The sequence below is a fragment of the Flavobacterium polysaccharolyticum genome, assembly GCF_038739875.1.
Taxonomy (GTDB): domain Bacteria; phylum Bacteroidota; class Bacteroidia; order Flavobacteriales; family Flavobacteriaceae; genus Flavobacterium; species Flavobacterium polysaccharolyticum.
The window spans coordinates 57672-101533 of the sequence record NZ_JBCGDP010000017.1 but is presented as its reverse complement, the minus strand read 5'-3'; the positions used below and the strand labels follow the sequence as shown (position 1 = coordinate 101533).

General features: G+C 35.1%; 36 protein-coding genes and 4 tRNA genes (1 of these 40 only partly in view). 8 read left to right on the top strand and 32 right to left on the bottom strand.

What is annotated here, in order from left to right:
- On the top strand, positions 1 to 865 hold an 865-nt coding region (locus tag WFZ86_RS15815), incomplete at its 5' end, for a T9SS type A sorting domain-containing protein (RefSeq protein WP_342692822.1).
- Between the two features lie 95 nt (positions 866 to 960).
- Here the strand turns inward: WFZ86_RS15815 and WFZ86_RS15810 are convergent.
- The 4 genes from WFZ86_RS15810 to WFZ86_RS15795 all read right to left on the bottom strand — a co-directional run bounded on the left by WFZ86_RS15810 (position 961) and on the right by WFZ86_RS15795 (position 5457).
- On the bottom strand, positions 961 to 2151 hold the full coding sequence (locus tag WFZ86_RS15810; RefSeq protein WP_342692821.1) for an alkaline phosphatase family protein: 1191 nt from the start codon (positions 2149 to 2151) through the stop codon (positions 961 to 963).
- A gap of 231 nt (positions 2152 to 2382) precedes the next feature.
- Positions 2383 to 3960 carry a hypothetical protein gene (locus WFZ86_RS15805; RefSeq protein WP_342692820.1) on the bottom strand — a complete coding sequence of 526 codons (1578 nt, stop codon included), beginning with the start codon at positions 3958 to 3960 and terminating at the stop codon, positions 2383 to 2385.
- Entirely contained in the window at positions 3957 to 4511 is a 555-nt protein-coding gene (locus tag WFZ86_RS15800; RefSeq protein ID WP_342692819.1) for an RNA polymerase sigma factor, read from the bottom strand. Before WFZ86_RS15800 ends, WFZ86_RS15805 begins: the two co-directional genes overlap by 4 nt.
- Positions 4512 to 4596: 85 nt before the next feature.
- Complete coding sequence (locus tag WFZ86_RS15795) at positions 4597 to 5457, bottom strand: protease complex subunit PrcB family protein (RefSeq protein ID WP_342692818.1); 861 nt, start codon at positions 5455 to 5457, stop codon at positions 4597 to 4599.
- 146 nt (positions 5458 to 5603) lie between these two features.
- Here WFZ86_RS15795 and WFZ86_RS15790 point away from each other — a divergent pair, with 146 nt between their 5' ends.
- The 5 genes from WFZ86_RS15790 (at position 5604) to WFZ86_RS15770 (ending at position 9855) form a co-directional block, all read left to right on the top strand.
- Complete coding sequence (locus WFZ86_RS15790; RefSeq protein WP_342692817.1) at positions 5604 to 6974, top strand: DNA recombination protein RmuC; 1371 nt, start codon at positions 5604 to 5606, stop codon at positions 6972 to 6974.
- A 5-nt stretch (positions 6975 to 6979) separates the two neighbouring features.
- Positions 6980 to 7345, top strand: coding sequence for a 6-phosphogluconate dehydrogenase (locus WFZ86_RS15785; RefSeq protein ID WP_342692816.1), 366 nt, complete (start codon positions 6980 to 6982; stop codon positions 7343 to 7345).
- A 3-nt stretch (positions 7346 to 7348) separates the two neighbouring features.
- Positions 7349 to 7909 (top strand): acyl-CoA thioesterase, encoded by a 561-nt coding sequence (locus tag WFZ86_RS15780; RefSeq protein WP_342692815.1) that lies wholly within the window; start codon positions 7349 to 7351, stop codon positions 7907 to 7909.
- 74 nt (positions 7910 to 7983) lie between these two features.
- Positions 7984 to 8526, top strand: coding sequence for a YceI family protein (locus WFZ86_RS15775; protein WP_342692814.1), 543 nt, complete (start codon positions 7984 to 7986; stop codon positions 8524 to 8526).
- A 27-nt stretch (positions 8527 to 8553) separates the two neighbouring features.
- Complete coding sequence (locus tag WFZ86_RS15770) at positions 8554 to 9855, top strand: TIGR00341 family protein (RefSeq protein WP_342692813.1); 1302 nt, start codon at positions 8554 to 8556, stop codon at positions 9853 to 9855.
- A 1-nt stretch (position 9856) separates the two neighbouring features.
- On the opposite strand, the gene WFZ86_RS15765 is transcribed toward WFZ86_RS15770, so the two are convergent.
- The 5 genes from WFZ86_RS15765 to WFZ86_RS15745 all read right to left on the bottom strand — a co-directional run bounded on the left by WFZ86_RS15765 (position 9857) and on the right by WFZ86_RS15745 (position 19468).
- Positions 9857 to 11302, bottom strand: a complete 1446-nt coding sequence (locus WFZ86_RS15765; protein ID WP_342692812.1) for a LysM peptidoglycan-binding domain-containing protein — start codon at positions 11300 to 11302, stop codon at positions 9857 to 9859.
- A 241-nt stretch (positions 11303 to 11543) separates the two neighbouring features.
- Positions 11544 to 13811 carry an aconitate hydratase gene (locus WFZ86_RS15760; RefSeq protein WP_342692811.1) on the bottom strand — a complete coding sequence of 756 codons (2268 nt, stop codon included), beginning with the start codon at positions 13809 to 13811 and terminating at the stop codon, positions 11544 to 11546.
- Positions 13812 to 13935: 124 nt separating this feature from the next.
- The gene (locus WFZ86_RS15755; protein WP_342692810.1) at positions 13936 to 16707 is read right to left on the bottom strand and encodes a bifunctional aconitate hydratase 2/2-methylisocitrate dehydratase; all 2772 of its coding nucleotides are present in this window, start codon (positions 16705 to 16707) and stop codon (positions 13936 to 13938) included.
- Positions 16708 to 17035: 328 nt separating this feature from the next.
- Entirely contained in the window at positions 17036 to 17989 is a 954-nt protein-coding gene (locus WFZ86_RS15750) for an AAA family ATPase (protein ID WP_342692809.1), read from the bottom strand.
- Between the two features lie 75 nt (positions 17990 to 18064).
- Entirely contained in the window at positions 18065 to 19468 is a 1404-nt protein-coding gene (locus WFZ86_RS15745; RefSeq protein WP_342692808.1) for a peptidylprolyl isomerase, read from the bottom strand.
- A 475-nt stretch (positions 19469 to 19943) separates the two neighbouring features.
- Between WFZ86_RS15745 and WFZ86_RS15740 the strand changes: the two genes are divergently transcribed.
- Entirely contained in the window at positions 19944 to 21533 is a 1590-nt protein-coding gene (locus WFZ86_RS15740; protein WP_342692807.1) for a peptide chain release factor 3, read from the top strand.
- Positions 21534 to 21620: 87 nt separating this feature from the next.
- Here the strand turns inward: WFZ86_RS15740 and WFZ86_RS15735 are convergent, their stop codons facing one another.
- The 19 genes from WFZ86_RS15735 to WFZ86_RS15645 form a co-directional block, all read right to left on the bottom strand.
- Positions 21621 to 21923, bottom strand: coding sequence for a DUF3467 domain-containing protein (locus WFZ86_RS15735; RefSeq protein WP_064716542.1), 303 nt, complete (start codon positions 21921 to 21923; stop codon positions 21621 to 21623).
- A gap of 95 nt (positions 21924 to 22018) precedes the next feature.
- Positions 22019 to 26329 (bottom strand): DNA-directed RNA polymerase subunit beta', encoded by a 4311-nt coding sequence (gene rpoC / locus WFZ86_RS15730; RefSeq protein ID WP_342692806.1) that lies wholly within the window; start codon positions 26327 to 26329, stop codon positions 22019 to 22021.
- A gap of 259 nt (positions 26330 to 26588) precedes the next feature.
- Positions 26589 to 30401, bottom strand: coding sequence for a DNA-directed RNA polymerase subunit beta (gene rpoB, locus WFZ86_RS15725; RefSeq protein ID WP_342692805.1), 3813 nt, complete (start codon positions 30399 to 30401; stop codon positions 26589 to 26591).
- Positions 30402 to 30679: 278 nt separating this feature from the next.
- Positions 30680 to 31051 (bottom strand): 50S ribosomal protein L7/L12, encoded by a 372-nt coding sequence (gene rplL / locus WFZ86_RS15720; RefSeq protein WP_300977835.1) that lies wholly within the window; start codon positions 31049 to 31051, stop codon positions 30680 to 30682.
- Positions 31052 to 31143: 92 nt separating this feature from the next.
- Positions 31144 to 31644, bottom strand: coding sequence for a 50S ribosomal protein L10 (gene rplJ / locus WFZ86_RS15715; protein WP_159682327.1), 501 nt, complete (start codon positions 31642 to 31644; stop codon positions 31144 to 31146).
- A 22-nt stretch (positions 31645 to 31666) separates the two neighbouring features.
- Positions 31667 to 32356 (bottom strand): 50S ribosomal protein L1, encoded by a 690-nt coding sequence (gene rplA / locus WFZ86_RS15710; protein ID WP_064716537.1) that lies wholly within the window; start codon positions 32354 to 32356, stop codon positions 31667 to 31669.
- Positions 32357 to 32368: 12 nt separating this feature from the next.
- Positions 32369 to 32806: a 50S ribosomal protein L11 gene (rplK, locus tag WFZ86_RS15705; protein WP_342692804.1), complete on the bottom strand. Its 438-nt coding sequence runs from the start codon at positions 32804 to 32806 to the stop codon at positions 32369 to 32371.
- Positions 32807 to 32871: 65 nt separating this feature from the next.
- Entirely contained in the window at positions 32872 to 33423 is a 552-nt protein-coding gene (nusG, locus tag WFZ86_RS15700) for a transcription termination/antitermination protein NusG (protein ID WP_159682325.1), read from the bottom strand.
- A gap of 10 nt (positions 33424 to 33433) precedes the next feature.
- On the bottom strand, positions 33434 to 33631 hold the full coding sequence (secE, locus tag WFZ86_RS15695; RefSeq protein ID WP_024982058.1) for a preprotein translocase subunit SecE: 198 nt from the start codon (positions 33629 to 33631) through the stop codon (positions 33434 to 33436).
- Between the two features lie 25 nt (positions 33632 to 33656).
- Positions 33657 to 33727: transfer RNA gene (locus WFZ86_RS15690), tRNA-Trp, on the bottom strand.
- 54 nt (positions 33728 to 33781) lie between these two features.
- A complete protein-coding gene (gene tuf / locus WFZ86_RS15685; RefSeq protein ID WP_342692803.1) occupies positions 33782 to 34966 on the bottom strand; it encodes an elongation factor Tu in 1185 nt (394 codons plus the stop codon).
- A gap of 54 nt (positions 34967 to 35020) precedes the next feature.
- A tRNA-Thr gene (locus tag WFZ86_RS15680) sits at positions 35021 to 35092 on the bottom strand.
- 66 nt (positions 35093 to 35158) lie between these two features.
- Positions 35159 to 35239 (bottom strand) — tRNA-Tyr (locus tag WFZ86_RS15675).
- A gap of 53 nt (positions 35240 to 35292) precedes the next feature.
- Positions 35293 to 35366: transfer RNA gene (locus WFZ86_RS15670), tRNA-Thr, on the bottom strand.
- Positions 35367 to 35457: 91 nt separating this feature from the next.
- The gene (hpf, locus tag WFZ86_RS15665) at positions 35458 to 35760 is read right to left on the bottom strand and encodes a ribosome hibernation-promoting factor, HPF/YfiA family (protein WP_342692802.1); all 303 of its coding nucleotides are present in this window, start codon (positions 35758 to 35760) and stop codon (positions 35458 to 35460) included.
- A 36-nt stretch (positions 35761 to 35796) separates the two neighbouring features.
- Positions 35797 to 36693: a tyrosine-type recombinase/integrase gene (locus WFZ86_RS15660; RefSeq protein ID WP_342692801.1), complete on the bottom strand. Its 897-nt coding sequence runs from the start codon at positions 36691 to 36693 to the stop codon at positions 35797 to 35799.
- A 70-nt stretch (positions 36694 to 36763) separates the two neighbouring features.
- Entirely contained in the window at positions 36764 to 36961 is a 198-nt protein-coding gene (gene rpsU, locus WFZ86_RS15655; RefSeq protein ID WP_064716531.1) for a 30S ribosomal protein S21, read from the bottom strand.
- A gap of 73 nt (positions 36962 to 37034) precedes the next feature.
- On the bottom strand, positions 37035 to 38204 hold the full coding sequence (locus WFZ86_RS15650; protein WP_342692800.1) for an acyl-CoA dehydrogenase family protein: 1170 nt from the start codon (positions 38202 to 38204) through the stop codon (positions 37035 to 37037).
- A 22-nt stretch (positions 38205 to 38226) separates the two neighbouring features.
- On the bottom strand, positions 38227 to 39102 hold the full coding sequence (locus WFZ86_RS15645) for a ComEA family DNA-binding protein (RefSeq protein WP_342692799.1): 876 nt from the start codon (positions 39100 to 39102) through the stop codon (positions 38227 to 38229).
- A 226-nt stretch (positions 39103 to 39328) separates the two neighbouring features.
- Here WFZ86_RS15645 and WFZ86_RS15640 point away from each other — a divergent pair, with 226 nt between their 5' ends.
- Positions 39329 to 40798 carry an APC family permease gene (locus WFZ86_RS15640; RefSeq protein WP_342692798.1) on the top strand — a complete coding sequence of 490 codons (1470 nt, stop codon included), beginning with the start codon at positions 39329 to 39331 and terminating at the stop codon, positions 40796 to 40798.
- Between the two features lie 53 nt (positions 40799 to 40851).
- On the opposite strand, the gene WFZ86_RS15635 is transcribed toward WFZ86_RS15640, so the two are convergent.
- From WFZ86_RS15635 to WFZ86_RS15620, 4 genes are all read right to left on the bottom strand, one after another.
- The gene (locus WFZ86_RS15635; RefSeq protein WP_064716527.1) at positions 40852 to 41079 is read right to left on the bottom strand and encodes a hypothetical protein; all 228 of its coding nucleotides are present in this window, start codon (positions 41077 to 41079) and stop codon (positions 40852 to 40854) included.
- Between the two features lie 217 nt (positions 41080 to 41296).
- Positions 41297 to 42565, bottom strand: a complete 1269-nt coding sequence (locus WFZ86_RS15630; RefSeq protein WP_342692797.1) for a DUF2851 family protein — start codon at positions 42563 to 42565, stop codon at positions 41297 to 41299.
- A 62-nt stretch (positions 42566 to 42627) separates the two neighbouring features.
- Positions 42628 to 43113, bottom strand: a complete 486-nt coding sequence (locus WFZ86_RS15625) for a 3'-5' exonuclease (RefSeq protein ID WP_342692796.1) — start codon at positions 43111 to 43113, stop codon at positions 42628 to 42630.
- Position 43114: 1 nt separating this feature from the next.
- Positions 43115 to 43862 carry the 3' portion of a pyridoxal-phosphate dependent enzyme gene (locus tag WFZ86_RS15620; RefSeq protein ID WP_342692795.1) on the bottom strand. The gene runs 614 nt beyond the window's last position, so 748 of the gene's 1362 nt are visible here — the last part of the coding sequence; the start codon falls outside the window, past its right edge — the gene reads right to left on this strand; it ends in the stop codon at positions 43115 to 43117.

Genomic DNA, 43862 nt, shown 5'->3' with positions numbered 1-43862 from the left:
TGCGAGTCCTGATTTTGAAACCAAAGATTCCTACTCTGTTCGCGTAAGAACTTTCGATGGAACATCCACTTTCGAAAAAGCATTTACTATTTTCATTAATGATGTGAATGAAGCACCAACGGATATTACTTTGTCTGATTCTGACATTGATGAAAATGTGCCAGCTAACTCAACTGTGGGAGCACTTTCTTCAACCGATGTAGATAGCAGTTCGTTTACGTATTCTTTAGTAGCTGGAGCTGGTGATACTGATAATGCTTCTTTTTCAATTTCAGGTAGTGATTTGAAAATTACTGCGAGTCCTGATTTTGAAACCAAAGATTCCTACTCTGTTCGCGTTCGAACTTTCGATGGAACATCCACTTTTGAAAAAGCATTTACTATTTCCATTAATGATGTTTGTGAACTTGACAATTCCGTAACATTGGCTGCTGATGTTCTAACTGCTACTCAAACAGGAGCAACTTACCAATGGTACAAATGTTCGGATAACTCAGTAGTAGGGACAAATAGCAATACATTTACCCCTACACAAACGGGTGATTACAAAGTAGATATTACAATAGGAAGTTGTACCGTAACTTCTGCTTGTATCACAGTAGCAACTCTTAATACTATTGATTTTGAAACAACTTCGAAAGTGATAATTTATCCAAACCCTAGCCAAGGAATCATTAATGTGAAATCTACGACTAACTCTGATTTTCAAGTTATCAATCTATTAGGACAGGTGTTGCAAACCTTCAAAACTGAAGCTGATGTTATCCAAACCATTGAGTTGCAAAACTTAAATGATAGTATTTACTTCATTAAGGAAGTCAACAACGCTACATCAAAAGCACACAAAATTATCATTAAGAAATAATTTTAATGATTCTTACCAAAGCAAAAAGCTGTTCGAAATTCGTCTCGAACAGCTTTTGTTTTTTGCACCCAAAGTGCTGTGTGTCATGTTGAAATTTAATTTCTCAAAAGCATCTTTACCTCATCCAAATCACCATCTATGCTCCCTACTTTTAATCCTAGAATACTAGCAATTAGAGGATAAACACTGACATTACGAAAAGATTTTACTTTTTTTCCTATTTTAAAATTAGGGCCTTTGGCATAAAAAATAGCTTGCATGTCTTTCATTTTATTATCATACCCATGCGTACCGCCACTAATTTTTTGATCGGGTTTGTTGACTAGACTATAACCTGCATCTGCTTCAACAACAAAATCTAAAGCTCTGGGATTAGTTCCAAAATGCAGTCGTTTAGGTACTTTATTAGTAGGATACCATTTGATATGAGGCACTTTTTTTAAAGCGTCAGCAATAACTTCTTTATATCCTATTTTAGCCTCAATACTCATAATGGGATTGATTACCGCTGCATATCCGTACCATTCTGGTTTGAGATAGTCTAAAATAGTGACTTTTTTATCGTTGCTGATGGCTGCCATTCCGTGGTCTGAAACTACAATTAGATTGATTTCTTTACCGATGGGAAGTGCGTCTAATTTTTGCATGAGTTGCCCTATTACGGCATCGACTTGAGGGACCATTTTTTTATTTTCTTCCGACAAAGGTCCATGATTATGACCTGTCTCATCGGGTTGATCAAAATATAAAGTGATTAAATGCGGACGCTCGGCTTCGGGCAAGTTAAGCCACTCGATTACAGTATTGACTCTTTTTTCGTAACTAACCGATTCGTCGTACTCTTTGAAAATACTGGCACTTTTGGCTCCAGTATCCGAACCTGGCCAATAGAAACAGGCGGCTTTAACGCCTTGTTCTTCGGCGAGATTCCAAATGGGATTACCGCCATAGAATTCACTATTTTTTTTAGCAGCGGTTTTTAGTGTAAATACTTTTTGGATCGCTGGATCATAAAAATTATTATTGACTATCCCATGATGATCTGGGTATAGTCCTGTAGCCATCGAGTAATGATTGGGAAAGGTTTTGGTAGGATAACTGGGTTGCATGGACTTGGCTTTTACTCCATATTTGGCCAAACTATCGAGATTGGGCGTTTCAAAATATTGGGGATAATCCCATCTAAATCCATCTAAGGAAACCAAAATCACATATGGTTTTTTTTGCTCTTGCGCTGTCATTCCTAATCCCAAAAAAAGGAATAACCCTACCACTATTTTTTTCATACAACTGTTTTGTGGCGCAAAGATACAATAAGAAATGATAGGGAAAAGTTAACCTTGATACGACGCCCAAGAATAAATTAATTGTTTGGGGCTGATCACAAAATAGCACAATTGCTGCTCTTTAGCCCCGGTAGGAGCGGCATCCTTTGCCTTTTTTCTTTCAAAAGGCAAAGATATAGCGGATAACGGGTAGATGTCAACTGATTATCCTTATGTAACTGCTCCTAAAAATTAAAAATCAAAATGTACTCCAAAGTTGAATGACCATTGAAACTGGTTGAAGGATTGCTCTTTTAGCGGGCTGCTAAAAAGATTCATACCAGGTTCTACAAACAAATGTGTAGCGGGAAAAACTTTGTATTGGAGAGTACTGCTCAACAAGGTTCCGTAGACCATATCGTTGACTTGATTACTTGCTCCTATAGATTCACCGTTTAGAAAAAACTGGTTGGAGACTAATTTACCAACGAAACCTCCCGTATTCAGATGAATATTGGTTTTTTTTTGTTGAAAAAGCACATAAGATACTGTAAACGGAAGTTCTACGTACTTGAGGTTTTGCGAAATATCACCCGAAGAAAAGTCTGATGAGCGCACCATCATGGACTCGGTTTGCGGGAGAAAAATATAATTAGCATTGGTCGTAATGGCATCTACATGTACTTTGTCTGCATTGACAATTGCTCCCGAAATTCCCATATTTTGCATCATTTGGCTGTTGTAATACGGCACTCCAGACAATTGTTGTCCAAGCTCATTGACTTTTAGTCCCGAACCTACACTCCATTTTTTATTCAATTTGTAATGGGTCGTTACGCCATAAGTTTTACCTTGTTGCGCTTCTCCTTTTACACCAAGGGTTTGTTGATTACTATAATTTTGAGAGGTATTGACTCCTGCTACGACTTGCATAGACCATTTTGACAAAGCTTCTTGTTTTTTGTCTTTTTTATCCTTGGGTTCTCGTTCTTCTCCTTTTGCTTTTTGTTCTAAAACGGCAAGCTCTTGTTGAATTTGTATTTGCTCTTTGGTGTTAGTATCTGGGTTTAAAGCAGCAATGACAGTGTTTTTATCTGTACTTTTGTTGTTTACTTCACTAACATTGGAGTTGCTTTTTACGTCATTTGCTATTGTGTTCCCTATCTTTTCATTTTTATTTGATGCATTAAAAATGACCTCCGACTTCGATTGGCTTTGACTTTCTGTTGTTGCAATCGCAGAGCTGTTGCCTGTTGTTTGCGGAATAACGGCATTATTTTTTACTTTTTGTTGAAGAGTAGCAAAGGGCGAATAGCTTTCTTCCTTATTCGACTGCCCTACTCCTTTTGCTGTTTTTTGAGCATCATTCTTTTGTGAATATTGGTTTGATTTTGATCCAATATTGTTGGGTTGAGCAGTTGTTGATTGGTTTTCTGTTGCTGGGTTTGAAACAACCACCACTGCATTATGGTTCTCTTTCAAGCTTTTGTCTGAAACAATAGTTGTTGAACTTTTGACTGATACTTTTTCGGATGATGGATTCTCTGATGATGAATTTTTAGGTGACGAACTTTCTTTGTAGACTACTTTTGAATTACTGTCTGTTCCCACTCCATTTAACAAAGGGTTTGATTGGGTTTGAAAAAATAAATAGGCAGGAATACCTATTCCTACCAACAAACTTGCTGCAGCAAACCACCACACCACAACTCTCTTTTTCTTTTTGGGTGTATCCAATTCTTTTTCTATAGCATCCCACAGTTCTGGTGGCGGAGTACTAGAGAAATTTTCCATTGAAGAAAACATCGTTTCTATCTTTTCTTTTTTCATGCTGTTTTAGAATTAAATGCGGCCAAAATTCTTCTTTTCAAATGACTTTTGGCTCTATTCAAATTGGATTTCGAGGTGCTTTCCGTAATATTAAGCATCTGAGAAATCTCTTTATGTTTCAGTTTCTCGAATACATACAAGTTGAATACCAATCGGTATTGGTCTGGCAAATCTTGTATGTATTCTAACAACTGCTCTTCGCTAAGAGAAGATCGATCCATCTCCTCTTCTTCGAAACTTTCGTCTATAGGATCATCGTACACTTCAAGTAAAAAAAGATTTTTTCTATTCTTTTTTAAAGTTTCGATGCACTTGTATATAAAAATTCTCTTGAGCCAACCTTCAAAACTACCTTCAAATTTAAATTGATAGATCTTTTGATAGGCAATAACAAAGGCTTCTTGAAAAACATCTTTAGCATCGTCTTCATTTTTCATGTATTTTAAACAAAGACCATACAAAACAGGAGCGAACAACTGATAGAGCTTTTGCTGGGCCGCTCTATCGTTTTCAACACACTTTTTGATCAGTATTTCTAAGTTGTCTTTCAATTCGTCTTACACTAATAACTTTTTAGGCCTACACTCTTGCAAAAGTAATGTTATTCCTTTTGCTTTTCATTACTCAACAAGATGATTAATTCTTAGTTTTCAACGTTGCGATTTTATCTTGAAGTCTTTTCTTAAAGCTTAGTATCGCCGAGTTTTGGTCTGTGGTATCGTCATTATCCAAATAAATTTTGGTTACAACAGTGCCTTGATGCCACTCGAAATAAATACCACCCTGATCATGCGAATCTGGAGTACCATACGTTTTAGTTTGCCCTTTTAAACTAGATACTTCGCTAGGAATTCCACCAATAAAACTAGTGTAATCATCTTTGTACACTAAGCTTGTAAAGCCATATTTTGCCATAGCATAATCTCCGTACACTACATCTTTAAAGCGCAGTACTTTTTGTACATCCAATCGATAAAATTCTTGGCAAGCACTACCCGTACAAGCCCCTCTAAAACTACCAATAATTGCATATTCATTATTTTGTCCTACACGTTGTAAATAAACAGGTTTGGATGTTTTAGGAATCGAAATCACATCTTTTGGATAGGTGGTCACTGGAGTTACCACATCGCCAACTTTGGGAACGATTTCATAAAAAGACACCACCACTTCACAATCTGTTTCAACAACAGCCTGCACTTTTATGTCGTAACCGCTTGATGGTTTTTGCCCAGCAAATAAACCCACTAAACTTGTTGTAGTAAAGTCAATTGCCACAGGAGGAGTACAAGGTTTAAACGTTGCATTAAATTTTTCTTGGGAATCGATTATAATGGCTTTTGAGGCTACTGTTTCCGTAATCAAAGTATTACAAGTGTTAAAGCTTTTAAAGGCAACGTTTCTTGTATTACCGCAAGAAATTGAATCCGATTCAGAGTTTAATGAACAAGAAGTAATGCCCATAGCGATCGCGATAAAAAGGACTATTTTTTTCATTTTATATTGTATTTAGTTTGTTTCCTTTATTTAGAGGGCACTTTTTAGAAAAGGTTGCGCAACAAAACAAAAAATAAATAAATTAATTCTTGAAAAAAGGAATTGATATTAATTCTTACTTTTACTTTTCAAAAAAACAATCCTCCATGTCTGAATTATTTTCTTTTTTACTGGTTTTTATCGTTGCGCTTGGCCTTGGTCTTTTCATAGGCAAACTGCTATTTTCTGCTCGTTTTGATTCACAAAAAATAAGTTTAGAAGAAAAAATCAATGCTGCCCAACATTTATTACAGCAGCAAAAAGAACAGGCTTTACTAGATAAAACTACTTTCGAAAAACAATTGCAAAGTAGCCTTCAAGAAAAAGAAGCCATCCGAAATGAAAAAGATAGCTTGGCTATTCAACTCTCTAAAAAAGAAGTGGATTTTGATAATTTGTTAGAGCGTCATAAAGAACAAAAAAATGAGGTGGAACTGCTTCAGGAAAAATTCACCAAAGAATTCGAAAATTTAGCCAACAAAATTCTAGACGAGAAATCGAATAAATTCACCGAGCAAAACAAGGAAAATATGAAAAACATCTTGAGTCCGCTGCAAGATAAGATTCAGTTATTCGAGAAAAAAGTCGAAGATACCCACAAAGAAAGCATTGACTATCATGCAGCGCTGCGTCAGCAAATTCTAGGGCTTCGCGAAATGAATTTACAAATGAGCAAAGAAACCCTCAATTTGACCAAAGCCCTAAAAGGCGATAGTAAAATGCAAGGAAATTGGGGCGAACTAGTATTGGAACGTGTACTCGAGAAGTCGGGCCTAGAAAAAGGACGCGAATACGAAGTACAACAGAGTCATATTACTGAAGCAGGTAATCGCGTGTTTCCTGACGTAGTGATCAATTTACCTGATGGCAAAAAAATGATTGTCGACTCGAAAGTTTCCTTGACCGCCTACGAAAAATACATCAACGAAGAAGATGACAACATCAAAGCTACCTTATTGAAAGAACATGTCTTTTCTATAAAACGTCATGTGGATCAATTAGGAGAGAAAAACTATCATGATTTGTATCAAATGGAAAGTCCAGACTTTGTATTGCTTTTCATTCCAATCGAACCCGCATTTGCCATTGCTTTGAATGAAGATACAACATTATACAACAAAGCCTTTGAAAAGAATATTGTGATCGTTACTCCATCTACATTACTGGCCACCTTACGCACAATTGACAGTATGTGGACCAACCAAAAGCAACAAGAAAATGCGGTAGAAATCGCGCGTCAAGCAGGGGCTTTATACGATAAATTTGAAGGCTTTGTGGCCGATTTGATCAAAATTGGAAAGAAAATTGACGAAAGCAAAGTAGAATACGGAGCTGCGATGAATAAGCTAGTAGATGGCAAAGGTAATCTAATTGTAAGTGTAGAAAAATTAAAAAAGATGGGGGCCAAAGCAAAAAAAGCCTTACCCGAAAATGTTCTAAAAAGAGCTGAAAATGATATAAACAACCTTATAAATTAAAACAAATGAAAAAAATTGCCGCTTTATTACTACTCGTTGGAGTACTTGTTGTCGCTATTTACATGGCTTTCATTTATTATATTCCCGTGAGCGATGGTGTTCGTTCCGGAGAATTAATTCGATTAAGTCACAAAGGTGTGATTATCAAAACTTGGGAAGGCGAATTGAGTCAAGGAATTTCGGGTGCACAGATTTTCCGTTTTTCTGTATTAGATAAAGATCAAGCCGTAATCGACAGTTTAAAAGTTTTACAAGGGCATTATGTGCGTTTGACCTATGAAGAAAAAAAACGCACTTTTATGTGGTGGGGAGAAACTCGTTTTTTTATCACCTCGATTCAAAAAGAAGCCTCTCCATTTAATAATCGATAACTCATGACCAACGTATTCAAACCAGTTTCTGCATCACATGTTACCATTTCTGAATTGATGTTGCCCTCGCACACTAATTTTAGTGGCAAAATACATGGAGGATATATTTTATCCTTGTTGGATCAAATTGCCTTTGCAAGCGCCTCCAAATTTTCAGGAAATTATTGTGTCACCGCCTCAGTGGATACGGTGAATTTTTTACAACCCATAGAAGTTGGTGAATTGGTTACCATGAAAGCCTCTGTAAATTATGTAGGAAGAAGTTCAATGATTATAGGCATTCGGGTAGAAGCAGAAAACATACAAACAGGAGTTGTTAAGCATTGCAATTCCTCCTATTTTACTATGGTAGCCAAAGACGATCAAGGCAAAAGCGTTCCCGTTCCTGGATTACAGCTAAAAACTATAAATGATGTGCGTCGTTTTAGCAATTGTTTGAAACAAATTGAGCTCAAAAAAGTACACGAAGTACATGAAGTAGAATTTGATTATTGTTCTCCAGAAAACTTGGCTCATTTGTCTCAATACAACATTCAATTAGAATTGCAAATGCACAAAAAATAAAAATAATCTTATAAAATATACTTGTTAAAAACAATTAAAAAATGTAATTTTAAGAGATTCTATTTCTTGGTCACATGAAAAAAATTACGTTTCTTTTCTTGTTTTTCTATTCCTTCCAACTTCAAGCACAAGAACAATTATCTTCTTCCAAAGGAGTAATCCATTTTGAAGCTTCTGTCCCTTTGTTTGAAGAAGTGAAAGCTACCAATCAAGAGGTGAACTGTGAGGTAGAATTAAAAACTAGCGAAATTAACTGCACCGTTTTTATTGAAAAATTTCAATTCAAAAGAGATTTGATGCGTATGCATTTTAATAACAGTTACTTAGAAAGCGATCGCTATCCCAAAGCAACTTTTATGGGCAGAATCGATAAATTGGATTACAAATCCCTCTCAGAGCAACCCACTGAACACCAAATAAAAGGCATCATCAAAATACACGGAAAATCTAAAGCTATAAACTGTAAGGCTCTTATTAAAAAAGTAAAAAAAGGAATGGAAATAAACGCCTCGTTTGTTTTAAATACTGATGACTTCAATATTGCAATACCCTCTATTGTAGCTTCAAAAATATCCAAGCAAGTGACCACTACTTTAAAACTTACGGTTTTAGAATAAGAGGTTGTATTCAAAATTTTATATACTATGAATCGACTACAGAATTTCCTTGATTTACACACCGGAGAAGAAGACAAACAAAAAATATTAGAGAACGTAAAGTCAAATATTTCGTTTAGAGGATCGACCGTTTGGATTTTAGCTTGTGCGATTGTGGTTGCCTCGGTAGGCTTAAACGTTAATTCAACAGCGGTTATCATTGGCGCTATGCTCATTTCTCCTCTAATGGGACCAATTGTTGGTGCTGGATTTAGTTTGGGAATCTATGATTTTGAATTATTAAAAAAAGCCGCCAAAAACCTTGTCATCGCCACTTTAGTTAGTTTGTTGGTCTCCACAATTTATTTTACGCTCAGTCCTTTTAAAGAAACACAATCCGAATTGTTAGCACGAACCTCTCCTAATATTTATGATATTTTGATTGCTTTTTTTGGTGGACTTGTTGGAGTTATCGCTATCACTAGAGTCGAAAAAGGAAACCCAATTCCGGGTGTTGCCATTGCCACTGCCTTGATGCCTCCTTTGTGTACCGCTGGCTATGGACTAGCAATCGGCAACTGGAAATACTTTCTCGGTGCCCTTTTTTTATACACCATCAATTGTGTGTTTATCTGTATTTCTACCTTTTTGATTGTCAAATACTTGAAATATCCAGAAGTAAATCATGTTAATCCAAAATACCGAAAACAAATAAAATACACCATTTCAAGCATTATTGTTTTACTAATTGTACCTAGTGTCTACTTTGCTTATGTATTAGCACAAGAAAAAAAATACAAACAAAGAGTAGAGTTGTTTTTAAATGATGAATTTACCGAAAAAGGATTCGCTATTCTATATCAAAAAGTCAATTACAACAAGAATCAAAAAAGTATTGAATTAGCTTTTTTAAATAAAAAAATAAATAAAAAAGAAATCCAAAACCTTAGAAGTTTGCTTAAAAAATATAAAATCGAGAATACAAAATTATTGATTAAACAAGATACCACAGATATCAAAAAATACATTTTAGAAAACAATGCTACTGAAAAAGCTAAAGAAAATGAGAAAGATCTAATGATACTGAATTTAGAGAATAAGCTCAAATCCTATAGCTATAACAACAAAGCATTACAAGACGAAATCTCTATACTGTTTCCAGAAATCAAAAATATTTCAGTAGCAAGTCATATATTTAACGAAAACACAGATAGTACCCTGACCAAAACAATTGTCATTTATAAGAGTACAAAAAACATAAACTCCAATGACGAAGAAAAGCTGAAACAGTGGTTAAAGAAAAGAATCGCGAAAAACAATGTTGAATTGTATCGTGATAAAGAAGATTAATTTATTTAAGTACACGATTGACTTGGGCAAAATTTCGGTGATAATACCCTTCTTTAGTAGATGAAATAATTACACCACTATTGGTAGAGGAATGAATAAATTTAATCTCATCTCCAACTACATCTACCACCATGCCTACGTGGTTAATGCGTCCACTACCTCTAGTTTTAAAGAAAATCAAGTCTCCTTTTTTAGCTTCTGTAGGCGTAACTCTAATCCCAATATTGGACATCTGGTTAGACGACCTTGGAAGCTTAATATCCAAAGCACTAAAGGTAGAACACATTAAACCAGAACAATCAAAACCTGCTCTTGTGGTACCTCCAGACCTGTAGCGAATTCCTAAATTATCAGAAGCCTTCGCAATTAAATCATCTGCGATAGAGTAATCACCAAAAAACTTATCAGAACTAGATTCTGTAGCTACTGAATCTAGCTTCGTTTCCGTTTCATTCACAGCAACAACATTGGCTCCTTCTTTAATTTTCAACATTGCCCCAACTCGCATTTTTTTATGAATCGAAGGATTTAGTTTTTCTAATTCAGCGACAGTAATTCCGTATTTCTTAGCAATACCAAACTTAGTTTCTTTAGGTAAAACTTCATGTACAATCGCTGTTGTCTCGGGAGAGGAAATAGTATTCGTGACCGATGTTTCTGTTCCCACTTGCTCATTGGCTCCTGCAACTAGAGTTTGTGTTTTAATTGAAGAAGGGCTTGAAACCTCATCTTTTTGAAGCACTTCTGCTACTTTATTTTGCAGAGGTACATTTAGTTTCTGACCTATTTCAAGACTTTTGGCTACAATACTAGGATTCAGTTTTTCGAGTTCTTCAACCGAAATACCATAGCGTTTTGAGATACCATATTTTGTTTCACTAGCTATAACTTCATGTATTTGCTGTCCTTCGTTCGAGACATTGGAAGCCACAAACTCACTAACAGAATTACTAGTAGTAAGGATTGTTGTGTTTTGTTCAGAATGGATTGTGTTAGCAACAACTTGTTCCTCTTTCAAATCAAAATTTTCTGGAACAATTAATTTTATTTTCTCTCCAATTTGCAATCCTGATTTATCTATTGAAGGATTATTTTTTTTAATTTCTTTTACGCTAAGATTGAACTTTTTTGCAATACCAAACAGCGTTTCTTTAGGTAAAACTTCATAATCAATCTCTTTGGTATTTTTCTTTTCCTGAGCCAACTCTTTTTTGGCTACTTCTTTTTTATAATTCTTATTTGGAATTTTTAAAACGGAATTCAACTTTAAAATCCCTGAAGCTTTTGGATTTAAATTAAAAATTACTTTTTGACTAACATGGTACTTTTCGGCTATTGAAGAAATGGTTTCACCCTGAGAAATTTTGTGGGTTATAAATTTTTCTTGTGAAAAAACAGTTGATGTGGTACAAACCAAGAGCCAAAATAGTATTCCGAAGTACTTCATGCTTATTTTTTATAAATTGTGGTATTATTTTTATCAAAAAGCTTATTTCATAGAAATTAGATTAAAAAAAATGATGTTTTTAATCTAAAAACTACATTTTTATCAAGTTTTACAAATATAGTTTTTTTTAATAAATTAAAAATGTTAAAACTATTATAAAATAAATTTATAGGACTATAATTAGAAACAAAAAAGCTCCAAAGTTACCTAAGGAGCTTTCTTTATGATTCATTTTTTCATTTTAGGCTTGACCTGCAGCTGCAATTAAATTGAGTGCTGAACCCGCAACAAACCACCCTATTTGACTTTCATTGTAAGTATGATTCACCAAAATGGTTTCTCTAGCTTCATTCGAATGTACTAGTTCAATGGTCAAGGGTTTACCAGCTGCAAACTCGGTCAAATCCAAGAAATTGATAGTATCATCTTCTTGAATTTTATCATAATCGAACTCGTTAGCAAAAGTTAAAGCCAACATGCCTTGTTTTTTCAAATTCGTTTCATGTATACGAGCAAATGATTTTACCAAAACGGCTTTAACCCCCAAGAAACGTGGTTCCATCGCCGCATGTTCTCGTGAAGACCCTTCTCCATAATTATGATCTCCCACTACTATCGAAGGAATTCCAGCCGCCTTATAAGCTCTCTGAACCGTTGGTACAGGCTCATAGACTCCAGTTAATTGATTTTTTATTTCGTTAGTTTTTTGGTTAAAAGCATTGACTGCACCAATCAACATGTTATTTGAAATATTATCTAAATGTCCACGAAAGCGCAACCAAGGACCTGCCATTGAAATATGATCTGTAGTACATTTACCAAAAGCTTTAATCAACAACTTAGCACCTGTTATATTCTTACCATCCCAAGCCTCAAAGGGCGCCAGTAATTGTAGTCGGTCTGAAGTTGGGCTTACTAAGATTTGAACACTAGAACCATCCGCAGCGGGAGCTTGAAAACCATCCTCTTCAACATCAAATCCTCGTTTGGGTAATTCGTCCCCGAAAGGAGCATTCAATTTCACTTCTTCACCATTATCATTCAATAAACTATCTGTTAATGGATTAAAATCCAACCTTCCTGAAATGGCCAATGCAGCCACCATTTCTGGAGAAGTGACAAAAGCGTGGGTATTAGGATTGCCATCGGCTCTTTTAGAAAAATTGCGATTGAATGAATGCACAATGGTGTTTTTTTCTCCTTTATCCGCTCCTGCTCTATCCCATTGCCCGATACAAGGCCCACAAGCATTGGTAAACACTTTGGTTCCCATTTTTTCAAAAGTGGCAATAATGCCATCTCGCTCAATGGTGTAACGAATTTGTTCTGATCCAGGATTAATACCAAACTCCGCTTTTGGCGTAATCCCATGGGTCACCGCTTGCTCAACAATAGAAGCAGCTCGAGCCATATCTTCATAAGATGAATTCGTACAAGAACCTATCAGCCCCCATTCTACTTTTATGGGCCAACCATTCGCCGCTGCTTCTTCCTTCATTTTAGAGACCGGAGTACCTCTATCTGGAGTAAATGGCCCATTAATATGAGGTTCTAAATCGGACAAATTGATCTCAATCAATTGGTCAAAATACTGCTCTGGATTGGCATATACTTCTGGGTCAGCTGTCAAATAAGAAGCAACTGCATCAGCAGCCGCTACCACCTCTTGACGCCCAGTGGCTACTAAATACCTACGCATAGCATCATCATATCCAAATGTAGAGGTTGTCGCACCGATTTCTGCCCCCATATTACATATTGTTCCTTTTCCTGTACAAGACATAGCAATGGCTCCCTCTCCAAAATATTCTACGACAGCTCCTGTTCCTCCTTTTACCGTTAGAATATCTGCAACTTTCAAAATGACATCTTTGGGCGCAGTCCATCCTGATAACTTCCCTGTAAGTTTTACACCAATGAGCTTAGGAAACTTTAACTCCCAAGACATTCCAGACATTACATCTACAGCATCAGCTCCACCAACACCTATGGCTAACATTCCTAAACCACCGGCATTTACGGTATGTGAGTCGGTACCAATCATCATACCTCCAGGAAAAGCATAATTTTCTAAAACAATTTGATGGATAATTCCAGACCCTGGCTTCCAAAATCCAATGCCATATTTATTGGAAACTGATGATAAAAAATCAAATACTTCTTTGGATTGAGTATTAGCTACAGCCAAATCTGATTTAGCTCCGTTTTTGGCCAAAATCAAGTGATCACAATGAACCGTTGTTGGAACAGCTACCCTTTTTTTACCAGCATGCATGAATTGCAACAAAGCCATTTGTGCTGTAGCATCTTGACAAGCCACTCTATCTGGGGCAAAATCTACATAATCAGCTCCTCTATGATACACCTTTGTAGCTTTTCCATCCCAGAGATGACTATATAAAATCTTCTCTGTTAAAGTAAGAGGTCGACCAACAATTTCTCGTGCAGCATCAACACGTTCAGCCATGCTAGCGTACACTTTTTTAATCATTTCAATATCAAAAGCCATAAGATAAATTTGTTTTAGTTATTCATTTTGAACACCACAATTTACGACAAATAGAGCAGCTATTTAAAAAAAAGCCCGAGTTAATACACTCGGGCTTTACATTTTATAAATAATTTATGAGGAATTACAACACTAATTGTTTGTTTGATGGTGAAAACTTAGTCAAATTAATTCCATCAACAGCAGCAATGTACTCTTCGATAGTTGGAGTTCTACCAAGAACGGTGGATAAGACTACCACTGGTGTAGAAGAAAGCAAAGACTCTCCTTTTTTGGTTTCTGTATCTTCTACAACTCTTCCTTGGAAAAGACGCGTAGACGTAGCCATTACCGTATCTCCTTTCGAAGCTTTTTCTTGGTTACCCATACAAAGATTACAACCTGGACGCTCTAAGTACAACATATTTTCATATTCAGTGCGTGCAGCAGCTTTCGGCGCATTATCATCAAATTCAAAACCAGAGTATTTCTGTAATACTTCCCAGTCTCCTTCAGCTTTCAACTCATCAACAATATTATACGTTGGTGGCGCCACTACTAGAGGGGCTTTGAACTCTACTTTACCGTTTTGTGTTTCAATATTTTTAAGCATTTGTGCCAAAATTTTCATGTCTCCTTTGTGCACCATACATGAACCTACAAAACCAAGATCAACTTTTTTCTCTCCTCCATAAAAAGATAATGGTCTAATGGTATCGTGAGTGTATCGTTTAGACACATCGGCATTGTTCACATCTGGATCAGCAATCATTGGCTCAGCGATTAGATCTAAATCAATTTCAACTTCAGAGTAATACTTCGCATTTGCATCTGGAGTTAAAGCGGGTTTTTCGCCAGATTGAATTTCGTCAATTCTTTTGTTTGCTTTGTCAATTAATCCTTGTAGTACTTTGTTTTTATTATCCATTCCTTTATCAATCATGATTTGGATTCTACTTTTAGCAATTTCCAATGATTCGATTAAAGTATTGTCTTCAGAAATACAAATCGCAGCTTTGGCTTTCATTTCAGCCGACCAATCTGTAAAAGTAAAAGCTTGATCTGCAGTTAAAGTTCCTAAATGAACCTCAATAACTCTACCTTGGAAAACATTTTCACCAGCAAATTTTTTCAACATTTGCGCTTGTGTAGCATGAACAACATCACGGAAATCCATGTATTCTTTCATACTTCCTTTGAAAGTAACCTTCACTGATTCTGGAATAGGCATTGATGCTTCACCAGTCGCCAAAGCCAAAGCCACAGTTCCTGAGTCAGCTCCAAAAGCTACTCCTTTCGACATTCTTGTATGAGAGTCACCTCCAATGATAATTGCCCAATCATCGATTGTGATATCGTTAAGTACTTTATGAATAACATCCGTCATTGCATGATACTCCCCTTTTGGATCACGACCAGTAATTAAACCAAAGTCGTTCATGAATTTCATTAGTTTAGGAATATTTGCTTGCGCTTTTTTATCCCAAACCGAAGCTGTATGACAACCTGATTGGTATGCTCCGTCAACAATTGGAGAGATAACCGTTGCAGCCATTGACTCTAACTCTTGAGCAGTCATCAAACCTGTAGTATCTTGAGAACCTACAATGTTTACTGTTACACGAACATCAGAACCAGCATGCAACACTTTTTTAGAAATTGTCCCTACTGCATTTCTGTTGAAAATTTTCTCAACTGCTGTTAGACCTTGTCCATCAATAGAAATTTCTTTCGATGGAGCATACACCAAAGGAATATCAATTCCTAAAAGGTTTGCTGCAAACGTTTGGATTTTTTTACCAAATACAATTGCATATGAACCTCCAGCTTTGATAAATTCCATTTTTTGTGGCGTGAAAGCTTTTGAGATATCAATTAACTCTTGCTCGCCATTATATAATTTCTTTTTCTTGGTATTGATTGTAAGAACCGTACCAGTAGCCACAGAATAAGTCTCTTCTAATACTGGATCTCCATTTTCATTAAGCACTGGTTTACCCTCAGCATCTAGTTTTTTAACCCAGTTTTTAAGATCGATACCAATACCACCCGTAACATCTACAGTCGTTAGAAAAATTGGAGAAATTCCATTTGTTCCTCCCACAATTGGTGCAATATTTACAAATGGAATATAAGGGCTAGCTTGTTTTCCTGTCCAAAGTGCCACGTTATTTACACCAGACATTCTTGAAGATCCCACTCCCATAGTCCCTTTCTCTGCAATTAACATTACACTTTTATCTGGATGTTGTACTTGCAAAGCTTTAATTTCAGTTTGAGCCTGAAGAGAAATCATGCATTTTCCATGTAACTCTCGATCTGATCTTGAGTGTGCTTGATTTCCAGGAGACAATAAATCCGTAGAGATATCTCCTTCTCCAGCAATAAATGTCACAACTTTAATCTCTTCCGCTATTTCTGGAAGCTTTGTAAAGAACTCCGCTTGAGCATAACTTTCAAGAATTTCTTTAGCAATAGTATTTCCGTACTCATAGGCTACTTTTAAACGATTAGTATCGGCATCATAAAGGTACACTTGAGTTTTAAGTACATCAGCAGCATCTTTGGCAATAGCTACATCATTACCCAAAGCTAAGTCAAGTAACACTTCGATAGAAGGTCCTCCTTTCATGTGTGATAATAACTCTAAAGCAAAAGCTGGAGTAATTTCATTTACTACAGATTCTCCTAAAATAATCTCTTTTAAAAACTTTGCTTTGACACCAGCCGCACTAGTTGTACCTGGTAAAGTATTGTAAATAAAAAAGTGAAGAGAATCTGCTCGATATTGATTATCAATATCTTTAATTTGCGCAATGATTTCGCTCAACAACTCAGCAGTATCAATTGGCTTTGGATGTAATCCTTGGATTTTTCGTTCTTCGATCTCCTTGATGTAATCGTGATAAATGCTCATAATGTAGTATGTTAATGACCCTCTTTATTGATTATCTCAACACCAAAAGCCATAATAATTAAGTGTTTTATTTTTTTTGTACGCAAATTTAGGAATTAAAGCCGAGAATTAAAAAAATTTAATAGAAGTCCCCTTTTTTAAAATTATCATCGGCAAAAACAACACATTATCAACTTTTATTGAAAATATATCAATTTTTACAGCAAATTTTAATTATTCAATATTTTAAAAAGATTTTTTTATCAATATGAAAATCTGAGACAAAATAAAAAAAGGTTCTTTGTTGTATTTCAAACAAAGAACCTTTCTAAATAAGACAACTATAACGTTATAATAGCTTTTCTATGATCATTTCTTCAGAAACACCCTCAGCATCGGCTTTATAATTCTTGATAATTCTATGACGTAAAATTCCTGTAGCCACAGCCTTCACATCTTCTATGTCTGGAGAAAATTTTCCATGAAATGCGGCATTGGCTTTGGCAGCTATTATCAAGTTTTGCGAAGCCCTTGGCCCTGCTCCCCAATCTAAATAATTTTTAACGTAATCATTGGACAAAGCATTGTTAGGTCGGGTTTTACTCACCAATGTTACCGCATACTCAATGACATTATCTGCCACAGGTATGCGACGAATTAAATGCTGATATTCTATAATTTCTTCCGCAGAAAATAAAGGATTAATAACGAGCTTCACATCTGAAGTCGTATTTTTAACTACTTGTACCTCTTCGAGAAATGAGGGATAATCTAACTTTATAGCAAACATAAAACGATCCAACTGCGCCTCGGGCAAAGGATAGGTTCCTTCTTGCTCAATGGGGTTTTGAGTGGCCAAAACAAAATAAGGCAAATCTAATTTGTAGTTATGACCTGCAATCGTAACCGCTCGTTCTTGCATCGCTTCTAACAAAGCTGCTTGCGTTTTTGGTGGTGTTCTGTTGATCTCATCAGCCAAAATAATATTCGAAAAAATAGGCCCTTTAATAAACTTAAAGTGTCGATTTTCGTCTAATATTTCGCTACCTAAAATATCCGAAGGCATCAAATCTGGGGTAAATTGAATTCTTTTAAAATCCAAACCGAGGGCTTGCGCCAAAGTATTCACCATAAGTGTTTTGGCCAAACCTGGTACGCCAACAAGCAATGCATGGCCACCAGAGAATATAGAAAGTACAATTTGATCAATCACATCATCTTGACCCACAATAATTTTTGCAATCTCTGTTTTGAGTTGGTTTCGCTTTTGAACTAAAGCATGAATCGCATCAACATCTGACATATAAGTATGTTTTAATTAAAAAAGAGTTAGTTTATGAAATCATAAAACTAACTCTTTTTATTTATTTTATAAAAATTATTTTTTTAACCAGTTATTCGTAAAAGCACAGTCTCTGTACTCACCATTAATTTTGATGTAGGTTTCTTTGATTTTTTCTTCAAACCATTTCCCTACAGCTTTGATTTGTTTTTCTTTCAAAGCCAAATCTTTAATTTTAATATAGTCTTTAGAATAATCAGCTGTGTGCTCATCTATTCTATTGGTAACGGTTATGATTTTAAATGTTTTTTTCCCTTGATCTTCTTCCAGAAAAGGCTGAGAAATTTCTTGATCTTTAAGATTAGAAACCCTGCTGTACAAACTTGGATCCATTTTGGTCAATTCAAAACGAGTGTCTTGCGTTTTTGGATTAATCAAAGCACCTCCATTGGCTCTTGTTTCTTTTTCATCTGAAATTGTTCTTGCTGCTTCAGCAAAAGTAATGTCTTTGTCCATAATGCGCTTTCGCAATAAATCAATTTTCTCTTTCGCTTCTTTAATAGATGCTTCAGAAACCGTTGGGGTTAATAGAATATGACGTAACTCTAATTCTTGTCCTTTTATTTTTTCTACCAAAATTATATGAAATCCAAAAGTAGTTTCAAATGGCTCTGAAATTTCGCCTTCAGCCAACTTGAAAGCAACTTCTTTAAATTCCTTAACGAATGGTGTCTTCCTATTGATTTTATAAAACCCACCTGTTCTTCTTCCGTCTGGATCTTGCGTATACAATACTGCTTTTGTTGAAAAACTTGCACCAGCCTCTACCTCTTTTTTAAACCCTTTTAGACGGTCAATTACTTTTTGCTTGTCTTCTTGAGTAACTACTGGAGCAACAACGATTTGTGCTACTTCCATTTCAGCACCAAACGTAGGCAAATCAGCTTTTGGGATAGCTTTAAAGTAATTGCGAACTTCTTCTGGGGTGATTTCTACGCCATCAACAATTTTTTTACCCATTTCAGAGCTTAGTTTCTGCTCTTTCAAAACATCGAAAAAAGTAGATCTAAGTTCTTCTTCAGAGCTTTTTTTGTACATCTCTACCACTTTGTCCATTGAACCTAAATTTTCAACCATATAGTTCAATCGTTCTTCCATCATTCCTTTGATATCAGAGTCTGAAACTACAATACTATCTTGAATAGCTTGGTGAGCGTAGAGTTTGTCTTCTAATAACTTTCCAAGCATTTGACATCTTGAAACTCCACTAACAGAACCACCAGCTGCAGTGATCTCTAAAAATGATTTATCAATATCTGAATCTAATACAATATAATCTCCAACTGTTGCAATTACTCCATCTACTTTTTGGCGTTTAGTTGGATTTTCTTTTACTACCTCAGTTGCTTTTTCTTTTATCACTTCTTGCGCATTCATTGCAAAAGAGGCCATTAAAACGAAACAAATAGGAAGTACAAAATTGTATTTTAAAAACTTCATCGAAAAAAGGTTAAATTGTATGTTTAAATTATTTTTTAATATGCTGATTTCTTGCTATTGTTCTTTTTATGTTCTTAATAACAATTATATTTTATTTAATACAGCAAAATTTTCTACTAAGAAAAAGCATATAAATTGCTAACAAAAATAGCAATTCAAAGACATAATACAACTATAGCTACTACTATTAACAAAAAATTATTAACATGCGCTAATTGAAATGATTTAAAGGGAAACCAAAAGCGCAAAATGTTGCTCCCTAGCCCCGATAGCAGTGAAAATCCCCCGCTTTTTTTTGCGGGGATTGTAACGGATAGCGGGACGATGATTGCAAAAAAAACAAATTCTTTGCTGCTCCAAATACTCCTTTTACTTTGCATCCCTTTTATTTCAAAGAGATAAAAAACAGATTTGTACTTGCTTTTTTTTAATTCGTGTTTATAAATAGTACTTTTGCAAACTATTTAAAGCAAATATGAGTTTTTTACAAGAAATACAACGCAGAAGAACGTTTGGCATCATTTCGCATCCCGATGCTGGAAAAACTACACTTACCGAAAAATTATTGCTTTTTGGTGGTGCTATTCAAGAGGCTGGAGCCGTTAAAAACAACAAAATAAAAAAAGGGGCAACCAGTGACTTTATGGAGATTGAACGCCAAAGAGGAATCTCGGTTTCTACTTCGGTTTTGGCCTTTAACTACAAGGATAAAAAAATCAACATTCTAGATACTCCTGGACACAAGGATTTTGCCGAGGATACGTTCCGAACCTTAACGGCGGTGGATAGTGTCATTGTAGTGATTGACGTTGCGAAAGGAGTCGAGGAACAGACTGAAAAATTAGTGGCGGTTTGTAGAATGAGAAACATTCCAATGATTGTTTTTATCAACAAATTAGACCGTGAAGGTAAAGACGCCTTTGATTTGATGGATGAAGTGGAACAAAAACTTGGGCTTACTGTAACTCCTTTGAGTTTCCCGATAGGCATGGGGTATGATTTTCAAGGAATCTACAACTTATGGGAACAAAATATTAATCTTTTTAGCGGTGATAGCCGAAAAAATATAGAAGAAACAATTGCATTCTCTGATGTACAAAGCCCAGAATTAGAAAAAATTATTGGAGAAAAACCAGCTACTAAACTTCGTGAAGAATTAGAATTGATTGATGAAGTCTACCCTAAATTTGAGCGTCAAGACTATTTAGACGGAAAAATTCAGCCTGTATTTTTTGGTTCAGCTTTGAATAATTTTGGAGTTAGAGAATTACTAGATTGCTTCGTAAGCATAGCCCCTTCTCCAAGAGCAAAAGAATCAGAAACAAGACTTGTAGATCCGAAAGAAGAGAAAATGTCTGGTTTTGTGTTTAAAATTCATGCCAATATGGATCCAAAACACAGGGATCGTTTAGCTTTTATAAAAATTGTGTCTGGAACTTTTGAAAGAAACAAACCTTATTACCATGTTCGCCAAAAGAAAAATCTAAAGTTCTCTAGCCCAAATGCTTTTTTTGCGGAGAAAAAAGAAATCGTTGATATTTCTTATCCTGGTGATATTGTGGGATTACATGACACAGGAAATTTCAAAATTGGCGATACGCTGACCGAAGGTGAAATTATGAGCTTCAAAGGAATTCCGAGTTTCTCACCAGAACACTTTAGATACATTAATAATGCCGATCCATTAAAAGCAAAGCAATTAGACAAAGGTGTTGATCAATTAATGGATGAAGGTGTTGCGCAGTTGTTCACACTCGAAATGAATAATCGTAAAGTAATTGGAACAGTTGGTGCGCTACAATATGAAGTAATTCAGTATCGTTTGGAGCATGAATATGGTGCAAAATGTACTTATGAAAATTTCCCTGTTCATAAAGCTTGTTGGGTAAAACCAGACGATGCTAAAAACGAAGAATTCAAAGAATTTAAACGTATCAAACAGAAATTTTTGGCCAAAGACAAATACAACCAACTAGTATTTCTTGCGGATTCTGACTTTACTATTCAAATGACACAAAGCAAATTCCCAAGTGTTAAATTATTTTTCACTTCCGAGTTTGATTAATACCAGAAAGCCAACTCTAAAAAGTTGGCTTTTGTTTTACTTATAATTATATAAAAAAAAAGACTTCTTAACGAAGTCTTTTTGTATTTAAGCTTGTCCTGTTGGACCAAAATTCAAGGGAATTGGTGCTTGCTCTGTATCTTTAATTTCACCGTGAGCTAACTCAAAACGATGCACATTATCAGCCAAGGCTTTGATTAATCGTTTCGCGTGTTGTGGCGTCAATACAATTCTGGACTTTACTTTTGCTTTTGGCAAACCAGGCATAATACTCACAAAATCCAAAACAAACTCCGAAGAGGAATGATTGATAATCGCTAGGTTAGAATAAACTCCCTCAGCAATACTCTCGTCTAATTCAATATTAATTTGTTCTTGTTGATCTTTCATAGTAAAAAGTTAAAGATTCAAAGAGGTAGTGATTTAAAAAACTCAAAGACGATCGAAATCGTCTTTGAATATATAATCTTACATCTCTAAATACATTAGTAAATGTACTCTTCTTTGTTAGCCATCATATCATTGTAGTCTTCTTTAGAACCTACAATGGTATTATCATACTCTCTCATACCCGTACCTGCAGGAATTCTATGACCTACAATTACGTTTTCTTTCAAGCCTTCTAACAAGTCAACCTTACCTGCTACAGCAGCTTCGTTTAACACTTTAGTTGTTTCTTGGAAAGAAGCAGCAGAGATAAATGATTTCGTTTGTAACGATGCTCTTGTAATACCTTGTAATATTGGAGTAGCAGTTGCTGTAATAACATCACGAGCTACTACCAAGTTTTTATCTGTACGTTTCAATAAAGAGTTTTCATCACGCAACTCACGTGGAGTAACGATTTGACCTGGTTTCAACACTGCAGAATCACCTGCATCTTCCACCACTTTCATTCCGTAAAGATTATCGTTTTGAACGATAAAATCTTTGGTGTGGATCAATTGATCTTCTAAGAATAAAGTATCTCCTGGATCTTGAACTCTTACTTTACGCATCATTTGACGGATTACAACCTCAAAGTGTTTGTCATTGATTTTTACCCCTTGTAAACGGTAAACCTCTTGAATTTCATTCACTAAGTATTGTTGTACCGCTGCTGGTCCTTGGATTCTCAAAATATCGTCTGGAGTAATTGCACCATCAGACAATGGTACTCCAGCTCTTACGAAGTCATTTTCTTGAACTAGAATCTGGCTTGATAATTTCACCAAGTATTTTCTAACATCACCAAATTTAGACTCGATGATAATTTCGCGATTACCTCTTTTGATTTTTCCAAAAGAAACTACCCCGTCAATTTCAGAAACTACAGCTGGATTAGATGGATTACGAGCTTCTAACAACTCTGTAATTCTTGGTAAACCTCCTGTGATATCGCCTGATTTTGAAGAACGACGTGGGATTTTTACCAATACTTTACCTGCTTTAATTTTCTCACCATTCTCTACCATCAAGTGAGCCCCTACTGGTAAGTTGTAAGAACGGATTAATTCACCATCTTTACCGTAAACCAATAATGTTGGGATTAATTTTTTGTTTCTTGATTCAGAAATTACTTTTTCTTGGAAACCAGTTTGTTCGTCGATTTCAACCATGAACGATTGTCCTTGCTCTAAATCTTCGTATTCAATTTTACCAGTAAACTCAGAGACAATTACCCCGTTATATGGATCCCATTTACAGATAACCTCTCCTTTTGAAACAGATTGTCCATCTGTAACATAGATACTAGAACCGTAAGGAATATTGTTTGTACTTAATAAAATACCTGTTTTCTCGTCAATTAATTTCAATTCAGTAGAACGAGACACTACGATATCAACAGAATTTCCTTCGCTATCTTCGCCTTTAACTGTTTTTAAATCTTCGATTTCTAATTTACCTGCAAAACGAGCAATAATACTAGAATCTTCTGAGATACCTCCAGCAACCCCTCCAACGTGGAATGTACGTAACGTTAACTGTGTACCTGGTTCACCAATAGACTGTGCAGCAATAACTCCAACCGCTTCTCCTTTTTGTGTCATCTTACCAGTAGCTAAATTTCTACCGTAACATTTTGCACAAATTCCTTTTAATGCTTCACAAGTTAATGGAGAACGAACTTCTACTTTTTCTACTGGAGAAGCTTCGATTGCTTTAACAATAGATTCAGTAATTTGTTGTCCTGCATGAACTAAAATATCAGTAGTCAAAGGATTAATTACATCTTGCAATGCAACACGTCCTAAGATTCTTTCTCCTAAAGATTCAACGATCTCCTCATTTTTCTTCAATGCAGAAACTTCAACACCTCTTAATGTACCACAATCGTCGATATTAACAATAACGTCTTGTGAAACGTCATGTAATCTACGAGTTAAGTATCCAGCATCCGCTGTTTTCAACGCCGTATCCGCAAGACCTTTACGAGCACCGTGCGTAGAGATAAAGTATTCTAAAATTGATAGACCTTCTTTAAAGTTTGAAAGGATCGGGTTTTCGATAATTTCACCACCACCAGCAGTAGATTTTTTAGGCTTAGCCATCAAACCACGCATACCAGTTAACTGACGAATTTGTTCTTTAGATCCCCTCGCCCCAGAATCAAGCATCATATAAACCGAGTTGAATCCTTGTTGGTCTTCTCTAATATTCTTCATTGCTAACTCTGTCAATTGAGCATTGGCAGAAGTCCATACGTCAATAACTTGGTTGTAACGCTCGTTATTAGTAATAAGACCCATGTTATAGTTAGCAGAAATTCCTTCTACTTGCTCTCTTGCATCAGCAATTAATTTTGTTTTTTGTTCTGGAATTCTAATATCACCTAAAGAGAAAGATAACCCTCCTTTAAAAGCGAACTTATAACCCATATTTTTCATATTATCTAAGAAGGCAGCTGTAGTAGGTACATCAGTCGAACTTAATACGTGACCGATAATATCTCTTAAGTTTTTCTTGGTTAATACATCATTGATATATCCTGCAGCTTCTGGTACAACTTCATTAAATAATACACGTCCAGCAGTTGTTTGAATAATTTTGTATACTAACTCTCCATCTTCATTAAAGTCTTTTGCTCTAATTTTCACACGAGCATTCAACTCTAATCTTCCTTCGTTCAAAGCGATATTTACCTCTTCTGCAGAATAGAAAGTTAATCCTTCACCAAGAATAGTTAATTCAGGTGTAGTTAAACGTTCTTTGGTCATATAATATAGACCCAAAACCATGTCCTGAGAAGGTACTGTAATTGGAGCACCATTTGCAGGGTTCAAGATATTGTGAGAAGCTAACATCAATAATTGTGCTTCCAAAATTGCCTCAGGCCCTAATGGCAAGTGAACTGCCATCTGATCCCCATCAAAATCCGCGTTGAACGCCGTACAAACTAATGGGTGCAATTGAATTGCTTTACCTTCAATTAATTTTGGTTGGAATGCTTGAATACCTAAACGGTGCAAAGTAGGAGCACGGTTAAGCAATACTGGATGTCCTTTGATTACATTCTCAAGAATATCCCATACAACAGGCTCTTTTTTGTCAATTATTTTTTTAGCAGATTTAACTGTTTTTACAATACCTCTTTCGATTAACTTACGAATTACAAAAGGTTTGTATAATTCAGCTGCCATATCTTTTGGCAAACCACACTCAAACAATTTCATTTCTGGCCCAACAACAATTACCGAACGAGCAGAATAATCCACACGTTTTCCTAATAAGTTTTGACGGAAACGACCTTGTTTACCTTTCAATGAATCAGAAAGTGACTTCAATGGACGGTTAGATTCTGTCTTAACAGCAGAAGCTTTACGAGTGTTGTCAAACAATGAATCTACAGATTCTTGCAACATACGCTTTTCATTTCTCAAGATAACTTCAGGAGCTTTAATCTCCATTAATCTTTTCAAACGGTTATTACGTATAATTACACGACGGTATAAATCATTCAAATCTGAAGTAGCAAAACGACCTCCATCAAGTGGCACTAAAGGACGTAATTCTGGTGGAATAACAGGAATCACTTTCATAATCATCCATTCAGGACGATTCTCTCGATTTAAGTTAGACTCACGGAAAGATTCAACAACTTGAAGACGTTTTAATGCTTCAGTTTTTCTTTGTTTAGAAGTTTCATTATTGGCACTATGACGTAAACTATAAGAAAGCTCATCTAAATCGATACGCGCTAATAAATCCATAATACATTCTGCACCCATTTTGGCAACAAATTTATTAGGATCAAAATCATCTAAATATTGATTATCTGCTGGCAAAGTATCCAAAATATTCAAATACTCTTCCTCAGTTAAGAAATCTAAACGTTGTAAAGATTCTCCATCAGTATTTTTTGCAATACCAGCTTGAATTACTACATATCTTTCGTAGTAAATAATCATGTCTAACTTCTTAGATGGTAATCCTAAAATATAACCAATTTTATTTGGCAAAGAACGGAAATACCAGATATGAGCGATTGGCACCACCAAATTGATGTGACCCACTCTATCTCTTCTTACTTTCTTTTCAGTAACTTCTACACCACAACGGTCGCAGATAATTCCCTTGTAACGAATTCTTTTGTACTTACCACAGGCACATTCAAAATCCTTAACAGGACCGAAAATTCTTTCACAAAAAAGCCCATCACGTTCCGGCTTGTGTGTTCTGTAGTTGATAGTCTCAGGCTTTAACACCTCACCTCTTGACTCTTTCAAGATAGATTCTGGAGAAGCTAATCCTATCGAAATTTTATTGAATCTTTTTACAGGATTCTTATCTTTATTGTTGTTTCTATTATTCATCATAGTTTTTACTATTGATTTATTTGCAATTAAAAATTGATTTTAGATTTATGAATTAAAGACAAAATAGTAGTTACTATATCATCAAAATTCATTAAGCTCTATTACCACGAATTACTTCTCTAAACTTCTCTCTGAAGTGCTAATTATACTTTTCATTAAAAACATAAAAAATCGGAACGGTTTACGGGTATAAATCCTAAAAACTTCTATAAATGGGTAATCAGTCCCATATTTACGGGACTGACTACAAAACTTTTTGTTATTCTTCTAAACGAATATCAAGACCTAGACCTTTCAATTCGTGCATCAATACATTGAATGATTCAGGTAATCCTGGTTCTGGCATAGATTCTCCCTTAACGATTGCTTCGTAAGTTTTAGCTCTACCAATAACATCATCCGATTTTACAGTTAAGATTTCACGTAATGTACTTGATGCACCATAAGCCTCAAGTGCCCATACCTCCATCTCTCCAAAACGCTGACCTCCAAATTGAGCTTTACCTCCAAGTGGTTGTTGAGTAATCAACGAGTACGGACCAATAGAACGAGCGTGCATCTTATCATCTACCATGTGACCTAATTTCAACATATAAATCACACCAACTGTAGCTGCTTGATGGAAACGTTCTCCAGTACCACCATCATAAAGGTGTGTATGTCCAAAACGTGGCACACCAGCTTCGTCTGTTAAAGCATTGATTTGTTCAAGAGAAGCACCGTCAAAAATTGGAGTAGCAAACTTTCTACCCAAATTCATTCCTGCCCATCCTAAAACTGTTTCATAGATTTGCCCAATGTTCATACGTGAAGGTACACCAAGTGGGTTCAACACAATATCAACAGGAGTTCCATCTTCTAAGAAAGGCATGTCTTCATGACGAACAATACGAGCAACAATACCTTTGTTACCGTGACGTCCCGCCATCTTATCCCCAACTTTCAATTTACGTTTCTTAGCAATATAAACTTTAGCTAATTTCAAAATTCCAGATGGTAATTCATCACCAACAGTAATAGTGAATTTCTCTCTACGTAATGCTCCTTGTAAATCGTTCAATTTAATTTTATAGTTATGAATTAAATCATTAACCATTTTGTTAGTCACATCATCAGCAACCCATTGACCTTTACTTAAGTGAGCAAAATCTTCAACAGCATAAAGCATTTTTTGAGTATATTTCTTACCTTTTGGCAATACTTCTTCACCCAAATCATTCATTACACCTTGAGAAGTTTTTCCGTTAACGATAAGGAAAAGTTTTTCAATCAATCTGTCTTTTAATTCAACAAATTTAACTTCAAACTCCATTTCTAAAGCGCCTAAAGCATCTTTATCCTGAGTACGTTTACGTTTATCTTTTACTGCTCTTGCAAATAATTTTTTATCTAAAACTACACCGTGTAATGAAGGAGAAGCTTTTAATGAAGCATCTTTTACATCACCAGCTTTATCACCAAAGATAGCACGTAGTAATTTTTCTTCTGGTGTTGGATCAGATTCTCCTTTTGGAGTAATTTTTCCAATCAAAATATCACCAGGTTTTACCTCTGCACCAATTCTGATCATACCATTTTCATCCAAATCTTTGGTAGCTTCTTCAGAAACGTTAGGAATATCATTAGTTAACTCTTCGTTACCTAATTTGGTATCTCTAACTTCTAAAGAATAATCATCGATATGGATAGAAGTAAATATATCATCGCGAACTACTTTCTCAGAAATCACAATCGCATCCTCGAAGTTATAACCTTTCCATGGCATAAATGCTACTTTAAGGTTTCTTCCTAATGCTAATTCTCCATTTTGAGTAGCATATCCTTCTGACAAAACTTGACCTAGAACAACTCTATCACCCTTTCTTACGATAGGTTTTAGGTTAATACTTGTTCCTTGGTTCGTTTTCCTAAACTTAATCAAGTTATACGTTTTTTCATCTGCTTCAAAACTTACCATTCTTTCTTCTTCAGAACGATCGTATTTGATAGTAATAATGTTAGCATCAACGTATTCAACAACTCCATCTCCTTCAGCATTAATCAATACTCTGGAATCTGAAGCTACTTGACGCTCTAAACCAGTTCCTACAATTGGGGCTTCTGGACGAATTAAAGGTACCGCTTGACGCATCATGTTAGATCCCATCAACGCACGGTTCGCATCATCATGCTCCAAGAAAGGAATCAATGATGCAGAAATAGATGCAATTTGATTTGGAGCAACGTCAGCATAATCTACTTGACTTGGCTCAATTACAGGAAAATCACCTTCTTGTCTTGCAATTACATTATCAGCAGTAATTTTTCCTGTCGCATCCATTTCAATGTTTGCTTGAGAAATCATCATACCTTCTTCTTCTTCTGCACTTAAGTAAACAGGAGTTGATTCTAAATCAACTACACCATTTGAAACTTTACGGTAAGGAGTCTCAATGAATCCCATTCCATTTACTTTAGCATATACACCAAGAGATGAAATCAAACCAATGTTTGGTCCCTCAGGAGTTTCAATAGGACATAAACGACCATAGTGCGTATAGTGAACGTCACGAACCTCAAAACCTGCTCTTTCACGAGAAAGTCCACCTGGTCCTAGTGCAGATAATCTTCTTTTGTGCGTAATCTCAGCTAATGGATTCGTTTGATCCATAAATTGAGATAACTGATTTGTTCCAAAGAAAGAGTTGATAACAGAAGATAATGTTTTAGCATTAATCAAATCTATTGGTGTAAACACCTCGTTATCTCTAACGTTCATACGCTCTCTAATGGTTCTAGCCATACGCGCTAAACCAACACCGAATTGTTGTGACAATTGTTCACCAACTGTTCTAACACGACGGTTTGATAAGTGATCAATATCATCAATCTCAGCTTTTGAATTGATCAATTCAATCAAATATTTAACGATAGTTATGATATCTTCCTTAGTAAGCACTTGCTTTTCCATCGGAGTATCTAAACCTAATTTTTTATTAATTCTATAACGACCTACTTCACCTAAGTTATAACGTTGGTCAGAGAAAAATAATTTATCTATAATGCCACGAGCAGTTTCTTCATCAGGCGGTTCTGCGTTACGCAATTGTCTGTAGATATGCTCAACAGCTTCCTTTTCAGAGTTTGTTGGATCTTTTTGTAATGTATTGTGGATGATAGAATAATCAACTAAATTATTATCTTCCTTATGCAACAAAATAGATTTAACGTTAGAATCAATGATTTCTTCAACATTATCTTTGTCGATAATTGTATCTCTATCAAGAATAATTTCGTTACGCTCGATAGATACAACTTCGCCAGTATCCTCATCAACGAAATCTTCATGCCAAGTGTTCAAAACACGAGCAGCTAATTTTCTACCTATATATTTTTTCAACCCTGTTTTAGAAACTTTAATTTCTTCGGCTAGATCAAAAATTTCAAGAATATCTTTGTCTCTTTCAAAACCAATAGCACGGAACAAAGTAGTAACAGGTAATTTTTTCTTTCTATCGATATAAGCATACATTACACTATTAATATCAGTAGAAAATTCAATCCAAGAGCCTTTAAATGGGATAACTCTTGCAGAATATAATTTAGTTCCATTTGCATGGAATGATTGTCCAAAGAACACACCTGGAGAACGGTGCAATTGAGACACAACAACACGTTCAGCGCCATTGATCACAAAAGTACCACTTGGTGTCATATAAGGAATTGTACCAAGATATACATCTTGAACAATAGTTTCAAAATCTTCGTGTTCTGGATCTGTACAGTAAAGTTTAAGTCTAGCTTTCAAAGGAACACTATACGTCAAACCTCTTTCTATACATTCTTGAATGGTGTAACGTGGTGGATCTACGAAATAATCAAGGAATTCCAATACAAAGTTATTTCTTGTATCTGTAATAGGAAAGTTTTCCATGAAGGTATTATACAATCCTTCGTCGCCTCTTTCGTCTGATTTCGTTTCTAATTGAAAAAAATCTTTAAATGACTTCACCTGAACATCAAGAAAATCTGGATAATCAGGAATATTTTTTGTAGAGGCAAAATTCAATCTTTCAGTCTGATTTGTTAGCATCAATGGACAAAATTTTGATTAAAAAAAGTAGTTTTTGTGTTTAAAACACTGTTTAATTTATAAAACAATCTATACTTTCTTTTTTAGAATCAATACATCTTGAGAAATTAATAAAGATTACTCTTTAGCTAATTTATTTTCTTCGTAATGATTAAAAATTCTAAGGTATTTTAAACTATTTTATAATAAAACTTAATAAATTTTATTATACGAAAAATGGTTTAGGTCTTTGAGTGATTAAACCCAAGACCTAAACCTAATTTTAAACTATGTTGAAATTATTTTAACTCAACAACAGCTCCAGCCTCTTCTAATGATTTTTTAAGACCTTCAGCCTCTTCTTTAGAAACACCTTCTTTTACGTTGCTAGGAGCACTATCAACTACATCTTTAGCTTCTTTCAAACCTAAACCTGTAAGTTCTTTTACTAATTTCACAACAGCTAATTTAGATGCACCTGCATCTTTCAATACAACTGTAAATTCTGTTTGAGCCTCTTCAGCAGCACCTTCACCACCACCAGCAGCAACTACTACAGCTGCAGCAGCTGGTTCGATACCGTACTCATCTTTCAATATTGTTGCTAATTCGTTAACTTCTTTTACAGTTAAATTAACTAATTGCTCTGCGAATTGTTTCAAATCTGCCATTTTTTCTATCGTTTTAAAATGATTTGTAAAAATATAATTTATTTATTGTGCGCTAATTCAAGCAACAAGGAACTACTCCTTGCTTGGTTATATTAAGCTTCAGTCTCTTCGCTGTTAGCGAATTGATTTTGTAAAGCCGAAATAACTCTTTGAGCTGGAGATTGTAACAATCCAATGATTTCTCCGATAAGCTCTTCTTTAGATTTAATTGTAGCTAATGCATCTAATTGATCATCACCAATGTAAATTTCAGAATTGATGTAAGCACCTTTCAAAATAGGCTTAGCAGCTTTTTTTCTAAAATCTTTGATAATTTTTCCAGGAGCATTAGCAATATCTGCAATAAAAATAGCACTATTACCAGTCAATACTGATGGTAAATCACCATAATCATTATCAGAAGCTTCCATTGCTTTTGCAAGCAAAGTATTTTTAACTACCTCTAATTTAATACCTGCTTTAAAACAAGCTCTTCTCAAGTTTGAAGTTGTTTCTGCGTCTAACCCAGAAATATCAGATACATATACAATGTTTGTACCAGCTAACTGTGCAGTTAAATCTTCAATCGCGATTGATTTTTCTTCTCTAGTCATACTAAAAATTATTAACTACCAATTATACTGCTTTTGGGTCTAATGCAATAGCAGGACTCATAGTGCTTGTAAGGTGAATACCTTTAATATAGGTTCCTTTAGCAGCAGTTGGTTTAAGTTTGATTAATGTTTGAATAATTTCATGTGCATTGTCATAAATTTGCTCAGCTCCGAAAGAAACTTTACCAATTCCTGCATGTACAATACCAGTTTTATCAACTTTGAAATCGATTTTACCAGCTTTTACCTCTGCAACAGCTTTTGCAACATCCATAGTTACAGTACCTGTTTTAGGGTTTGGCATTAAACCTCTAGGACCTAAAATACGACCTAATGGACCTAATTTACCCATAACAGCTGGCATAGTGATGATAACATCAACATCTGTCCAACCATCTTTTATTTTTTGTAAATAATCATCAAGACCCACATAATCAGCTCCAGCTGCAGTAGCTTCAGCTTCTTTATCTGGAGTAACTAATGCTAATACTTTTACATCTTTACCAGTTCCATGAGGCAATGTTACCACACCTCTCACCATTTGATTCGCTTTTCTTGGATCTACACCCAAACGAACTGCGATATCAACAGACTCATCAAATTTTGCAGAAGCAACCTCTTTAATTAATGCAGCAGCATCTTTCAAAGAGTATAATTTGTTCTTTTCAATTTTTGAAGCAGCCTCTTTTTGCTTTTTTGTCAATTTTGCCATGTTTTCTCTTAATTAAAAAGGAGAATCTCCTGATACAGTTATACCCATAGATCTAGCTGTTCCAGCAACCATACTCATAGCAGACTCAATAGTGAATGCATTTAAGTCTGGCATTTTGTCTTCAGCAATAGTTCTAATTTGTTCCCAAGTAACGCTAGCTACTTTTTTACGATTAGGCTCACCTGAACCAGATTTTAGCTTTGCAGCTTCCATTAACTGAACTGCTGCAGGAGGAGTCTTAACAACAAAATCGAATGATTTGTCTTTATACACAGTAATTTGTACTGGGCATATTTTGCCAGGTTTATCTTGAGTTCTAGCATTAAATTGCTTACAAAACTCCATGATGTTAACCCCAGCAGCTCCTAAAGCAGGTCCAACCGGTGGCGACGGATTCGCAGCACCTCCCTTAACTTGTAGTTTAACTACCTTACTAATTTCTTTAGCCATTTTTTAAAAAATTTAACACGACAATCATTGGAAGCGATTGTGTGATTATTTATAGTGTAACAAAATTATACTTTTTCAACTTGCATAAAACTTAACTCTAATGGTGTTTTTCTTCCGAATATCTTAACCATAACTTCAAGTTTACGCTTCTCTTCATTGATTTTTTCAACAGTTCCATTAAAACCATTAAAAGGCCCATCAATAACCTTAATTGTTTCTCCAACATTAAAGGGAATAGAACGAGTGTCTGTATTAACAGTCAATTCATCTACTTTTCCTAACATACGGTTAACTTCAGCCATTCTTAAAGGAACAGGTTCACCACCTTTTGTTTCCCCTAAAAAACCAATAACACTAGTAATAGACTTAATAATATGAGGTATCTCACCAACCAAGTTAGCCTCTATCATTACATATCCTGGAAAATAAACTTTGTCTTTTGCAATTTTTTTTCCTTCTTTAACAGTAACTACTTTTTCCGTAGGTACCAATACTTGAGATACATAATCCTCCATCCCTAGCCTAGCGATTTCAGTCTCGATATATGCTTTTACTTTATTTTCTTGCCCGCTTACTGCACGAACGACATACCACTTTTTCAAATTATTTTCAGTCATCCCCAGAAATTTACGCTTTCAACCAGTTAAAAAATCCTTCTAATGCTTTTGCAAACATTTCATCTACTCCCCAAGTCGCCAAAGCGAATAGTACTGAAAAAACAGCAACAACAATTGTTAGACGTTGAACCTCAGCCCAAGCTGGCCAAGTAACATTTGACTTTAATTCTTCAAATGCCTCTGAAATGTAATTAACAACTTTTGCCATAATTTAAACTCTGTGTTATATATTGCACGGGCGGAGGGATTCGAACCCCCATCAACGGTTTTGGAGACCGCTATTCTACCCTTGAACTACGTCCGTATAAAGCCAGTAACTAAAGCGTTACTGGCTTAGTTTATTTGTTTTAGTTAAAAACTAAAGGATTTCAGTAACTTGACCTGCACCTACAGTTCTACCACCTTCACGGATAGCAAAACGTAAACCTACGTTTAATGCAATCTCGCTTAACAATTTAACTTCAATAGTTAAGTTATCTCCAGGCATAACCATCTCTACACCAGCTGGTAAAGAAATAATACCAGTTACGTCAGTTGTACGTACGTAGAATTGTGGACGGTAGTTATTGTGGAATGGAGTGTGACGTCCACCTTCTTCTTTTTTCAAGATATACACCTCAGCTTTGAAGTGATCGTGAGGTTTAACAGAACCTGGTTTACAGATTACCATTCCTCTTTTGATATCTTCTTTTTGAATACCTCTCAACAAGATACCAACGTTATCTCCAGCTTCACCTCTATCAAGGATTTTACGGAACATCTCAACTCCAGTGATTGTAGAAGTCAATTTTTCAGCTCCCATACCAATGATTTCAACTGGATCTCCAGTGTTAGCAACACCAGTTTCGATACGACCTGTAGCTACAGTTCCACGACCAGTGATTGAGAATACGTCTTCAACAGGCATCAAGAAAGGTTTTGCAACATCTCTTTCTGGCTCTTCGATCCAAGCATCAACAGCTTCCATCAATTCAATGATTTTAGGAACCCAAGCAGGATCATTGTTCAATCCACCTAAAGCAGAACCTTGAACAACTGGACCATTATCTCCATCATATTCGTAGAAAGATAATAAGTCTCTGATTTCCATCTCAACTAACTCTAACAACTCAGCATCATCAACCATATCCACTTTGTTCATGAATACAACGATTCTTGGAATACCTACTTGACGACCTAATAGGATGTGCTCACGAGTTTGTGGCATTGGTCCATCAGTAGCCGCAACAACAAGAATAGCACCGTCCATTTGAGCAGCACCAGTAACCATGTTCTTAACGTAATCCGCGTGACCTGGACAGTCAACGTGAGCGTAGTGACGGTTAGAAGTTTCATACTCTACGTGAGAAGTATTAATTGTAATACCTCTTTCTTTTTCTTCTGGAGCATTATCAATTTGATCAAATGATTTTGCTTGACAGTAACCTGCATCAGACAATACTTTTGTAATTGCCGCAGTTAATGTAGTTTTTCCGTGATCCACGTGCCCAATTGTACCAATGTTCAAATGGGGCTTGTTACGGGTAAAATTTTCCTTTGCCATTTTACTTAATTTTTAATCTTAGTTATATATTTATTTCAATTTCCTACTTACTTGAGCCAACTACGGGAATTGAACCCGTGACCTCTTCCTTACCAAGGAAGCACTCTACCCCTGAGCTAAGTCGGCAGAATCCTTGATTAATAAACGCAGAACATACTACCTACTACTTATAATCTTTTATTCTAAATTTTGTGGGGAGAGCAGGATTCGAACCTGCGAAGTTTTCACAGCAGATTTACAGTCTGCCCTCGTTGGCCGCTTGAGTATCTCCCCTTAATTACCATAACCTTAAAGAACATGTTCAAAACAGAGCTTGAACTTAAAAGAGCCGGTGGAGGGACTCGAACCCACGACCTGCTGATTACAAATCAGCTGCTCTAGCCGACTGAGCTACACTGGCAATTATCAATAAAAAAGTCCGCTATTTCTAACGGACTGCAAATGTATAGATTTTATCTCTTAATCAAAACATTTTTTGAAAAAAAATTGAATTAAATATGAGATCTTATTTTTTCTTTTCTTTTAACCAACAAACGCTCTAGAGATTCAGCAGACAAATCAACCGCTTCCTCAAAAGTTTTGCATTGTTTTTTTACCAAAAAATCATCACCAGGAACATTAATTTTGACCTCAACTATTTTATTTTCCTTATCACTCGTCTTTTCAACCTTCATAAAAACATCCGAAGACACTACCTTATCATAGTATTTTTCTAACTTATCCATTCGAACTTGAACAAAATCTACGAGCTTTCTGTCAACAGTAAAGTTAACTGCGTGAACATTTACCTTCATAATCATTAATTTTTGTGGTTAAACATGAAATCAGAATTATCTCAGACTTCTTGGATGAGCATCTTTGTACACTTTTTTTAACTCTGACAAACTACTATTAGTATACACTTGAGTAGACGCTAAACTTGAATGCCCCAATAATTCCTTTATTGAATTTAAATCTGCCCCGTTATTTAGCATATGAGTCGCAAAAGTATGCCTTAAGACATGAGGACTTTTTTTTACCTTTTCAGAGACATTACTAAAGTACAAATTAATTGTTCGATAGACAAAAGATTGACTTAATTTTAACCCTTTTGAAGTAACAAAAAAATATTCAAAGTCAACCAGATCTTCCAAATTTGATCGCTCCTTTAGATACATCTCGATACGACCTACCAACATCAACAACATTGGAACAATCCTTTCTTTATTCCGCTTACCAAGCACTTTTATAGAAGCAGCACTAACATTTACATCCTTATGCCTTAAATTAATGATTTCCGCCCTACGCATTCCCGTAGCATAAAACATTTCAATCAGCAACCTATCCCTTAAAGAATCAAAATCAGCATCATCATAAAAAAAACCATCAAGACTATTCATCTCTTTTTCAGAAAAAGGAATTTGTATATTTTTAGAAGTTTTTAAAGCTCGATGCTTAAGCAATGGACTAGCAGAAATCTGTTTTGTCTTCATTAAAAATTTATAAAAAGCCTTCAAGGAAGCAATTTTCCTGTTCACAGAGACATTATTCAATCCCGAATCAACCAAAAAAACCACCCAAGCACGAATATGAACATAAGCAACCTGCTCGAGAACAACCCCAAAAGAAGCCTCATTTAAAAAAAACTCAAAAGCATCCACATCATCACAGTACGCTTTTTGCGTATGCAATGAATAATTCTTCTCTAGAACTAAATAATCCCTAAAAGCTACTTTAATAGAAGTCATAAAAAAAACCGTTAGGATCAAAGTTATAAAACTTTAATCACTAACGGTAATAAATTTTGAAAACAAAAATTTAGATATTCTCTAAACTATCTTTCATATTTTGAATGTAAGCCGCTTTTTGAAACTTCATTCTATTGATAACTGACGGCTTAATAAAAGCAGTACGCGCTCTTAATTGACGAACAGTTCCAGTTTTATCAAATTTTCTTTTGTAGCGCTTTAATGCTCTATCGATATTTTCTCCGTCTTTAATTGGTATAATTAACATAATTTTATCACCCCCTTTCGTTAAGTGCGCAAAAGTAGTAAAGTTTTATCAATTAGCAATCAAAAAATGATAATTATTTTACTGCGGGTTTATAATTTTGTTTATCAATAATCATTTTTGACAATATCTCTTTCAAAATTTCAGAAGTACCTCCTCCTATCGGCCCTAAACGACTATCCCTAAACAATCTTGCAAGTGGATACTCCTCCATATAACCATAACCTCCTAACATTTGAAGACAGCTATAAATAGTTTCATCAGCCACTTTTGTTGATTTCAATTTAGCCATCGTCGCTTCTTTGACTACATATTCACCTTTATCTAAGCGTGCAACAGCAGCATAATTGAAGATTTTACAATGCTCTACTTCAGTCGCATGCTCAACAAGAGTGTGACGTAAAGCTTGAAACTTATTTATTGTTGTTCCAAATGCTTCACGACTGGACATATAATCAATGGTATAATCCAAAGCGAATTCTGCTCTTGCGTGCGCATTAATTGCCATAATCAAACGTTCCAAAGCAAAATGCTGCATAATATAAGCAAAACCTTTGTTTTCCTCCCCCATCAGGTTTTCCAATGGTACTTCTACATTATCAAATGCAATTTCTGCTGTATCAGAAGCTCTCCACCCAAGTTTATCTAATTTGGTCGCCGAAATTCCTTTAGATGAAGTATTCATTAAAAAAATACTAATCCCTTTATTCCCAAGTGCAGGATCTGTTTTAGCAGCAACAACATAATAATCCGCATACACTCCATTAGTAATAAATGTCTTGGATCCGTTTATAATGTACTTATCGCCTTTTTTTATTGCATTTGTTCTCATTCCTGCAACATCACTCCCGCCAAAAGGTTCAGAAATACACAACGCTCCAATTTTTTCACCAGCTATACTTGGAGCCAAATACTCTTTCTTTATTCTTTCATCGCCTTCTGCATTAAGATGTGTCATTGCTAAATAAACATGTGCCCAAATAGCAGCTGCAAAACCAGATGATTTTATTTTTTGAAGTTCTTCTAACAAAATCACCATATAAAATAAATCTAGATTTAGGCCACCGTATACTTCAGGATAAGAAATACCTAAAAACCCCATCTCTCCGAACTTCTTCCAAATAAAACGGTCAATTGTTCCAGATTTTTCCCATTGCTCAATATAAGGTACCACTTCCTTATGCAAAAAATCCTTTAAACTTGCCCTAAACAAATCATGTTCTTCTGAAAAATATGCTGAATTCATAAAATGCGTTTTTGTTTTATTTTTAGAACTTCAAATATAACGCAATTATTTTTGCTTTATCAACAGGAAAACCTTTAATTTTTGACAAATCCTCAATATTTTTAAAATCACCATTCATGCTTCTATAAATTAAGATTTGTTTAGCCAATGCATATTTGAAGTAAATAAACTGAGACAGTTCTTTTAAAGAAGCATTATTCACATCGATTAGTTCTAGTTCTGGTAATTTCGACACATAAAACTGGCTATTTAAATTTTCGATTACTTCTGGAGACACCCCCCAAACCTCATTTAGCTGTTCCATAGCCACAAAACCTTTCAAGCTACTTCTTTGAGCGATTATTCGATTCGCTATGACGTCACCAATACCGTAAACTTTAATTAAATCTTCTTTTGTCGCAAAATTAACATCCATCTTAACTAGCTTCTTTTTATCTTTTGTACCATAAAAAGTAATTGCTTTCATATCGTTTCTTTTTTTACCATTCACCCAATCAGGGAATTTAAAAAATGGAGCTAATTTATTCAAGAGCACATCCGAAACACCCGTTACGTTCTGAAATTCCTCTGCGGAGTTTACATAACGATTTGTTTTTCGAAAGGCATGAAGTCGATCAATTTCTTCTACAGACATTCCTAGTTTATATCCTTTGTAGTCTGTTATAAAGTTAGGATTGAAGAGGTAAAGTGTAGCACCCGTCTGCTTATTATTTTTTAGTTCATCAATCTTTAGCTGCAACGAAAGCCAATCTTTGGCAGCTATTGAAACACTATTTCTAGGACTTTCTCCTACAAACCAATAAAACAGTTGTAAACCGATTATGGTACCAAACAAAACCAAAAGTCCTTTTCGCTGACTATTGGTAAACTTTAAATAAAACAAAAACCTTTTCAACATCATAAAGCAATTAATATTCCAGCTAAAAATAAAAAAAACACAATATCTTAACAAGAAAAATACACGTGATTTAAACTAGAAAAAAAATATAACTAATTCATAATCCTAAGCGTTATCATTTTATGTGTGGAAATATGAAAAAAAGTAAGGTTAAAAGAGATAATTTTTTTTATTTTTTATAAAAAACAATACATTTGGAACTTAATAACTAAAACAACAAATAACCATGTCAATTTGGAGAGTTAAACCAATATCAGCTTTTGAAGCCGATATGAAAAAAAGTAATTTGAAAAGGGTTCTTGGAAAATGGAGCCTTACCGCTATTGGCGTTGGAGCCATTATTGGTGGTGGTATTTTCGTTCTTACAGGAACAGGAGCATATTATCATGCTGGTCCTGCTTTAGCAATTTCATTTATAATTGCAGGTATTGCCTGTGTTTTTGCTGCTCTATGTTACTCAGAGTTTGCTTCTATTTTACCTGTTGAAGGATCTGCATATGCTTATGCTTATGGAACTATTGGAGAAATATTCGCTTGGATTATAGGATGGGGACTTATTCTAGAGTATGCGATGGGATCTATGACGGTCGCCGTTTCTTGGTCAGGCTACTTCAATAAATTACTAAAGATGTTTCATATAGAATTACCAGAATACCTAACAACAGATCCTGCTAGCTACACTGGAGAAGGTTTTTCAATGAATTTACCAGCATTTTTAATTGTACTATTTGTAATTTCTATTTTGATAAAAGGCACAAAAAGTGCTGCAAAAGCAAACAATATGATTGTACTTCTTAAAGTATCTGCTGTTTTGTTTGTAATAATTGCTGGAGCATTTTTTATTAATACAGATAACTGGCATCCATTTATTCCTGAAGCTACTCAAATTATTGAGAAAGAATCCACTCATAACGCATACGGGTTAACAGGAATTGTTTCTGGTGCTGCAGCTATTTTCTTTGCATATGTTGGTTTCGACGCTGTTTCAACACAAGCTGGAGAAGCAATTAATCCTAAAAAAGATGTACCGTTTGCTATTATCGCCTCATTATTGATTTGTACTTTTCTTTACATTCTTGTGTCGTTAGTTTTGACTGGAATGATGAATTACCAAGACTTTAACCCACTAGGGAAATATCCTGATGCTATCAAAGCTCCTGTTGCTTATGCTTTTGATATTGCTGGTCAAGGATGGGCAGGTCTTATTATTACGATTGCCGCAACCGTTGGTTTGATTTCAGTATTGATGGTTATGATTATGGGACAATCTAGAATTTTCTTGGGAATGTCTAAAGATGGTTTGATTCCTCAAGTGTTTTCAAGAGTTAATCCAATTTCTGGAACTCCTAAAACTAATTTAATGATCTTAGGTGGAATCATAGCAACTGTTGCCGCTTTTACTCCTATTAACAAACTTGCAGACATGACTAGTTTTGGAACTTTGTTTGCCTTCACTATGGTTTGTATTGCGGTTTGGATTTTGAGAGTAAAACAACCAAATTTAACAAGAACTTTTAAAGTACCTGCTTTACCAGTGATTGCTATTTGTGGAATTTTAATCAATACTTATTTAATGATTAACTTGAGTTTAGATGCACAATTACTATCCTTAGGATGGCTTGCAATTGGAATCATAGTATATTTTGGATATAGTAAAACAAGATCAAAATTAAATAACGAAGAGACTGAACAATAGTCAATTTATATATTTAAAAAAGAAGCCGTTTCAGTTTTGAAACGGCTTCTTTTTTATAAATCGAATACGGAAGATCTTTTTGCGCGGACTAAATCTTTCAAACGAATCCAAAAAGCTAAAGTTAAGTATACTGCAAACCATAACCCAGCAGTTACAAAGGATAGATAAATAAAGAACAAACGCACATTTGTGACGCGCATTCCTAATTTATCTGCTAAACGTGAGGACACATGAAAGCCGTGTTTTTCAAAAAAGAATTTGAGTTTGATTATTGCTGACATTGTTTTGCAATTGAATTAATGAAATAGTGAGACAAAATTACATTTTTATCTTTACTATTTAGAAGAGGATACAAAATGATTGCAAAAAAACCATTTGCCTACTGCTAGCCCCGATGGGAGTGGCATCCTTTGCCTTTTTCCTTTAAAAAGGCAAAGATATAACGGACAGCGGGAACAATAATCCCAAATATACTGATTGTTTATGCTCCAAAAAAGACTATTGCTTAAGTAATTCTGAACCAATAGCACAATCGAGACATCTACTTTTATTACAATATTCTGATTTTAACTGAAGTAATGTTTGAGCTTCAAAAGCATTTTTGGTGGAAATTCCAATTGATTTAAACTTGTCTAAAATTGCATTCTTTTCTGAATCTAGAGATTGCATCAAAGCGATTAATTCCTCTGTTATTTCTTTTCCCTGACTTTTTGCATACGCAAATTGAATTGGAATTATGGTATTGATTAACAACAGATCAACAAAAGATTTGGTGAGTTTTTTGCTTTTTTTAGTACTGATTTTATCGAATTGATAGTGGGTTTGCCAATACTCTGAAGTTGTTACTGCAAAGCGTTCATAAAGTAAGGGTAACGAAAATTCGTTGGTGATTTTAGAAAAAAGATTTTTTTCTTGATGGTATAAGCTTGCCAATTGAGACAACCGAATAGTTGGAAAATTATCAGGTCTGTGCTTGAAAAATTGGAGTGGCTCAATGAATACCTTCTCAATCGAGTACTTTTGGAGTAGATAATAGAAACGAAATTGCAAGTCCTTAAAATACGTATCTTCTTTATCGTGATCTAACAAACCTGCTATTCCGAAAAATAGCGCTTCTAGATTTTGCAAATCCGAGGCTTCTTTTCGAATCACAGCAAAAGGAATGGATTGTGCTATTTTGAAAAAAGAAACTCCGTTTGTATTCAGTCCAAAATTCTTAGCTAATAAGAGGAATAAAACCGCTTCCCAATCATTATTTGTAGCGAGCAAACTATCGAAAACAGACTGAGATTTTCGTTCTAGGCGTTCAAAAAAGAGGCGTTCTTGCCAGTTAGTAATTACAAATTGATTGACTTGTTGTATTTGGTTTTCGCAATAAATCCAAGATTTTTGAGCTAACAAATGTTTATAAGAAAGTAATAGATCTCTCTTTACAAAATCTCGAAGCTCCAAAACAGGAATTTCGACATTATTAGGACCAAACACATCGGAATCGTGTTCCCAAACAACATGTAAAATGACATTATTGTAAGCCACATCACGTTCATGATTATGCAAAAACCAATCTGAAGAATTGACATGGATTTCGATATTACCTGCCCATTTTTGATCACCAATTATGATTTGAGCATTGAAAAAATCAGGCCCAGCAGTTTCTAAATAATACCCTGGATGTAGTATTGAAATAGTTTCTCCTTTGACAGTTTGTAACTCAAGCGATGTTAACTTTTGGTATTTCCAGACATAATGCAAAAAATCTTCTTTCATATTGGTAGACGATTTAAATGAATTGACTACTAATGTATTAAAAAAACCTAAATGAAAGAAAATTATTTCAATAGATACAATTTAGCACAAGCTCTGGCATCGGATAACGCTTCATGATGATCTAATGGAATGTTCATTATCCTGCAACAGTCGCTTAATTTTGCAGGTTTAAATCCTTTAGCTTTATAAATTTTTACAGTGCATTCCCATCGGGAGCCAATATTTAAATCTTCATAATTTAAACCGTGCAAAGCCATCGTTTTGGACAACACATTTCGATCGAAACTTTCGTTATGAGCTACAACTATTCTATTTTGAAGACGCTTTTCAATCTCTGGAAAAACCTCTACAAACGTTTTAGCATTTGCTGTATCTCTGGGATAAATCCCGTGTACTTGAATGTTGAATGGATTATAAAAATTATTTGGCGGTTGAATCAAAGTAACAAACTCATCTACAATAATTCCCTCCTCAACTGTAACAATGCCAACCGAGCAGGGATGATAGGCCGTTGCCGTTTCAAAATCTATTGCAGTGAAGGTGCTCATTTTATTTTATAGATCCGATAATATCGTATTTAGTAATAATATGATGATTTCCATTGCCCAGATCAATCAAAACAGCTGCATTTTCACGAGTGAATAATTTCGACACTTCTTCAATAGGGGTGCCCATTGGTACGATTGGAAATGGTGCTCCCATAATTTCTCTCAAAGGACGATCGGCAGTGTTTTTATCAGTAATATAACTTTGAAACAATAACGACTCATCTACAGACCCAACAAATCCAGTAACATCAACCACTGGAATTTGAGAGATTTTATATTTACGCATACGCTCAATTGCATGCGATACTAGCTCTTCTGTTCTTGCAATAACTAAGGGTTTATCTATATGATCTTTAATTACATCCTCTGCTTTTGTAATTTCATCTTCCAAAAATCCTCTTTCACGCATCCAATCATCATTGAACATTTTGCCAACATACCTACTTCCTGAATCATGAAACAATACTACAACAACATCTTCTGGATTAAAGTGTTCTTTAAGTTGCAATAATCCCTTAATAGCAGCTCCAGCAGAATTACCAACAAAAATCCCTTCCTCAAGTGCAATTTTTCTGGTATAAACTGCCGCATCTTTGTCTGTCACTTTTGTAAAACCATCAATCAGAGAAAAGTCAACATTTTTAGGCAAAATGTCTTCTCCAATTCCTTCGGTGATATAAGAGTAGATTTCGTTTTCATCAAAAATACCCGTTTCGTGGTATTTTTTAAAAACAGAACCATAAGTATCA

Excerpts from the sequence above, each read along its gene's own strand:
- WFZ86_RS15810 (WP_342692821.1), bottom strand. The coding sequence starts at position 2,151 with ATGAAAAAAATAGTGGTAGGGTTATTCCTTTTTTTGGGATTAGGAATG.
- WFZ86_RS15805 (WP_342692820.1), bottom strand. The coding sequence starts at position 3,960 with ATGAAAAAAGAAAAGATAGAAACGATGTTTTCTTCAATGGAAAATTTC.
- WFZ86_RS15795 (WP_342692818.1), bottom strand. The coding sequence starts at position 5,457 with ATGAAAAAAATAGTCCTTTTTATCGCGATCGCTATGGGCATTACTTCT.
- WFZ86_RS15790 (WP_342692817.1), top strand. The coding sequence starts at position 5,604 with ATGTCTGAATTATTTTCTTTTTTACTGGTTTTTATCGTTGCGCTTGGC.
- WFZ86_RS15785 (WP_342692816.1), top strand. The coding sequence starts at position 6,980 with ATGAAAAAAATTGCCGCTTTATTACTACTCGTTGGAGTACTTGTTGTC.
- WFZ86_RS15780 (WP_342692815.1), top strand. The coding sequence starts at position 7,349 with ATGACCAACGTATTCAAACCAGTTTCTGCATCACATGTTACCATTTCT.
- WFZ86_RS15775 (WP_342692814.1), top strand. The coding sequence starts at position 7,984 with ATGAAAAAAATTACGTTTCTTTTCTTGTTTTTCTATTCCTTCCAACTT.
- WFZ86_RS15770 (WP_342692813.1), top strand. The coding sequence starts at position 8,554 with ATGAATCGACTACAGAATTTCCTTGATTTACACACCGGAGAAGAAGAC.
- WFZ86_RS15765 (WP_342692812.1), bottom strand. The coding sequence starts at position 11,302 with ATGAAGTACTTCGGAATACTATTTTGGCTCTTGGTTTGTACCACATCA.
- WFZ86_RS15760 (WP_342692811.1), bottom strand. The coding sequence starts at position 13,811 with ATGGCTTTTGATATTGAAATGATTAAAAAAGTGTACGCTAGCATGGCT.
- WFZ86_RS15755 (WP_342692810.1), bottom strand. The coding sequence starts at position 16,707 with ATGAGCATTTATCACGATTACATCAAGGAGATCGAAGAACGAAAAATC.
- WFZ86_RS15750 (WP_342692809.1), bottom strand. The coding sequence starts at position 17,989 with ATGTCAGATGTTGATGCGATTCATGCTTTAGTTCAAAAGCGAAACCAA.
- WFZ86_RS15745 (WP_342692808.1), bottom strand. The coding sequence starts at position 19,468 with ATGAAGTTTTTAAAATACAATTTTGTACTTCCTATTTGTTTCGTTTTA.
- WFZ86_RS15740 (WP_342692807.1), top strand. The coding sequence starts at position 19,944 with ATGAGTTTTTTACAAGAAATACAACGCAGAAGAACGTTTGGCATCATT.
- WFZ86_RS15735 (WP_064716542.1), bottom strand. The coding sequence starts at position 21,923 with ATGAAAGATCAACAAGAACAAATTAATATTGAATTAGACGAGAGTATT.
- rpoC (WP_342692806.1), bottom strand. The coding sequence starts at position 26,329 with ATGATGAATAATAGAAACAACAATAAAGATAAGAATCCTGTAAAAAGA.
- rpoB (WP_342692805.1), bottom strand. The coding sequence starts at position 30,401 with ATGCTAACAAATCAGACTGAAAGATTGAATTTTGCCTCTACAAAAAAT.
- rplL (WP_300977835.1), bottom strand. The coding sequence starts at position 31,051 with ATGGCAGATTTGAAACAATTCGCAGAGCAATTAGTTAATTTAACTGTA.
- rplJ (WP_159682327.1), bottom strand. The coding sequence starts at position 31,644 with ATGACTAGAGAAGAAAAATCAATCGCGATTGAAGATTTAACTGCACAG.
- rplA (WP_064716537.1), bottom strand. The coding sequence starts at position 32,356 with ATGGCAAAATTGACAAAAAAGCAAAAAGAGGCTGCTTCAAAAATTGAA.
- rplK (WP_342692804.1), bottom strand. The coding sequence starts at position 32,806 with ATGGCTAAAGAAATTAGTAAGGTAGTTAAACTACAAGTTAAGGGAGGT.
- nusG (WP_159682325.1), bottom strand. The coding sequence starts at position 33,423 with ATGACTGAAAATAATTTGAAAAAGTGGTATGTCGTTCGTGCAGTAAGC.
- secE (WP_024982058.1), bottom strand. The coding sequence starts at position 33,631 with ATGGCAAAAGTTGTTAATTACATTTCAGAGGCATTTGAAGAATTAAAG.
- tuf (WP_342692803.1), bottom strand. The coding sequence starts at position 34,966 with ATGGCAAAGGAAAATTTTACCCGTAACAAGCCCCATTTGAACATTGGT.
- hpf (WP_342692802.1), bottom strand. The coding sequence starts at position 35,760 with ATGAAGGTAAATGTTCACGCAGTTAACTTTACTGTTGACAGAAAGCTC.
- WFZ86_RS15660 (WP_342692801.1), bottom strand. The coding sequence starts at position 36,693 with ATGACTTCTATTAAAGTAGCTTTTAGGGATTATTTAGTTCTAGAGAAG.
- rpsU (WP_064716531.1), bottom strand. The coding sequence starts at position 36,961 with ATGTTAATTATACCAATTAAAGACGGAGAAAATATCGATAGAGCATTA.
- WFZ86_RS15650 (WP_342692800.1), bottom strand. The coding sequence starts at position 38,204 with ATGAATTCAGCATATTTTTCAGAAGAACATGATTTGTTTAGGGCAAGT.
- WFZ86_RS15645 (WP_342692799.1), bottom strand. The coding sequence starts at position 39,102 with ATGTTGAAAAGGTTTTTGTTTTATTTAAAGTTTACCAATAGTCAGCGA.
- WFZ86_RS15640 (WP_342692798.1), top strand. The coding sequence starts at position 39,329 with ATGTCAATTTGGAGAGTTAAACCAATATCAGCTTTTGAAGCCGATATG.
- WFZ86_RS15635 (WP_064716527.1), bottom strand. The coding sequence starts at position 41,079 with ATGTCAGCAATAATCAAACTCAAATTCTTTTTTGAAAAACACGGCTTT.
- WFZ86_RS15630 (WP_342692797.1), bottom strand. The coding sequence starts at position 42,565 with ATGAAAGAAGATTTTTTGCATTATGTCTGGAAATACCAAAAGTTAACA.
- WFZ86_RS15625 (WP_342692796.1), bottom strand. The coding sequence starts at position 43,113 with ATGAGCACCTTCACTGCAATAGATTTTGAAACGGCAACGGCCTATCAT.